The organism is Sporosarcina luteola (genome assembly GCF_007991495.1).
Lineage (GTDB): Bacteria > Bacillota > Bacilli > Bacillales_A > Planococcaceae > Sporosarcina > Sporosarcina luteola.
Genome location: NZ_BJYL01000016.1, coordinates 115,343 through 171,647 on the forward strand (window position 1 = coordinate 115,343; position 56,305 = coordinate 171,647).

53 protein-coding genes (1 of these 53 only partly in view) are annotated in these 56,305 nt (G+C 45.0%); 21 read left to right on the forward strand and 32 right to left on the reverse strand.

Annotation, left to right across the window (positions count from 1 at the left end):
• Together fakB and SLU01_RS06600 are read right to left on the reverse strand one after the other, a co-directional pair.
• Positions 1-303: the 5' end (the start) of a DegV family protein gene (fakB, locus tag SLU01_RS06595; RefSeq protein ID WP_147056523.1), read on the reverse strand. It extends 537 nt beyond the left edge of the window; the window shows 303 of its 840 coding nt (coding positions 1-303); it begins with the start codon at positions 301-303; its stop codon lies beyond the left edge, outside the window.
• Between the two features lie 66 nt (positions 304-369).
• Positions 370-1,602 (reverse strand): EAL and HDOD domain-containing protein, encoded by a 1,233-nt coding sequence (locus SLU01_RS06600; RefSeq protein ID WP_147056524.1) that lies wholly within the window; start codon positions 1,600-1,602, stop codon positions 370-372.
• A 135-nt stretch (positions 1,603-1,737) separates the two neighbouring features.
• Here SLU01_RS06600 and SLU01_RS06605 point away from each other — a divergent pair, with 135 nt between their 5' ends.
• The gene (locus SLU01_RS06605; protein ID WP_147056526.1) at positions 1,738-2,514 is read left to right on the forward strand and encodes an enoyl-CoA hydratase-related protein; all 777 of its coding nucleotides are present in this window, start codon (positions 1,738-1,740) and stop codon (positions 2,512-2,514) included.
• 57 nt (positions 2,515-2,571) lie between these two features.
• On the opposite strand, the gene SLU01_RS06610 is transcribed toward SLU01_RS06605, so the two are convergent.
• Positions 2,572-2,979: a flagellar export chaperone FliS gene (locus SLU01_RS06610; protein WP_170232619.1), complete on the reverse strand. Its 408-nt coding sequence runs from the start codon at positions 2,977-2,979 to the stop codon at positions 2,572-2,574.
• A gap of 114 nt (positions 2,980-3,093) precedes the next feature.
• Here SLU01_RS06610 and SLU01_RS06615 point away from each other — a divergent pair, with 114 nt between their 5' ends.
• Positions 3,094-3,921, forward strand: coding sequence for a flagellin N-terminal helical domain-containing protein (locus SLU01_RS06615; protein ID WP_147056530.1), 828 nt, complete (start codon positions 3,094-3,096; stop codon positions 3,919-3,921).
• 29 nt (positions 3,922-3,950) lie between these two features.
• On the opposite strand, the gene SLU01_RS06620 is transcribed toward SLU01_RS06615, so the two are convergent.
• The 7 genes from SLU01_RS06620 to SLU01_RS06650 form a co-directional block, all read right to left on the reverse strand.
• The gene (locus SLU01_RS06620) at positions 3,951-4,235 is read right to left on the reverse strand and encodes a late competence development ComFB family protein (protein WP_170232620.1); all 285 of its coding nucleotides are present in this window, start codon (positions 4,233-4,235) and stop codon (positions 3,951-3,953) included.
• Positions 4,236-4,408: 173 nt separating this feature from the next.
• Positions 4,409-5,047, reverse strand: coding sequence for a TetR/AcrR family transcriptional regulator (locus SLU01_RS06625; RefSeq protein WP_147056535.1), 639 nt, complete (start codon positions 5,045-5,047; stop codon positions 4,409-4,411).
• A 10-nt stretch (positions 5,048-5,057) separates the two neighbouring features.
• Entirely contained in the window at positions 5,058-6,086 is a 1,029-nt protein-coding gene (locus SLU01_RS06630) for an ABC transporter permease (RefSeq protein ID WP_147056537.1), read from the reverse strand.
• The gene (locus SLU01_RS06635; RefSeq protein ID WP_147056538.1) at positions 6,083-6,814 is read right to left on the reverse strand and encodes an ABC transporter ATP-binding protein; all 732 of its coding nucleotides are present in this window, start codon (positions 6,812-6,814) and stop codon (positions 6,083-6,085) included. The genes SLU01_RS06630 and SLU01_RS06635 overlap by 4 nt, the downstream gene beginning before the upstream one ends.
• Before the next feature lie 462 nt (positions 6,815-7,276).
• The gene (locus SLU01_RS06640; RefSeq protein WP_147056540.1) at positions 7,277-7,825 is read right to left on the reverse strand and encodes a GNAT family N-acetyltransferase; all 549 of its coding nucleotides are present in this window, start codon (positions 7,823-7,825) and stop codon (positions 7,277-7,279) included.
• Positions 7,826-7,843: 18 nt separating this feature from the next.
• Positions 7,844-9,814 carry a S9 family peptidase gene (locus tag SLU01_RS06645; protein ID WP_147056542.1) on the reverse strand — a complete coding sequence of 657 codons (1,971 nt, stop codon included), beginning with the start codon at positions 9,812-9,814 and terminating at the stop codon, positions 7,844-7,846.
• Between the two features lie 257 nt (positions 9,815-10,071).
• Positions 10,072-11,151: a citrate synthase/methylcitrate synthase gene (locus SLU01_RS06650; protein ID WP_147056543.1), complete on the reverse strand. Its 1,080-nt coding sequence runs from the start codon at positions 11,149-11,151 to the stop codon at positions 10,072-10,074.
• A 104-nt stretch (positions 11,152-11,255) separates the two neighbouring features.
• Here SLU01_RS06650 and SLU01_RS06655 point away from each other — a divergent pair, with 104 nt between their 5' ends.
• Complete coding sequence (locus SLU01_RS06655; protein WP_147056545.1) at positions 11,256-12,137, forward strand: LysR family transcriptional regulator; 882 nt, start codon at positions 11,256-11,258, stop codon at positions 12,135-12,137.
• A 630-nt stretch (positions 12,138-12,767) separates the two neighbouring features.
• Here the strand turns inward: SLU01_RS06655 and SLU01_RS06660 are convergent.
• The 7 genes from SLU01_RS06660 to lplA all read right to left on the reverse strand — a co-directional run bounded on the left by SLU01_RS06660 (position 12,768) and on the right by lplA (position 22,294).
• Entirely contained in the window at positions 12,768-14,471 is a 1,704-nt protein-coding gene (locus SLU01_RS06660) for a methyl-accepting chemotaxis protein (RefSeq protein ID WP_147056547.1), read from the reverse strand.
• Positions 14,472-14,587: 116 nt separating this feature from the next.
• On the reverse strand, positions 14,588-16,141 hold the full coding sequence (locus SLU01_RS06665; protein WP_147056549.1) for a fatty acid--CoA ligase family protein: 1,554 nt from the start codon (positions 16,139-16,141) through the stop codon (positions 14,588-14,590).
• A gap of 437 nt (positions 16,142-16,578) precedes the next feature.
• The gene (locus SLU01_RS06670) at positions 16,579-18,504 is read right to left on the reverse strand and encodes an FtsX-like permease family protein (RefSeq protein WP_147056551.1); all 1,926 of its coding nucleotides are present in this window, start codon (positions 18,502-18,504) and stop codon (positions 16,579-16,581) included.
• A 21-nt stretch (positions 18,505-18,525) separates the two neighbouring features.
• Entirely contained in the window at positions 18,526-19,296 is a 771-nt protein-coding gene (locus SLU01_RS06675; protein ID WP_147056635.1) for an ABC transporter ATP-binding protein, read from the reverse strand.
• Positions 19,250-20,299, reverse strand: coding sequence for a sensor histidine kinase (locus SLU01_RS06680; RefSeq protein WP_147056553.1), 1,050 nt, complete (start codon positions 20,297-20,299; stop codon positions 19,250-19,252). Before SLU01_RS06680 ends, SLU01_RS06675 begins: the two co-directional genes overlap by 47 nt.
• Positions 20,296-21,000 carry a response regulator transcription factor gene (locus SLU01_RS06685; RefSeq protein ID WP_147056555.1) on the reverse strand — a complete coding sequence of 235 codons (705 nt, stop codon included), beginning with the start codon at positions 20,998-21,000 and terminating at the stop codon, positions 20,296-20,298. Before SLU01_RS06685 ends, SLU01_RS06680 begins: the two co-directional genes overlap by 4 nt.
• Positions 21,001-21,301: 301 nt before the next feature.
• Complete coding sequence (lplA, locus tag SLU01_RS06690; protein ID WP_147056557.1) at positions 21,302-22,294, reverse strand: lipoate--protein ligase; 993 nt, start codon at positions 22,292-22,294, stop codon at positions 21,302-21,304.
• Between the two features lie 258 nt (positions 22,295-22,552).
• Here lplA and yhfH (SLU01_RS06695) point away from each other — a divergent pair, with 258 nt between their 5' ends.
• Both yhfH (SLU01_RS06695) and yhfH (SLU01_RS06700) read left to right on the forward strand, forming a co-directional pair.
• Complete coding sequence (gene yhfH, locus SLU01_RS06695) at positions 22,553-22,678, forward strand: protein YhfH (protein WP_147056559.1); 126 nt, start codon at positions 22,553-22,555, stop codon at positions 22,676-22,678.
• An 81-nt stretch (positions 22,679-22,759) separates the two neighbouring features.
• The gene (gene yhfH, locus SLU01_RS06700; RefSeq protein ID WP_373866396.1) at positions 22,760-22,882 is read left to right on the forward strand and encodes a protein YhfH; all 123 of its coding nucleotides are present in this window, start codon (positions 22,760-22,762) and stop codon (positions 22,880-22,882) included.
• Between the two features lie 41 nt (positions 22,883-22,923).
• On the opposite strand, the gene SLU01_RS06705 is transcribed toward yhfH (SLU01_RS06700), so the two are convergent.
• From SLU01_RS06705 to hemE, 4 genes are read right to left on the reverse strand one after another with little or no spacing between them, the layout of a single operon-like run.
• Complete coding sequence (locus SLU01_RS06705) at positions 22,924-23,778, reverse strand: glycerophosphodiester phosphodiesterase (protein ID WP_147056563.1); 855 nt, start codon at positions 23,776-23,778, stop codon at positions 22,924-22,926.
• Positions 23,779-23,826: 48 nt separating this feature from the next.
• Positions 23,827-25,248: a protoporphyrinogen oxidase gene (hemY, locus tag SLU01_RS06710; RefSeq protein ID WP_147056637.1), complete on the reverse strand. Its 1,422-nt coding sequence runs from the start codon at positions 25,246-25,248 to the stop codon at positions 23,827-23,829.
• Between the two features lie 24 nt (positions 25,249-25,272).
• A complete protein-coding gene (gene hemH, locus SLU01_RS06715; protein WP_147056566.1) occupies positions 25,273-26,202 on the reverse strand; it encodes a ferrochelatase in 930 nt (309 codons plus the stop codon).
• Positions 26,203-26,226: 24 nt separating this feature from the next.
• Positions 26,227-27,264 (reverse strand): uroporphyrinogen decarboxylase, encoded by a 1,038-nt coding sequence (gene hemE, locus SLU01_RS06720; RefSeq protein WP_147056568.1) that lies wholly within the window; start codon positions 27,262-27,264, stop codon positions 26,227-26,229.
• Positions 27,265-27,479: 215 nt separating this feature from the next.
• Between hemE and SLU01_RS06725 the strand changes: the two genes are divergently transcribed.
• The 3 genes from SLU01_RS06725 to SLU01_RS06735 all read left to right on the forward strand — a co-directional run bounded on the left by SLU01_RS06725 (position 27,480) and on the right by SLU01_RS06735 (position 29,979).
• Positions 27,480-27,998 carry an antibiotic biosynthesis monooxygenase family protein gene (locus SLU01_RS06725; RefSeq protein WP_147056570.1) on the forward strand — a complete coding sequence of 173 codons (519 nt, stop codon included), beginning with the start codon at positions 27,480-27,482 and terminating at the stop codon, positions 27,996-27,998.
• A gap of 83 nt (positions 27,999-28,081) precedes the next feature.
• The gene (locus SLU01_RS06730) at positions 28,082-29,248 is read left to right on the forward strand and encodes a M20 metallopeptidase family protein (protein WP_147056572.1); all 1,167 of its coding nucleotides are present in this window, start codon (positions 28,082-28,084) and stop codon (positions 29,246-29,248) included.
• Between the two features lie 221 nt (positions 29,249-29,469).
• The gene (locus tag SLU01_RS06735) at positions 29,470-29,979 is read left to right on the forward strand and encodes a competence protein ComK (protein ID WP_281288376.1); all 510 of its coding nucleotides are present in this window, start codon (positions 29,470-29,472) and stop codon (positions 29,977-29,979) included.
• Here SLU01_RS06735 and SLU01_RS06740 read toward each other — a convergent pair.
• The 4 genes from SLU01_RS06740 to SLU01_RS06755 form a co-directional block, all read right to left on the reverse strand.
• Positions 29,945-30,319, reverse strand: coding sequence for a YhjD family protein (locus tag SLU01_RS06740; protein ID WP_147056576.1), 375 nt, complete (start codon positions 30,317-30,319; stop codon positions 29,945-29,947). The two genes, SLU01_RS06735 and SLU01_RS06740, sit on opposite strands and share 35 nt — an antisense overlap.
• Before the next feature lie 189 nt (positions 30,320-30,508).
• Positions 30,509-31,096 carry a Cif family virulence factor gene (locus SLU01_RS06745; protein WP_147056578.1) on the reverse strand — a complete coding sequence of 196 codons (588 nt, stop codon included), beginning with the start codon at positions 31,094-31,096 and terminating at the stop codon, positions 30,509-30,511.
• Between the two features lie 297 nt (positions 31,097-31,393).
• Positions 31,394-32,068, reverse strand: coding sequence for a response regulator (locus SLU01_RS06750; protein ID WP_147056580.1), 675 nt, complete (start codon positions 32,066-32,068; stop codon positions 31,394-31,396).
• Positions 32,069-32,088: 20 nt separating this feature from the next.
• Positions 32,089-33,246, reverse strand: coding sequence for a sensor histidine kinase (locus tag SLU01_RS06755; protein WP_147056582.1), 1,158 nt, complete (start codon positions 33,244-33,246; stop codon positions 32,089-32,091).
• A gap of 144 nt (positions 33,247-33,390) precedes the next feature.
• On the opposite strand from SLU01_RS06755, the gene SLU01_RS06760 reads away from it, so the two are divergent.
• Both SLU01_RS06760 and SLU01_RS06765 read left to right on the forward strand, forming a co-directional pair.
• The gene (locus SLU01_RS06760; RefSeq protein ID WP_147056584.1) at positions 33,391-34,023 is read left to right on the forward strand and encodes a YigZ family protein; all 633 of its coding nucleotides are present in this window, start codon (positions 33,391-33,393) and stop codon (positions 34,021-34,023) included.
• A gap of 159 nt (positions 34,024-34,182) precedes the next feature.
• Entirely contained in the window at positions 34,183-35,247 is a 1,065-nt protein-coding gene (locus SLU01_RS06765) for an LCP family protein (RefSeq protein ID WP_147056586.1), read from the forward strand.
• A gap of 170 nt (positions 35,248-35,417) precedes the next feature.
• Here the strand turns inward: SLU01_RS06765 and SLU01_RS06770 are convergent, their stop codons facing one another.
• Positions 35,418-36,461, reverse strand: coding sequence for a glycosyltransferase family 4 protein (locus SLU01_RS06770; protein ID WP_147056589.1), 1,044 nt, complete (start codon positions 36,459-36,461; stop codon positions 35,418-35,420).
• 239 nt (positions 36,462-36,700) lie between these two features.
• On the opposite strand from SLU01_RS06770, the gene secA2 reads away from it, so the two are divergent.
• Together secA2 and SLU01_RS06785 are read left to right on the forward strand one after the other, a co-directional pair.
• On the forward strand, positions 36,701-39,067 hold the full coding sequence (secA2, locus tag SLU01_RS06780) for an accessory Sec system translocase SecA2 (protein ID WP_147056593.1): 2,367 nt from the start codon (positions 36,701-36,703) through the stop codon (positions 39,065-39,067).
• Positions 39,064-39,957 carry an accessory Sec system S-layer assembly protein gene (locus SLU01_RS06785; RefSeq protein WP_147056595.1) on the forward strand — a complete coding sequence of 298 codons (894 nt, stop codon included), beginning with the start codon at positions 39,064-39,066 and terminating at the stop codon, positions 39,955-39,957. Before secA2 ends, SLU01_RS06785 begins: the two co-directional genes overlap by 4 nt.
• Positions 39,958-40,132: 175 nt before the next feature.
• Here the strand turns inward: SLU01_RS06785 and SLU01_RS06790 are convergent, their stop codons facing one another.
• Positions 40,133-40,627, reverse strand: coding sequence for a C40 family peptidase (locus tag SLU01_RS06790; protein WP_147056597.1), 495 nt, complete (start codon positions 40,625-40,627; stop codon positions 40,133-40,135).
• Positions 40,628-40,885: 258 nt separating this feature from the next.
• Positions 40,886-41,590 carry a glucosamine-6-phosphate deaminase gene (nagB, locus tag SLU01_RS06795; RefSeq protein ID WP_147056599.1) on the reverse strand — a complete coding sequence of 235 codons (705 nt, stop codon included), beginning with the start codon at positions 41,588-41,590 and terminating at the stop codon, positions 40,886-40,888.
• A 301-nt stretch (positions 41,591-41,891) separates the two neighbouring features.
• Between nagB and SLU01_RS06800 the strand changes: the two genes are divergently transcribed.
• Genes SLU01_RS06800 through SLU01_RS06810 form a run of 3 tightly spaced genes read left to right on the forward strand, consistent with a single transcriptional unit; the run spans position 41,892 to position 44,218 of the window.
• On the forward strand, positions 41,892-42,035 hold the full coding sequence (locus tag SLU01_RS06800; protein ID WP_147056601.1) for a cytochrome c oxidase subunit 2A: 144 nt from the start codon (positions 41,892-41,894) through the stop codon (positions 42,033-42,035).
• A gap of 24 nt (positions 42,036-42,059) precedes the next feature.
• Positions 42,060-42,563 (forward strand): cytochrome c oxidase subunit II, encoded by a 504-nt coding sequence (locus SLU01_RS06805; RefSeq protein ID WP_147056603.1) that lies wholly within the window; start codon positions 42,060-42,062, stop codon positions 42,561-42,563.
• Positions 42,560-44,218 (forward strand): b(o/a)3-type cytochrome-c oxidase subunit 1, encoded by a 1,659-nt coding sequence (locus SLU01_RS06810; protein WP_147056605.1) that lies wholly within the window; start codon positions 42,560-42,562, stop codon positions 44,216-44,218. Before SLU01_RS06805 ends, SLU01_RS06810 begins: the two co-directional genes overlap by 4 nt.
• 171 nt (positions 44,219-44,389) lie before the next feature.
• Here the strand turns inward: SLU01_RS06810 and SLU01_RS06815 are convergent, their stop codons facing one another.
• A complete protein-coding gene (locus tag SLU01_RS06815) occupies positions 44,390-46,306 on the reverse strand; it encodes a sensor domain-containing phosphodiesterase (protein ID WP_147056607.1) in 1,917 nt (638 codons plus the stop codon).
• A gap of 198 nt (positions 46,307-46,504) precedes the next feature.
• Between SLU01_RS06815 and SLU01_RS06820 the strand changes: the two genes are divergently transcribed.
• From SLU01_RS06820 to SLU01_RS06845, 6 genes are all read left to right on the forward strand, one after another.
• On the forward strand, positions 46,505-46,831 hold the full coding sequence (locus tag SLU01_RS06820; RefSeq protein ID WP_170232622.1) for an SCP2 sterol-binding domain-containing protein: 327 nt from the start codon (positions 46,505-46,507) through the stop codon (positions 46,829-46,831).
• A gap of 126 nt (positions 46,832-46,957) precedes the next feature.
• Positions 46,958-47,707, forward strand: a complete 750-nt coding sequence (locus tag SLU01_RS06825) for a C40 family peptidase (protein ID WP_147056611.1) — start codon at positions 46,958-46,960, stop codon at positions 47,705-47,707.
• Positions 47,708-47,848: 141 nt separating this feature from the next.
• Positions 47,849-48,445 (forward strand): ECF transporter S component, encoded by a 597-nt coding sequence (locus tag SLU01_RS06830; RefSeq protein ID WP_218029694.1) that lies wholly within the window; start codon positions 47,849-47,851, stop codon positions 48,443-48,445.
• Positions 48,446-48,468: 23 nt separating this feature from the next.
• Positions 48,469-49,236, forward strand: a complete 768-nt coding sequence (locus SLU01_RS06835) for an energy-coupling factor transporter transmembrane component T family protein (protein WP_147056613.1) — start codon at positions 48,469-48,471, stop codon at positions 49,234-49,236.
• Positions 49,233-50,915 carry an ABC transporter ATP-binding protein gene (locus SLU01_RS18230; protein WP_147056615.1) on the forward strand — a complete coding sequence of 561 codons (1,683 nt, stop codon included), beginning with the start codon at positions 49,233-49,235 and terminating at the stop codon, positions 50,913-50,915. The genes SLU01_RS06835 and SLU01_RS18230 overlap by 4 nt, the downstream gene beginning before the upstream one ends.
• Before the next feature lie 105 nt (positions 50,916-51,020).
• Positions 51,021-52,595, forward strand: a complete 1,575-nt coding sequence (locus SLU01_RS06845) for a SulP family inorganic anion transporter (RefSeq protein WP_147056617.1) — start codon at positions 51,021-51,023, stop codon at positions 52,593-52,595.
• On the opposite strand, the gene SLU01_RS06850 is transcribed toward SLU01_RS06845, so the two are convergent.
• The 3 genes from SLU01_RS06850 to SLU01_RS06860 form a co-directional block, all read right to left on the reverse strand.
• The gene (locus tag SLU01_RS06850) at positions 52,557-53,075 is read right to left on the reverse strand and encodes a hypothetical protein (RefSeq protein WP_147056619.1); all 519 of its coding nucleotides are present in this window, start codon (positions 53,073-53,075) and stop codon (positions 52,557-52,559) included. The two genes, SLU01_RS06845 and SLU01_RS06850, sit on opposite strands and share 39 nt — an antisense overlap.
• On the reverse strand, positions 53,068-55,035 hold the full coding sequence (locus SLU01_RS06855; protein WP_147056621.1) for a TRAP transporter permease: 1,968 nt from the start codon (positions 55,033-55,035) through the stop codon (positions 53,068-53,070). The genes SLU01_RS06850 and SLU01_RS06855 overlap by 8 nt, the downstream gene beginning before the upstream one ends.
• Before the next feature lie 68 nt (positions 55,036-55,103).
• Positions 55,104-56,108, reverse strand: coding sequence for a TAXI family TRAP transporter solute-binding subunit (locus SLU01_RS06860; protein WP_246110905.1), 1,005 nt, complete (start codon positions 56,106-56,108; stop codon positions 55,104-55,106).
• Between the last annotated feature and the right edge of the window lie 197 nt (positions 56,109-56,305).

Here is a 56,305-nt window from a genome sequence, read left to right on the forward strand (position 1 = left end):
TTGCACTGCGCCGGCGTAAGTGCCGCTAATGCCGCTCGATAGATGAATGGAAATGATGGCTTCATGTTCTTCTTTCAACGATTTGAACAGTTCGACGAATTTACCGAGTGGCGGCTGGGATGTTTTTGGGAGTGGGCCTTCCCCACGCACTTTCTCGTAAAAATCATCCGTCGTCAAATCGACTTCCTCTTCATAGGCATGTCCATCGATCGTCACTGTCAATGGAATGGTGTGGATATTCAACTCTTCCACTATGTCTGGCGGCAAATATGCCGTACTATCCGTTACAATTGCTGTTTTCACTACTTATCAACTCCTGCCTTACATTCTACTTTATAAGCAGGTGAATTGAAAAGCCCGATGAGTTCATCAATCAATCATTTCTGCCCAACGGTTGGATTCCAATGAAAATCTGCTTAGTTCCTCTTTCGTAACGCCTAATTGATTGCCAAGTTGATTGATCCGCTCCCAGTCGAACCGTTCGGTGGCAACGGCCAGGTCGAGATAGGGTCTCATGCTTGTTCGCTTGCCTATTAACGTCTTCGCTACTTCTTCGGACAAGGGGAACTTCGGCAGAATGTCTTCCCATTTTTGCTTCAAGATGACGTCGAGCAAAGAAAACAGGCCGACAAAGAAGTATTCATCACTATTCGGGCGGCCCGTATGGATGGCGACAAGCTCACACATTTTTGCCCGGGTCATGGAAAAGGACACTAAAGCCTTAACCCGCCCGTTTGATGTACTGTCACTTATTTCCTGAAGCATCAATATGCGCAGCCATTTCCGCAATTCACGCATTCCGATGAGCACGATTGCCTGTTTCACAGAACTGACGCTTTTCGGAACGCCGAAATGCATCGTATTGATGAGTCGCAGCAGTTTGTATGTAAGTGAGATGTCATGAAGGATCAGCTGTGCGATTTCATCGATGTTTGGGTCGTCTTCATTCAGCTTGCCAATGACTTGCATATGTAAATTCAAATTCGATGGAATTTCAATGCCTTTTATAATTTCAGGCTTGGCAAAGAAGTAACCTTGGAATAGATCGTATCCACTTTTGATTGCTGATTTGAACTGTGCTTCTGTCTCGATTTTTTCCGCGAGCATTGTAATATGCGGATATTCTTTAATGAACGATTCGATTGTCCGTCTTCCCTCTTCATCGACCGCCAGGAAGTCCACTTTTACGTAATCGATCAGATTAAACAGTTCAGTATGTATGGCGTATTGGTCCTGCAGGATGAAGTCATCGAGAGCAAGTTGGAATCCCGCCTCTTTAATCTCCCGAATTCTACTGATCAAAGCCGGCGTAATTTCGACGTTCTCTAAAATTTCAACGACGACACAATTAGGCGTCAGGCTCGAAAAAATGTCCTTTGTAAGCAATTCTCCCGAAAAATTGACGAAGGACTTTGATGATCCTGAGACTTTGTCGATGCCGATCGACAGGAACGTGTTGATGAGCAATTGGATTGTAGCCCGTGATGGGTCGATATCCGGGAAGCTATTTTTTTCGCTATTGCGATACAGCAACTCGTACCCGAAAATCCGCCCTTCCCTATCCAATATTGGCTGCCTGCCTACGAATATATGAAACTCCATTTCCCCACCTCGCAATGCTTCGAGTATACCAAAATTAGTTCAGTTTTACTAATAATTTTCTAACTATTTTCATAGCGATAAGTTTGGAAAAGTGATAAGTTTATAATAAGTCGAGGCAAAAATGGGGGTACTGAAATGGAAACGTTACTATTTGAACAAGAGGGGCATGTTGCGCGGGTTACGCTTCACCGACCGGATGCGATGAACGCATTCAATTACGATCTGTTGGCGGAGCTCGGAATGGTCGTTGAATCGATCCGTATCAATCCCGCTATCCGGGTCGTCATTTTTACAGGTTCGGGAGACCGCGCGTTCAGTGTGGGAGCTGATTTGAAAGAACGTAAGCTGCTGACGGACGAGCAGGTGAAACGGAATATTTATAAAATCGGCGAAGTGTTTACGATGATTGAGAACTTGCCGCAGCCGACGATCGCGGTATTGAATGGCTATGCATTCGGCGGTGGGATGGAACTAGCGCTTGCTTGCGATTTCCGCTTCGCAGTCGATACGGCCGTCATGGGGTTGACGGAAACGGGGCTTGCGATCATACCAGGTGCCGGCGGGACACAGCGTTTGCCAAGGCTCATTGGAGAAGCGAAAGCGTTGGAGCTTATTTTGACGGCGAGAAGATTGGATGCAAAGTCTGCTTTGCAATATGGAATTTTGACAAATATCGCAGTTGCTGCGGATTTGCAGGAAATGGTGGATCGCTTCACAGGTGAGCTGCTTGGGAACGGGCCAATCGCATTGCAACAAGCGAAGTTTGCGATCAAGCACGGCATGAATGCCGATTTGCAGACTGGGCTTGCGATTGAACGGAAGGCGTATGAGATAACGATTCCGACGGAAGACCGGTTGGAGGCGCTTACTGCGTTTGCGGAGAAGCGGAAACCTGCGTTTAAAGGGAAATAAATAGGTGCCTGCCACCCAAACAATTTTGAATTGTTGGGTGGCAGGCACAGTAAAAATTCAAAGGCGGTCTGTTGTGAAATTCCTGCGGTGTGTTACTTGCTTAGAGACTTGCCATGACGTGATTAACTGAACGGTCATTTCTTCGATGTGGTCGAGCAGGTCGCTTGTTTTGGTCATTTGCGTTTGGACAAGGCTTTGGTTCATGTGAAGGTAGATGGCCATGAGTCTGCCGCTTTGTTCGGTTTCGTGGTCGGTTGTGGCCATGAGTTCGAATAGGAAGTCTTGCGCTTTCTTGAGTGTACGGTCACGTTCGGCGGTGTCCCCTTCAGCGATGGCTTTGTTGCATTGCTGGATATTTTTTTGAAGTTCGCCTAGCAGTAGGAGGACGTATTCCATCATGGATAGTGTGGATGCGCTTGCTTCTTTGTAGATTTGGATGGCTTTTTCGATGTCTACGGTTGTCAAAGTGGTTCCCTCCGGTTGCATTTTCTTTAGTATCGGTTTTTTTCTGTTCATTTCAATTGTTTTTGACCGATATATAAATGGAGTGTTTCTGATTTTTAGATTTGGGGTGATGGAATGCGGGTTCTTAGCCAGGAGCACATTACGTTTTCTACGAATCGGTCGCAGCGGAATACGAGCCAAATCGAGAAGAGTTTGGTGAAGCTTGGTTCTGGACTGAAGATTGCGAAGGGCAGCGATAATGCTTCGGGTCTTTCGATTTCGGAGACGATGCGGGCGCAGATCCGTGGAATTTCGCGGGCGCAGAGTAATATGCAGGACGGGTTGTCGGTGCTTGAGGCGTCGAATGAAGGGCTGAATAATGTGAACGGCCTTTTGCAGCGGGCGCGTGAGCTTGCGGTAATGAGTTCGAACGATACGATGACGGTGAATGATCGGGCTGCGAGTCAGGTGGAGCTTGAGAATTTGCTAGGCGCGGTCGACGATACGGCTTCGAAGCTTGAGTTCAATACGAAGAAGATTTTGAACGAGGATTCGTCCCTCATTTTGCAGGTCGGGGCCAATCCCGGACAGCAGATGAAGATCTCTTTAGTAGATGTAAGTGCAAAGGCGCTTGGGCTCCGTCAGGATAACGGCGAGTATGCATCTTTGGAGATGCGGGATCTTGCGAATGAGTTGATCACGAAAATCGATAAAGCGATTGAGACAGTATCGGGTCATTTGACACGGGTCGGCTCGAATATGGAAGCGGTCGAGCATCATTTGACGAATGCGTTGGTGTTCGAAAATAACTTGTCGAAGTCGCTTTCATTGCTAGAGGATACGGATATGGCGAAAGAAATGATGAACTTTGTTCAAATGGATATTCGTCAGCAAGGTGATCATTTGCTTGTTGGCCAAGTGAATCAGAATATCCATAGTGTAATGACGTTGTTTTCCAAATGAAAAAGAGTAGGTACAGGTGCTTTCCTGTCCTACTCTTTTGTTATGTTCTCGCATCTTGGTGATTCGGAGACGATGCGGGCTGCTTTGACGACTGTGGAGAGGATGTTCGTTGCGCCTTGGCGATCCGCTACGTGGCCTGCACGAATGTAAGGTCTATGTTTTTCGTTGACGATGTAATGTGGTTTCAGTTGGTTGAGTGAGATTGCCATGATGTCGTCTATGCAACGGTCGCAATCGCATGATAGGTGAAGCTCATTTTTATATTGATGCAGCACGTCCCGGACGACTTCTTCCATTACGTTGTAGATTGTCATTTTCATGAACCCCTTGTGTATCAGTTCTACAGTCAGACTCCTAGTGGCCATTATAGCATTACAGATAGAGGTAATTCCAGTTTTTTCTGGTTTTTGGTATCCGTCAATTGTGGCCGTGCGTTTTTGGATTAATTCCCATGAAAAAAAGAAGGTGCGCGACCTTCTTTGGGTGTTTATGGTGCCAGGCCTTTCATAAGGAATTTGATCGTTTGTTCGATTTCCGCCTCTTCATTCCACTTCACGTTGAAGACGTACTTTGTGGCGAAGAATCCTAAGAGAGTGGAGGCTGTGAGGCGTATGACGGTTGTTGGGGGCATTTTAGCAATTTGCCCTTTTATTTGGTAATGCTCGATGATTTGAATGTAGCGGTTGAGCACTTTTTTTCCGACGTGTTCGATGAATTGCTGCCGTAATTCTTCGTGAAACGGGATTTCCTGCAGGAAGATTTGAATGACTTTCAAATTTTTTTCTAGGAATTCCTGACGGTTTTTTATCATCGCCCAAAGGAATTCTTCGTAGTGATCGAAGTCTTTGTCGAGTACTTTATTCAAATCTTTAATGATGATAGGGCCGATCATTTTGACCATTAGCGGCGAGACGACGGAAAGGAGCAGATCCTTTTTCGTTTTGTAATGACGGAAGATAGTACCTTCTGCAACACCCGCTTTTTTGGCGATTTCGTTTGTCGACGTGGCGGCGAAGCCCTTTTCCGCAAACATTTCGGTGGCGGCTATGAGTATTTGTCTCTGTTTGTCTGTCAGTTTTTCATCTTCCTGCAGCATTTCTTCGAGTAGATGGTTTTGTTCTGTCATGATGGTCTCCTTATATTTTGCGATATTTCCGTAGGACCAAAATATTGATGGCAATGAACAGCAGGCAAAATGCTAAAAGCACAAGTACATTCGGATAGATGGCTTCCCATCCGGCACCTCTCACCATGACATCGCGCAATGCTTCGGCTGCGTAATAGAGCGGCGTCAAGTAACTGATCCAACTCAGCCATTCGGCAACCGTTTCCAAATTGAACAAGCCTGAGAAGAACACTTGCGGTACGACGACGATTGGGATGAATTGCATCATTTGCAGTTCGTTATGTGCGAATGATGAGAGTAGGATGCCGAGTGTAAGTGCAGTTAGCGCCAAGATGAGGATGATGAGGAGCACATAAATGAAGGCCCCTTCCATCACCATGTCCAGTACGAAAATTGCATAAGCTGTTATTATTGTAGACTGGATCATCGTGAAAAGTCCAAACCCGATGACGTATCCAGCGATGATTTCCCATTTGCGCAGCGAGCTAGCGAGCAGTCGTTCGAGCGTGCCGGTCGTCCGTTCACGTAGGAATGAAACGCCCGCGATCAGGAAAACGAAGAAGAATACGAAAAATCCGAGTAATACGGGTCCAAAATAATCGAATTGCCCCATGTCGCTTGAGCCGTGTAAATAGTCAATCTGCAATTCCGGCAGTTCGACTGCTTGAGGTGGCTTCGGTAAGGCGTTTTGAAGCCATTTCATCGTTGCGCCTGTGATGCTCGGATCGCTTCCTTCGAGGACGATGGACGGATTGTTGCCTTCAAATTTTAAATAGCCATCAAGCTCCTGTGAATTGAGTTTTTCCATCGCTTCGGTTTCGCTTTTGAAAGTCGTCACTTCTGCTCCATCGGTATCGATTTGAGCCGTAATCATTTCCGGCACGTCGACAAATCCGATTTTCGGGATGTAGTCATTTCCGTTAAAGACGAAGTAAAGCATCGTCAGCACTAGAATCGGTGCGAAGATGAGCAGCCCGATTGTCCGTTTGTCTCGGACGAGTTGCCGCAGAATTCGTTTCACTAATGCCATCACTCTCATTGTTCTGCACCTCCAAAGGCTAGAAATGCTTCCTCGATAGTCGAAGCATTCGTCTGTTCTTTTAATTCTTTTGGAGTGCCGACCGCGATTAATTTACCGTCACGAATGAGTCCCAGCCTATCGCATTTATCGGCTTCATCCATCACATGTGTTGTAACGATAAGCGTCTTTCCTTGCGTCTTTAAGTCTGTGAATGCTTTCCAAATGCTTTTTCGCAGGACGGGATCAATTCCGACGGTCGGTTCATCAAGGATGAGCAATTCAGGTTCGTGAAGAAGTGCGATTGCGAGTGACAGTCTTCTTTTCATTCCCCCGGAGTAATTCGTTACGAGTTTTGTGGTGTCTCCTGAAAGCTGGACGAGTTCCATCACTTCATTGATGCGCTGCGCTTGTTTTTGTCCTTTTAACCCGTACAGTTCAGAGAAGAATTGGAGATTCTCCTTCGCTGACAAGTCCTCATATAAGGCATCGGATTGCGCCATATAGCCGATTCGTTTGATAAGCTGCAGTGAAGGCATCTTTTGTTGGAATAAAAAATTCTCTCCTTCCGTGGGTTCATCAAGTCCGGCTAGCTCTTTTACTAACGTCGTCTTTCCAGCGCCGGACGGTCCAAGCAATCCGAAAATTTCTCCCTCGTACATTTCCAAGTTGATGTTTTGCAAGACTGGGTGCTTGCCGAAGCTTTTAGAGACGTTGCGGATGGAGACACATACTTCGCTATTATTCATGTTGACCACCTCTTTATCAGGAGTGAGTGATTACTCACTTTATATTAATCTATAAGGTGTGATTTGTAAAGTGAGTAATCACTCACTCATGACGCAAGCAAATCCGCGAGCAACACAAGCAGCAAATTCAAGTGCAATACAACCAATGATATGCGCAATGCAAGCAAAGTCCTATGCTCCACAACCAATAATATGCGCAACGCAAGCAAAGTCCTATGCTACACAACCAATAATATGCGCAACGCAAGCAAAGTCCTACGCTACACAACCAATGATATGCGCAACGCAAGCAAAGTCCTACGCTACACAACCAATGATATGTGCAACGCAAGCAAAGTCCTACGCTACACAACCAATGATATGCGCAACGCAAGCAAAGTCCTACGCTACACAACCAATAATATGTGCAACGCAAGTAAAGTCCTACGCTACACAAAAAAAAAGAGAGGGGACCCCCCCCTCTTAATTCTCTGCCTTATGCAATTCCCATTCCTCGCGCAGCATGCCCATCCGGATGGAGTCGTAGTAAACGCCGTTCCAGTAGCGGACTTTGCGGATGCGGGCTTCCATCGTCATGCCGAGTTTTTCGGCGACGCGGATCATCCGCTCGTTTCCGGACCATGTTGTGAGGCCGACGCGGACGAGCGGCATTTCGTTGAATAGATGATTGATCCACATGGTGAGCGCCTTTGTTCCGTAGCCGCCGCTCCAATATTTCGGCTCGTAAATAAGGATGCCCATTTCGAGCCAAAGGGACGGCTGATGCTCCCAATAATAACTCACCATACCGATAATTTCGCCGTCCACTTCGATGCCCCAGTAGTCGTCCTGCGCAACAACTTTGTCTTTTCGTTCAAGAAACGCTTCGTATGTCATCGTGTTATGTGGATAATAAGGTGCGTCCCATTTCTTCCATTCAGGATTTTCCTGTTTGAATGTCATTTCCCACATACGCTGTAAATCTTCTTCTTTGATTGGCCTGATAGTCACGCCTTCTAGTGTATATGTCAAAAAATTTCCTCCTGGCTCTTATAGGTATTTCGCGAACCAGTTCGTCATCTCGTTCAATCGTTCGATACGCAGATTCGGTGTGCCGGTCCGCGATAGGTTGTGGTCTGCATCAGGGAAGCGGACGAATTCGGTCTCTTTCCCCATGCTCTTAAGTGTAATGTATAGCTGTTCCGCCTGCTCGATCGGGCAGCGGAAGTCTTTTTCCGAGTGAAGAATTAATAGCGGCGTCTCCACGTTTTCCGCGTATTTCAACGGAGAGTGTTTCCATAATGTCTCGACGTCTTTCATGTCTGCGGCGATTTGCCATTCGCTGAAGTAGTAGCCGATGTCGGATACACCGAAGAAGCTGATCCAGTTGCAGATGGAGCGCTGTGTGACTGCCGCCTTGAAACGATCCGTATGACCGACGATCCAGTTCGTCATGAAGCCGCCATAACTTCCGCCCGTAACACCAAGGCGATCTGCGTCGATCCATTGATTTTCAGCTAACGCATAGTCAACTGCCGCCATGATATCCTCATAGTCGCCTCCGCCGTAATCACCGCGGACCGCATCGACGAATTCCTGGCTGTAGCCGTGGCTTCCGCGCGGGTTAATATAGAGAACGCCATAGCCGCTTGCTGCGAATAGCTGCATTTCATGGAAGAATGTATTGCCGTACATTGCGTGCGGTCCGCCGTGGATATTGACGACGAGCGGATAGTTCTCCCCTTCTTTGAAGCCTGCAGGTTTCATGAGCCAGCCGTGTACATCCCAATCTTTCGGTCCTTTGAAAACGATCGCTTCCGGGGCGACAAGCTTCACTTCTTCTAAATAGTCTTTGTTGAATGAAGTAAGAGCTTCCCTTTCGCCAGTTGAAATCGCCAATTGATAGATTTCGCCCGGATTCACCGGATCGCTTATGGCAACCAACGCAAAATCGCCTTCAGCGTTCACGTCATATCCATAGACATGTTCGTTTTCAGCTGTTGCCGGATAGAGCTCCCCTTCAAGCGTCGCGAAATAGAGTCGGATGTCGCCCATCGTCGACAGTTGGAAGTATAGATCATTATTTTTCGTCCAAACGACGCTCGGTGCACCGCCGCCTTGCTGATGATCCGCTACTGAATAATCACCTACCGGCGCATCGATACTTTCCGTTATATTAATCGTATTGCCGCGTCTTGTGTCATACACATACAAATTGCCATGCGTTGCATTTTGGAATGAGCGATCCGATCCGACAAATGCAATATAATTGTCGTCGAATGAAAAACGAGCGCCGCCGTAATAGCCTTCTTCGTCCACGATGACCGTTTCTTCCTTCGTTTCAACGTCCACCAAATAGAGCGGCTGGCGGAATTCGTGGTCCAGATTCTCTTTACGGTTCACGCCGATGACGAGCTTGCTTCCATCATGCGAAACCGCCTGCAACGAATAATGGAAGTTGCCTTCTGTAAATTGCGTGATGTCTTCTGTTTCTAGATCGACAACACCAATTTGTTTGAATGAATCCTGCGGCAATAAACCGACGCCGTCCATTTTGTATTTCATTTTCGTAACACGAACGGGTTCCGGTTTCTTTTTATCGTCCTTTTCCTCTTTATAGCTGAATGACTTGCCTTCTTTTACGGAGGCATCGAACCAGATCTTCTTGCCACAAGGCGACCAGTGGAAGCTTGACACGCCTTTATCAAGCGTTGTAATTTTTTTCGCTTCCCCTCCGCGGGCAGATAGGATGTAAAGTTGGTTTTTCTCTTCGCGATTCGACAAAAAAGCGATCTGCTTGCCGTCCGCTGACCATTTTGGCGAGCTGACGCGGTGTTTTCCGTGTGTCCATTGCGTCGTCTCGTTCGTCGTGAGGTCGATATGGTAGAGGTTTGCGATGTATTTATTGTCCTCTTCGTCGATATGTGTTTTGATGAAAATCGCTTCTTTTCCGTCCGGTGATAGTGTTGGGTTCGTGACGGATTGCAGTTTGAACAGGTCGTCTACTTGTAGGTTTCTCATGTGAATTCCCCCTTTTTTTCTAATCCAGCTTCGGGTGCCAGAGTCTCGGGTCATAAGCCAAAGCTCCTGCGTGGCAAAGAGCGCCACTCCGTATCTTCGTCTTATGCCTGAGGCCAGCAGGAGGCTGGTCATGCAGTCGTTGCCGCAGGACGCGGCGTACTTAGACTGCGAACCATTGTCTAGTCAGGCACCCTGCGCTTTTTTCTATCCTACATATTTCGACACCCGTAACAGTTTTCCCTTTTTGTTTTCGAAATTTATTTTCCGACGTAAAGAGATTGCGGTCGGAAGATGGTGTTGTCGCTAAGTTGTTCAATGGCGTGCGCGGTCCAACCGACCATTCTTGCTGCGCTGAATGTCGGGGTAAACAGTTCAGGCGGCAGTTGAATTGAACGCATGATGGCGGCGGCATAGTATTCGACGTTTGTATATAGTTTGCGGCCCGGTTTGTGGATTTCGAGTAAAGTCGTAATTTCTTTTTCGGCAGCAGTCGCAAGGTCGAGCCATTCGTCTTTTCCTGTGAGTTCCTCACATTTGTCGCGTAAAAGTATGGAGCGCGGATCTTCGGTTTTATAGACGCGGTGGCCGAAGCCCATGATCCGTTCGCCATTTTGCAGTTTAGCCTCGATGACGGAGCGGATATTTGCCTGGTTGCCGATTTCTTCAAGCATGTCGATGACGCCTGAAGGAGCGCCGCCGTGCAGCGGACCTTTCATTGTGCCGAGGGCGGACGTGACGGCGGCTGTCAGATCGGATTCGGTTGAAATGGTAACACGGCCTGCGAACGTTGAAGCGTTCATGCCGTGCTCCATCGTCAATTTTAAATACGTTTCAAGCGCTTCGACATGGACATCGGCAGGTTTTGTGCCGCTCAGCATCCATAAATAGTTGGCGGTATGTGATAGTTCCGAGTTGGGTTCGATGATTGTGAGTTGATTCATATTCCGGTAATGCCTTGCGATGATGACAGGTAGAGCGGCGGTTAGGATTACCGCCTGCTCCTCCATCGGTTTAATCGCGAAGCTGTTGTGACTATATGCAGATATAGCTGTCCTCATCACATCCATGAGAGGGATGTCTGGCGGCATGATGTCGATGAGAGCTGCGACATGGGCAGGAAGCTTCCGGCCTTCGATCATCTTTTGTTTTAATGAATCCAGTTCGTTGTCGTTCGGGAATTCACCATGCCATAGAAGGTAGGCCAGTTCTTCGAATGAATGGTTCGGAACCAACTCACCGACTCGGGTTCCCCTGTATGTCAGTTCCCCTTTTTCCCCGTCAACCGATGCGATTTTTGTATGGACTGCTACGATATCTTTCAAACCTTTTTGAAACATGTTCATTCCTCCTTTTCTTTTAGTATAAAGTAGGTATATGATTAATTAAATTGAATGTTTTGTATTAAATTGATTACTTTAGTTAATTACGAGAGGAGTTTGCTATGGATACGCAATGGCTTCGGACATTCATTGCCGCGGCGGATACGCTTAATTTCCGCAAGGCTTCTGAAAGGCTCATGCTCTCGCAGCCAAGTGTCACTGTGCATATTCGGTTGCTGGAAGAGCATTTGGGGATGCAGCTTTTTGATCGGATCAATCGCCGGGTGACACTGACGGATGCGGGGAGGTTGTTTTACGCAGAAGCGGTGAAATTGACGCGGGAATTGGATGACAGTGTGGATCGGATGCATGCGTTTGCCCAAGGGTATCGCCGTAAGTGGACGATTGCGATTTCTCCGCTTATGGCGGAGACGATTTTGCCGTATTTCATGCGGACGTTCATGGAGAATCACCCGGATGTTGAATTGACGATTCGCGTGGAGGAATCTGAATTGATTGAACGGCTTGTGGATGCCGGTGAAGTGAACTTGGGCATTTCAGCGCTCGACGCGACGATCAAAAATATCGAATCGGAGCGTATTTACGAGGATCCGATCGTGTTTGTCATGCCGACCGATCATTATGACGAGGAAAGCGGACCGCCGATTGATGTGCGGGAAGCTTTGACGGACCATTATTTGTTCACGCATCATCATCCCGTCTACTGGGACGATTTGCTGTTCACCTTAAAAAAGCACGTCCCCGGCGTCCGGACGATGAAAGTGACGCAAACGCATATTGCAAAACGATTCATCCAGGAACGTCTCGGCGTCTCCTTCCTCCCCCACTCAATCGTCCGGCGGGAGTTGATGGAAGGCAGGCTGATGCGCCCGCATTTCGACTTATTCGACTTGCCGACGGTTTCGACTTTTATTCTTTTTAAGAAGAAGGGCGCGTTGGAGGAGGAGTTCATCCGCGGGATTTCTGGGGTTTATTTTGGGTAGGGGTTTGTTGATTGTGTTGTGAATGAAGTTGCTTGTGTTGCGGTGTGCGGTCATTGCGATGCGGACTCGGTTCGTTGTGTTGCTAGCCAATTTGATTGTGTTGCGACCCGTTGCTTGCGATGCGGCCCAGTTTCATTGTGTTGCGACCCGTTGATTGTGTTGCGGCGAGCGTACTTTGCGATGCGGACTCGATTCGTTGTGTTGCTAGCCAATTTGATTGTGCTGCGACCCGTTGATTGCGTTGCTGCCCAGTTTCATTGTGTTGCTACTCACTTTGATTGTGTTGCGACCCGTTGACGTTGCGGCCCGTTTCGTTGTGTTGCGACCCGTTGATTGCGTTGCGGCCCGTTTCGTTGTGTTGCTACTCACTTTGATTGTGTTGCGACCCGTTGATTGCGTTGCTGCTCGGTTTCATTGTGTTGCTAACCACTTTGGTTGTGTTGCAGCCCGGTTTCGTTTCGTTGCGATTGACGTTGGTTGTGTTACGATCTATTGATTGCGTTGCAGTCTGATTTCATTGTGTTGCGAACTGATTTGATTGCGTTGCATACCGGTTTCGTTGTGTTGTAAATCACTTTGATTGCGAATTAAACTTAAAAAGCAATCCCCGTTTCCGGGAATCGCTTCTTTTTATTTCAACTTAAACTGAGAAACTAACTCTTGTAGTGTGTCCGCCATAGAACTAAGCACAGCTGAGGAGGCGGAGATTTCTTGCATAGTGGCGCTTTGTTCTTCGGCTGCAGCTACGATATTTTGGGCGTTTTCGTCGGAGCGTTCTGACATGACCGCTACTTCGTCGACGAGTTCTTTTACTTGTTGGGTGCCTTTGTTAATTGTTTCGCTGATCTGTGAAATTTCTACAGCTTCGGTTGAAACTTTGTTTACTCTGCGAGCGATTTCCTGGAAGCCGTCACCGGTTTGTTCGACCATTGTGAGTCCTTCATCCACGAACGTTTTGGATGTTTCCATCGCTTCAATGGCGCTGCCGACTTCAAGTTGAATTTCTTCGATCAATTTACGGATATCTGAAGCAGCGTTGCCCGATTCTACTGCCAACTGTCCAACTTCCGATGCGACGACTGCAAAGCCTTTTCCGTGTTCGCCTGCCCTTGCCGCTTCGATGGATGCATTAAGTGCCAATAAATTTGTCTGGCCAGCAATCTTCGTAATGATGGATACAATTTTGCCAATCTCAGATGATTTATTATGCAAGGTTTCGACGACCATTGCTGTGTGCGTTGTTGATCGTTGGATGTCCACCATTTTTTCTACAGTAGCTGTCATCTTATTAGCGCCATCTTGCGTTAATTCAGTCGTAGCAACTGCCAACTCGGAAACTTGTTGGATCGACATAACGGTTTTATTCAACTGATCAACAATATCATCGACGATTACACTGCTGGATCGCGCGCTTTCCAGTTGTGTCGCTGCCCCTTCGGACACATCAATGATTGAATTTGTTATCTGCTCGGAGGCATGGGAAGATTCATCCGCACTTGATGAAAATTGGGATGATGTCGAAGCAAGTGTATCGACATTCTCTGTCAGTTCAGTCACAAGTGTTTTCAAATTGGAAAGCATCATATTATAATCCTCGCCCAGTTGGCCGATTTCATCTTTTGTCTTAATCTTGAGCGGTTCCATTGATAAATCACCTGTTGCCATTCGTTTAAAGTTGTTGGATATAGAAACGATGGGCTTTTGGATTGTGCGCATCAAATAACGAATGCCTAGAATAGCAATTAGAACTGCAATCAATGTACTTAGTGACAATGTAATTAATACCGTTGAATACAGCGCTGCCCCCTCTTCCTCAATCGTTTCAAGTTCTGCATGATGCAGACCGCTCAATTCCTTCAAGCTTTCGTTGATTTCCTTTTCTATTAAAATTGCATCGTATGATTGGACCGTCGCAGTCTCGTCCTGATCATTTCCGCTCAGTTTAAGAATTTCGTCGATTTCACTAATAAAGGTTTGCCATTTTTCATTCACAGAATTCAATATCTCCCGTTCTGCTGTTGTGGAAAGCAAACGATCATAATTAGTGACGACACTACTCAATTGTTCCTTCTCGAAGCTGATTTGATCTTCATATTGTTTCTCAAATTCACTATCCTTCGAAAGGATATGACTTTGTGTCAAGGTAAGTATATATTGAATTCCTTTTTCCAATGAATTGTTGTTTTCGATTTTCGGTACAATGACATCGTTCATTGTAGATGTGTTTTTATTCAAATTGAATGTGCTAATGATGCCTGCGGCGCTCATTCCAACTATGAGAATGATCATAATCGTAAATATGCTTGATAGCTTTCTGCCAACATTCCAACGCATGGTAGTTTCCCCTTTGTATTCGATTTGTATCTTTTATCGGCGGTTTTTTTAATCTTTACACATCTTCACAAAATAAAAAAAGCCTTTCCATTATTGAAAAAGGAAAGGCTTGGCAATTATTGTTTTACTTGATCTTTCAACGAGCGTCTGAGAATCTTGCCTGTTGTGTTTTTCGGGAGTTCATTTAGAAATTCGATTGTTTTTGGAATTTTATATTTGGCTAAACGTGCTGCACAAAATTCTTTTAGTTTGTCGACGTTTCTGTCCGCGCCATCTTTCATGACGACATAGGCTTGGACTTCTTCACCGAAATCCGTGTCCGGCACACCGATGACGGCAGCTTCGACGATGTCGCGGTGTTCGAATAAAACCTCTTCGACTTCCCGTGGATACACATTGTATCCGCCGACGATGATCATATCTTTTTTTCGGTCAACGATGTAGAAATAGCCGTTTTCGTCTTGGCGAGCGAGATCCCCTGTATATAGCCAGCCGTCGCGGATTGCGGAAGCTGTTTCCTCGGGCATTTTGTAGTAGCCTTTCATGACGTTAGGACCTTGGACAACGAGCTCTCCAACTTCACCGACAGGCACTTCATCTCCGAATTCATCCACAACTTTGTTTGTCACATTGACGATGTTCGTGCCGATAGAGCCTGGTACGCGATCGCGATCTCTCGGATTGAAGCAAGTGACGGGCGATGCTTCGGAAAGGCCGTAACCTTCAGAAATCTTCACTTGGAACTTTTCCTCAAAGTTATGCAGCAATGCGACCGGCAATGAGGAACCGCCTGAGATTGCCAGACGGATCGTATCGAAATCCTCCGTCTTGCCTTGCGGGTACTGATAAAGGAAATTGTACATTGTCGGCACACCTGCAAATACAGTTGCCTCGTGCGCTTTGATTGTTTCAAACACGTCCTCTGGGCTAAACCGCGGTACGAGCAGGATTGTTGCCCCTTTTAATAAAGGCGCATTGACGACGACTGTCAGTGCAAACACATGGAAGACCGGCAATGTTGCAACGACACGATCCGTTTCAGAGAATCCAAGATAGTCCGCGACGTCGCGAGCGTTTGAATACAAGTTCTTATGCGTCAGCATTGCGCCTTTCGGATGGCCTGTCGTACCCGATGTGTAAAGGATGATAGCGGTTTCATTTTCATCTACAGTAATCGGAGCGCGATTCGGTAGTTCTCTCGAGAAGAAATGCGTGAACAAGTCGACTTTTTCTTTCACCGCATCCGGCAGCGCTGCGACGTTTTGGGCAACGTACGGATCTGTTTCACAGATGATGTAACGCTCGATCGCCGGGAATGAGCCTGCAGCTTTCTCTACAAGCGGCAAAAGCTGATCCAGTGCAATGACCACTTTCGCATCGCTATTATGTAAAATGTACGAGATTTCGGTCGGCGAATAAATTGGGTTGATTGGAATGGCAGTCGCCCCGATACGCATCGTTGCGTAAAGCGAAATGAGGAAATGCGGCGTGTTTCCTAATAAAAACGCTACATGATCTCCTTTTTCGACTCCCAACCTTTCAAGGCCCAATGCAAACGTGGACACTTGCTGGTCAAGCTCAGCGTATGTTGTGTCTTTGCCCATGAAATGATAAGCAATCTTTTCAGGATTCAGCTTTGATGTTTCGTAAACCTGTGTTACCAAATTCATACTAACATCCCCTTTTTAGAAAATGAATGATCATTCATAAATCCATCTATTATTATATAAGAAAAATTTAAAGTTCACAATACTTTTAGGTAATTTAGTAGAATTCTATTGTGAATAAATCGAAAACACTATAATTAAATACTTAAAGCAGGTAATAAATAATAAAAAACGGCTAACCTCGTTGTTATGAGGTTGCCGTAAATGAAATGTAATACCGGATTTCCGTTCCAGGCGGACGCTTTCCGGGGGGCGGGCGGTGAGCCTCCTCGGTCGCTTCGCTTCACTGCGGGGTCTCACCTGTCCCGCTAATCCCCCAGGAAAAGCCGTCACGAAGTACGGCTTTTGCGAACAAAAGCGAAGCGTTGAGAGCATATCTTTGCACTTCGCCGCCTTCCACTCCAATCCTAGATATCATCAGTAAAACAGTACTTCCCCCTTCACCCCGGTGTCCGGATATGCGCCAAGTAGCGCCAGCGGATGAGGTAGAAGTAGATGACTTGTATAATTGTGAAGCCGATGAGCACCGCCGCAAGTTCACGGACAATCGAGATTTCCGCAAGGGCATCCCAAATAACTTGTAACGATAAGAACGCAAAGGAACTGTGAACGAGTGCCACTCCCCATGGAACAAAAAATTGAGGAATGAGCTGGCGGTTGACGATTTTTTTGAATTCCTTGTCGGTAATTCCCATTCGTCGAAGCACGTCGAATTGCTTCCGGTCGCTGTCGAGTGATGTATAAAGGCGGAAATAGATGAAACTCCCCGCCGCCAGCAGGAATACCCCCGCGAGCAATAAACCGATGAACAGCAACAACGTAAACGTCGTGCGGATGACGGAATAGTTCCGTCCCGGATTGTCGAATGTGTAATGAAGATCATCATAAGTTCCTGTCAAAAGTGATTCTGTCATCGAATGCTCAATCGTCAATCCGATATTCTTCGTCTGCTGCCAGTCCGGAATGTCAAAAGCATGATAGACAGACGAAGGATATTGAACGAAAGAGGCGACTTTATCAAAGTCGATGTCGTTTAAAATGATCGTATTTGTCCCGATGGCGTGTGCAGGAAATAATTGATACGGGTATGCTCCATTGATTCGCACCGGAACGCCGCTTTCCCCTAGCACCGTCTCTACGATTTGCTTGTTCAGTTGCTCAAATGTTGAGATGGTTGGCGGCAGGAATAGCGCTTCCCCCTCTTTTAATTCAAATGCCTGGTTTCCGAAAGACCGTGACAGCCTGTTCACGTTGGATAGTTTGATGATCGATACCGTGTTATCTGTAAAGGATGATTGCTGCTTAAGAATCGGAAACCGGACATATGTGTAATCAATGTCATTCTTCCTTAATTCATACCCAAGCCGGTTAATATGAGCGGATTCCAGTTCATTCCCCGGAAAGCTTTCGTACACAAGGCCGAGCGGGTTCACTTCCCGATATTGAGAGGCGAATGAAGTGAGTGAAGCAAGAATGCCAACCGACATGAATGCAATCGTCGAAACGATCGTCACGATGAAAAACATTCTGGCATTTTCTTTCAAACGGATGACGCCTTCTGAAATCGCCAACAGGCGGAAATGGCGCCAGTAAAATTCCTTCCTCACTTTAAACAGATGGAGAAGGAGTGGCAAAGAATCCGTGAAAAAGAAATACGTGCCAAGTGTTGCCAACATCGGTAAAAGGAAAATAAGTCCGATGATGATGTTATTCGATATGAAAGCAGCCATGCTGTATGATACTGCGAGTAGAATGAGGCCAAAAATACCGCGGAGCTTTGAAAACCCATGCGATTCCTTGCCGCCGGTCTCCCCCCGGATCAGTTCATCGAGCTTTCCGGTCTGAATGAAAACCGGCGCTACTAATGAAATGATGATGAACAGACTTAAAAACGCGCCGACCGTCAAAGCGAACGGCTCCCATGATAAATACAACGGCAATGCGGGGAGCATGACGATTCGTTTCACGACCATGAAGAAGAACTTCGAAAACATATAGCCTAAAAATGTCCCAACACCGATTGAAGCCGCTCCGATAATGATTGTTTCGGTGAAAATCAAGCGGTGCAATTGCCGCTTCTCCATCCCTAAATGAAGGAGGATGCCAAACTCTTTTGTCCGTGCTTGCAAAAATGCCCGCATCGAGTAAAACAGGAAGAACATTGTAAATATGTACAGAACAATTTCAGCGATCCCCATGCCAAGCACCGCCATATCCTGCGTAGCGCTTCCCTCAATCGAAGGGTGAAAAAGCAACATGGAATAAAGGAAAAATACCATGACGGAAAATACGCTCGCCATGAAAAAGGCAGCGTAAATCCGCCGATTCCGCACGACATTCCGATAGGCGAACTGGCGAAACATCATCCGGCATCCCTCCCTGTTCGGTTATAACATCCGCAGATCATGGACATTCCCTCCAAGAAGACTGAGCACATTCAAAATCCGTTGGAAAAACGTCTGGCGTCTTTCGTCTTTATAGATTTCATTGAAAAACTCGCCATCTTTAATGAACAGGACACGGTCGCAATAGCTTGCTGCAATCGGATCATGCGTTACCATGATAATTGTCGTACGTTCGGTTTCATTAATATGGCTGAGCAATTCCAGAACTTCTTTCGCTGATTTCGAATCAAGATTACCTGTCGGTTCATCCGCTAAAATGAGCTTCGGCTTATGGACTAACGCCCTGCCGACAGCTGTCCGCTGTGCTTGGCCGCCCGACAACTCGTCCGGTCTGCGATTCAGGATTTCCTTTAAACTAAGCTGCTCCGCCAACCGGGAAACTCGCTTTTGCATTTCCATGATCGGTAGTCCGTCCAACGTGAGCGGCAAGACGATATTTTCTTCCACCGTAAGCATTTGCAGAAGATTGATGTCCTGGAAGACAAAGCCGAAATTATGCCTTCTGAATAGTGCCAGTTCATTCGCATTTAACGCTTCGGGCTCCATTCCGTCAACAATCACTTGGCCGTAAGTCGGCATGTCGATCGTCGAAATGACATTCAATAACGTTGTCTTGCCGCTGCCGGAAGGTCCCATGATGGCAATGAATTCCCCTGCCTCCGCCTCAAAATCAAGTCGATTGAGTGCGCGGTGCATCACTTTTCCTTCATAGATCTTCGTCACTTGCTTCAGTTCTACGATTTTCTTCTCCATCCGCCTCACCCATCTCCCCATTTGTAAACAGAATCTTTACAGACGTCCCTTTTCCCACTTCCGATTCAATCGTCAACGGATGCCCAAGCTTCCCGGAAATTTCGTCAGCAATATAAAGGCCCATTCCTGTCGATTCGCCGGTTAGCCTTCCGTTCTCGCCAGTGAAAAAAGCCTTCGTCACCCGCTTCAGGTCAGATGCCGGGATGCCAATCCCTTCATCGCGAATCGTCAGCTCATACCCTTTTTCGGTATGTTCCACAGAAAGGTACAGCCGCTTTCCATTCTCAAACGTATACTTTACTGCATTTGTAATGAACTGCCCAATGACAACTTTCATCCATTTAGCATCCGTCGCGACAATAAGCTGCTCATCGATCGAAATGACTGGAAATACACCATTTGTAATAAACAGCCGCTTATGATCCGTCACAATCTGTTGAATAAGACTTTTCAAGCCGACTCGTTCAATTTGCATATCTTCCTCGAACGTCTCAAGCCGCGCATTGACAAGTACCGCGTCAAGTCCGCGCTGAATTTTATCGACTTCCTCCTGGATGCTCCGCTTATCGAGTTCGCCGTCTTCTTGAAGAAGCAAGCCGATAACCGAAATCGGCGTCTTCATCTGATGCACCCATTGGTTCATGAAATTGAGCTGCCGATGCTGAGAAGCGTATAGGGACTGCACTTCATTTTGATACAAACCGTATAACCCGCGCATGAACTCCGCCGATTGCCGATGCTCAGGCGTCTGTACCCGCCTAATTAGCGCATCCTCCATTCTTTTCGGCTTCCTTAAAATCGCATTGTAATACGTACGCTGCATAATGAATTTTGCGCCTAAAAATCCCGCCAAAAGCAACATGCTCATGATGATCGAGTAAATTGCGGTATTCAACCCGCTAAATCCGTCAAGCCAATACAAAATTAGGATGAACGTCACGAGAATCATTTCAAAAATGATCAATGACGAATATTCCTTCATGAATAAAATAAGTTTCCTCATGATTCCTCCGGCGCTGTCAGAAAACGGTACCCTGACCCACGAACTGTCTCGATGACCGATTGCACGCCATAGTCCACCAATTTTTTTCGCACCCGTGTCATATTTACATTCAAAGTATTCTCATCGACAAACGACTGATCATCCCATAATTCCTCGAGAAGCGTTTCGCGCGACACAACTTTCGGCGATGCTTCCATAAGCAATTCAAGGATGACGCACTCTTTCTTTTGAAGGGGAATCGCCTCATCGCGTAAATGCAATTCCATCCGCTCAATGAACAATTCAAGCGAACCAAGCTTCACCGTCCGCTCTCCTTGGCTCGGCGCATACTCCCCGAACGCCCTTCGTAAATGGCTCCTGATCTTCGCAAGGACGATCTCGTAATGGAAAGGTTTCGTTATAAAATCATCCCCGCCATTCTCCAACGCAAACACCTGGTCCATATCTCCCGACCGCGCAGAAATGAATATGATCGGACACTTCGTCCGCTGCCGCAACTGCCGGCACCAATAATACCCGTCATACGACGGCAAATTTATATCAAGCAATATCAAATGCGGATCAAACGCAAAACACTCCGCCTCAACATTATCAAAATCCTCAACAATCGCCACATCATACTGATATTTCCGCAGCGTCTCCGCCAACAGATGTGCAATTTTCTTATCATCTTCCACAATAAATATTCGATGATTCGCCATTACTAGCCCCCCTCACTCGTCCCCTTATTATATCGTAAAAGCGGGCGATTCGCTTGACGAGAGGTGAAGAAGAGGGGAAGGAAATGGTTATCACCGTTTACGCGGAGGTTATCACCACTTAAAGTGAGTTTATCACCACTCAGACGGGGGTTATCACCACTTAAAGTGGGTTTATCACCACTCAGGGGTTTACCGCCGCCCCACGCATTAATTCCTACAAAAACTTGTCGCCAACACCATCCCCACATTCCCCGCATATACTAAACCAAAAGAAAAAACCGGTTTGCACCGGCTTTTCCATTTAGTAAATTAAATTAATGAATTCCTCTTTCGTAATTCCACCAAGTATCGTTGGAATGTCAACTGCGTCAAGCGCTTTGCTGATCGACTCGCGGTCATATTGCACATTCTTCAGTTTATCTTCAACGACCGCCACATCACCAACGCCAAAAAAGTCGCCGTAAATGTGTACGTCTTGAATATTCCCTTTCTCGACTTGCAGGCGCACGTCGATGCCGCCAACAGGGAAGCGGTGGGAGTGCTGCATATTGAATTTTGGCGATTTGCCGTAGTTCCAATTCCAGTTACCGTAGCGTTCAGCAGATAGCGCACGGATGTTTTCCCAATCTTCATCGGTCAACTCTTTGTATTGAATCTTTTCTTCACCGCCGAATATCGATTTCAAAATTTCCATACGGAATTGTTCAATCGTCATCGGCTCTTCGATAAATTCCGAAATATTTGCTACACGGCTTCTGATCGACTTGATGCCTTTCGATTCGATCTTGTCCTTTTTCACTTTCAATGCGGAAACGACACGCTCAATTTCCGTATCAAACATAAGTGTGCCGTGGCTGAACAGACGTCCTTGCGTAGCGAATTGCGCATTTCCGGAAACTTTGCGCCCTTCGACTAGAATATCATTCCGTCCAAGCAATTCCGCTTTCACGCCCATTTCCCCGAGCGCCTTAATGACCGGCTCCGTGAACTTCTTGAAGTTTCGGAATGAATCACCGTCGTCTTTCGTAATGAAACTATAATTGAGATTGCCCAGATCGTGATAGACTGCACCCCCACCGGAAAGCCGGCGGACAACATGAATGCCGTTCGCATCGACAAACTCCGTATTGATTTCTTCAACGGTGTTCTGGTTTTTCCCGATGATGATCGACGGTTCATTAATATAGAACAGTAAAAATGGATCTTTATCGACATCCATATTTTTTAATACATACTCCTCTATCGCGAGGTTGATCCTTGGGTCGGTGATGCCTTTATTATCAACGAAATACACATTAATCGCTCCCTATGTAATTGACTTCACTTATATTTTATCTGAAAACAACGAATAAGTCTTGACATTTGATCGACTGTTATAATACACTATCACTATCAAATTGAGTTATAGAACAAGAGGAGTTTAAAATAGTTTGATAAGGTAATAGAAGACAAAGATACGGTAATGAATACCGTCATTTTTTTACCCACACTGTTATATTACAATTACCTAGTTTCCAGTTAGTATTAGTACAAAGAATAGGAGGAGCTATCCATGATCGAGAATGTCATCGAGTTTTTCAAGAACCTGCCTGCTAAATCCTGTACCACTTGTGGAAAAGATATCGAGGAACAGCACGAATGTTATAGTAATCAATGCGACGAATGCAATATTGTCTAATTTTTTTACAGGCCCTGTTATATTACAAATACCCATTTTGTCAATAGTATTATTACAGTCAGATTGGAGGGGACGTCAATGATGGAGAATGTTATCGAGTTTTTCCAGAACCTACCTGCTAAAGTCTGTATTACTTGTGGAAAAGAAATCGAGGAACAGCATGAATGCTACAGCAATAAATGCGATGAGTGTAATATTATTTAAATCGATAAAAAACAGCTGAGAAAAAATGTCTCAGCTGTTTCTCATTCATCCAATAAATCCGGTTCATTTGTATGAATCCCATTGACACCCATCGCCTTCAATCGCAACGCGGCCTCCGCGTCATTCACCGTATACGCATATACAGCAAGCCCCTCACCATGCATTGTATTTACAAAGGGCGGTGTCAACGCTTCATAACTCACGCCGATTCCGGACGCATAGGATAAAAGATCCTTCAATTTCTTCTTCGAAAGTTCCGCTTCTTCCCCATCATCGAAAGAAATCAGTTGAAGCAAAGGAATTGACGGGTCAATCTTATGCACTTTTTTCAGCGCCTCTTCATCGAATGAATGGACGACCGCTTTCGGATAACCTTTGCTGTCCGTGCCGATCAATCCGTATTCACTCATGACGTCGACCAACTTCTCTTCAATTCCGAAATATTGCTCCGTATCTTTCAGTTCGATGACAAAGCGGATATCGCCTTTCATCTCCTCAATCACTTCAACCAATGTCGGGATTTCATAGGCTTCTTCGTTGCGGCCGCTGACAGCTACCTTTTCGTCTTTGTCCTCATCGGCGGTCAGCTCTTTCAGTTCAGCTAATGTATGATCCTTAATTTTACCGATCGATTCTGTCGTCCGGTCGACTTCATCATCATGCATGACAACCAGCTCCCCGTCCTTTGTCAAATGAACGTCGAGTTCGATATAATCCGCATCAAGCTCTTCCGCAAGCTCGAACGAAGGCAGCGTGTTTTCCGGCTCATACGCTGAAGCGCCCCGGTGTGCGATGACTAAAAATCCATCTTCGGGCATTGGGTTATCCCACTTGGTCCCAACTGAGCAAGCCGCCAATAGGATTGCTGTTATACATACAGTTAGCAGTCGTTTCATTCAAAAATCACTTCCAATTCAAAAAGTCCGCGCTAGGCGGACTTTCATTTAATTCGTAAACAGTTCTCCAAGCACTTCTTCCACGGCCGCTTTCCCCTGATTAATGCAGTCGGGCAATCCGACACCGTCATAAGAGGCGCCTGCCAATTTGACGTTCGGGAACTCCTTCTGCAATTCAGCGCGGGCTGCGTCGACACGTTGACGATGGCCGACCCTGTATTGAGGCCGATCGTTCTTGAATCTCGTGATAACCGTGAAGTCCGGCTTGTCATTGATCGTCAGGATTTTCCCGAGGTCTTGGAGGACGATCCTTTCGATTTCATCATCCGGCAAATCGACGATCGCTTCTTCACCGATTCGTCCAACGAACGCGCGGAGCAGAATTTTTCCTTCCGGCGTTGTCGTCGGCCATTTCCGATGAACCCACGTACATGCCGTTATCGAGTAGTCGCTGCTTCTCGAAACGAGGAAGCCTGTCCCTTCCTTGTCCTGAATAACGGCGTCACGCGGAAATGCGAGAGCGACAGTCGCAACGGATGTTGTCTGGATTTCCTTCAGCCCTTCAAGCAACCCATGCGAGGCGAATAATTGGCTTGCCGCCATATGCCCCGTAGCGACGATAACTGCGTCAGCGATGACCGTTTCTCCATTATTCAACTCAAGAACGGTTTGGTTTCCACGCTTTGTAATGGTATCGATCCGGATTCCTTTTTTCACAGTATCCGGCTCCAACTGTTGTTCCGCAGCTTCCACTATCGATTCAAGTCCGTTCCGGAATGAATGAAAGGCGCCTTGTTTCGAAGCACCATGCCCGTCTTTTTGCGGCACTTGCTTCGGGGTCGTTTTTTTCATTCCAAGAATGAGGCTGCGATGCTTCTTTTCCACTTGATAAAATTGTGGGTAAGTCGATTGCAAGCTCATATGATCGATATCTCCTGCGTAGACGCCAGAAAGAAGCGGTTCTATTAGGTTTTCGACGATTTCTCCACCAAATCGACGCCGGAAAAAATGGCCGAGTGACTGATCTTCGTCTATTCCTGAGCGCGGTAAGACGATGTCTCCCGCTGCCCGCAACTTTCCTGCCAATGAAAACAGATCCGATTTCAAGAAGGGACCCATCTTTGTCGGGATGCCCATAACAGAGCCTGCCGGAATCGGTTGAAGTCGACCGTTGACAAGGATATGTGCCTGACCTGTCGCATTGCGGACAAGCTCTCCGTCAATGCCAAGATCCTTCGCGAATATTTCCATGCTCTTCTTCCGGATCAGAAAGCTATCAGGACCCCGTTCAATGACGAACCCGTCGCGACGGACCGTCTGGATTTTACCGCCTAATCGGTTCGTCGCCTCGATGAGTATCACTTCAACGGGCAAGTTTTGTTCACGTGCCGTCTTTTGCATATAAAACGCCGCGGATAGTCCAGTGATTCCTCCACCGACAATGACGACTTTCTTCTTTTGATCATTCATGTCCATCTTCACTTCCCACCTGCCTCAGGCTTTCAACTGTTCTAGAACTGCGTCGGTCATAGCGCTGATGAAAAGTGGATCTGTATTCGGCATTGCCGGACGGTAATAGGAAGCACCGATTTCATCACAGACGACTTTACACTCATAGTCGTTATCGTAAAGAACTTCCAAATGATCGGAAACGAAGCCGACCGGCGTATAGACGAACGCCTCGTATCCTTTTGTTTCATGCAAATCACGTGTCAAATCCTGAACGTCTGGCCCTAACCAAGGTTCGCCCGTCTGCCCTTCACTTTGCCAACCGACTGCATAGTTTTTCACTTCTGCCGCTTCCGCGATCAATTTTGCCGTTTCTTCCAATTGATCGGGATACGGATCTCCGAATTGCTTGATCTTTTCAGGCAAGGAGTGGGCAGATACGACAAGGCACGCCTTCTCCCGCTCCGCTTCACTCATGCTGTCAAATGAACCACGGATTTTCTCCGACCAATATTGGATGAACTTCGGCTGTTTGTACCAGCTTTCAACAGACGTTAGCGTAATGCCGTGCTTTTCAGCTTCTTCCTTCGCCCGATCATTGTATGACTTCACGGAGAATGAAGAATAATGCGGTGCCAATACGATGGAAACAGCTTCTTTAATGCCGTCCGCTTCCATTTTTTCGACAGCTTCTTCAACGAATGGCGTGATATGCTTCAGGCCGACATATACGTGGAATTCGATGTCTTCCTGTGTTTCATTCAAATGATCGCAAAGAGCATTCGCTTGGTTTTCCGTAATTTTTGCAAGCGGAGAAATGCCGCCAATCGCTTTGTATCGCTCCTGGAGGTTTTCCAGTTGTTCCGGTGCTGGTGGACGACCATGCCGGATATGCGTGTAATACGGTTCAATGTCCTCTTCTTTGTATGGAGTTCCGTACGCCATGACTAAAAGTCCCATTTTCTTCTTTGTCATCAGTTGCACCTCATTTTAATATGGTTAGTTACGTAGTTGTGAACTGTACTCATGTACAAATTCGGTCAATTTCTTCAATGTTGCCGGCTGTACTTCAGGGAAGACGCCATGGCCCAAGTTGAAAATATGGCTGCCGTGTTCAACGCCTTGCTCGACGATCACTTTCGCCCGCTCTTCGATGATATTCCAATCAGCGAGGAGCAATGAAGGATCTAAATTTCCTTGCAATGTTTTCGTCAAGCCTCTTTCCCCTGCTTCTTTGATCGATAAACGCCAATCAAGTCCGACGACGTCCACTGGAAGGTCATGCCATTCGTTTGCCAAATGGCTTGCCCCCACTCCAAACGTGATCAAGGGCACGTTCAATTCGCGAAGCTCATTGAAAATACGGGTCATGACTGGTTTGATGAAAATCCTGTAATCCGAAACATTCAAAGCGCCGACCCATGAATCAAATACTTGGATTGCCGCTGCGCCCGCCTTCACTTGCGCAGTGATCGACGTAATAATTGTATCACCGAGCTTATCCATGAGCGCAAACCACGCCTCAGGTTCTGAAACCATGAAGGACTTTGTCAAATTATAACTTTTTGATGGACCGCCTTCGATCATATAGCTTGCCAATGTGAATGGTGCGCCTGCGAAACCGATCAACGGCACAGTCAATTGCTCTTTCAATATTTTAATTGTATCAAGAACGTAAGGGATATGATCGTCAGGAGAGAGTTCTCCAAGATTATGGACGTCTTGCACGGTACGGATCGGATTGGAAATGACCGGCCCCACACCCGCTTTGATTTTCACATCGACGCCAATGCCTGGCAATGGTGTCACGATGTCTTTATACAAAATAGCCGCATCGACATTGTAGTTATCGACGGGAAGCTTTGTCACGTAAGCGCAAAGCTCCGGCTGATGGGTAATTTCTTCGAGCGAGTATTTTTCTTTAATTTTACGGTATTCAGGTTGCGAACGTCCCGCTTGTCGCATGAACCAAACCGGCGTATGGTCAATCTTTTCGCCTCTGGCAGCACGCAGCAGTGTATCGTTAAATGTTGTCATGTATGGATCCCCACTTTCTTTTTCATTAAGATCGAGCTTCTATATTCGCTTTCAAATATAGACGTTTCCTATTGGAATGTATAGTAATTGCCTTGATATGTCATCAAATTGTACCGCTTTCACCAATTTGTTTGCCATCATTTCGACAATGTTTGTTTTAATCGACCTAATGAGGGAAAATATGATTAATATCTATTTCAAAGGAGGTTTCGGGAATGTATATGTATATGACGACCGGAACAAGAGATTTCATGGAAAAACTGAAAGAACGCTATTCGGATAAAAGGATGATCCTCATGCATGGAGGCGGCCAGTCACTTCTGGTGCATGAAACGGAGGCGAAGTCTGTTTTCCAGACGCCACGGCGATATGAGGTTATCAGTTCAACAGGTGAATTGAAAGAGGAAGGCTATTTTGTCTGCAACAATATCCCTGTCACCGATGAGGGCCGTCCGGTTTTTGAACACCGCTTTTCATCCGGGAACAGTAAAATGGGCGCCCAATCGGGGTTCATTGCTTTTCGATTGCTTCGCCCACTCGATTCTGACACGTATGTCGTCCTGACTGAATGGGAAGCGGCGTCCGATTTCGATCGTTGGAAAAACTCACCGGCATTTAAGGAATCCCATCAATCAAGCGACACGAAGGAGTTCGCCGATAATACAACACATATTTTTGCCAGCGCTTCCTACGTGACAACGTATGTTGCAAAGATTGAGGAGACTGAACTTTAATCCTACCTTTATTGCGACCCCCGAAACGTATTGTTATAATTAAGAATGAATAGAAAATAAACGTTTTGAGAGGGGTTATCGAAATGAATGAGCGACTGTTCGAAAAGTTGGATCTTGCTTATGAAGACATGATCGTCATCCGCAGACATTTGCATATGCACCCGGAATTATCATTTCATGAAGTGAAAACCGCAAAATTCATCCATGATTTTTACGCTGATCTTGGTGTTAGCGTACAGACAGGTGTTGGGGGCAACGGTGTTGTAGCCCGCGTGAAGGGAGCTCGGCCTGGGAAAACGGTCGCGTTGCGTGCCGATTTCGATGCACTGCCGATCCAAGACGAAAAAGACGTCCCTTATAAATCGACGGTACCTGGCGTCATGCACGCTTGCGGACATGACGGACATACCGCTGCATTGTTGCAATTGGCGAAAGCGATTCATGAAATGCGCGAAGAGCTTGCTGGCGAATATGTTTTCATCCATCAACATGCAGAAGAATTTGCTCCAGGCGGGGCTATTTCAATGATTGAGGACGGTTGCCTTGACGGTGTAGATGTGATTTTCGGCACCCATCTCTGGTCGCTCATCCCCCATAAAACAATCGAATATTTAACAGGACCAGTCATGGCGGCTGCAGATCGCTTTGAAATTACGGTCCAAGGCGCAGGAGGTCATGGAGCAGCCCCACATCAAACAAAGGACGCCGTCGTCATCGGCGCACAACTTGTCATGAATCTTCAACAGCTTGTGTCGCGTCGAGTCGACCCTATTGAATCTTCTGTACTTTCAGTCGGGTCTTTCATCGCCGATAATGCATTCAACGTCATTGCGGACTCTGCAAAGCTCAGTGGCACCGTGCGTACATTCAGTCCGGAAATCCGCGATTTAATGGAAAATGAAATGAAGCGCGTTGTTGACGGCACCGCCCTTGCCAATGACTGTGAAATCCAGTTCAACTACTTCCGCGGCTATCCGGCGGTCGTGAACCACAAGGAAGAAACGGAATTTCTAAAGGAAGTCGCTGAGCATATCCCCGGGGTTGACGCCGTTGTGGAAAGCAAACCACAAATGGGTGGCGAAGACTTTGCATACTACTTGGAAAAAGTCCCTGGCACCTTCTTCTTCACCGGAGCCAAGCCAGCGGAACCGTATCCACATCATCACCCAAAATTCGATTTCGAAGAACACGCCATGCTACTCGCCGCCAAAACACTAGGCGCCGCAGCACTGAACTATCAAACTCGTTGAATTTTTATAAAGGCAGTTGGAATAACCATTCCAACTGTCTTTTATTTTGGTTTTAATATCCAGTTACACAGTAAATTCCTCACTACTATACAAATAGTTCAAATTATCCATCTAATGCTTTGCTTTTATTTTTATTTATCCTATACTAGTAAATAAGAGGGGATAGATTACATTAACAAAGGGAGGATTCCGATATTAATAGTCCAGTTACAAACTACATTATTACAGACAAGACCCTTGTGTTGGCACCTCAGAATGTTGGCAATAAAACCTTTACAAAAGTCATTGAGCGGGAAGGAACTTTAGTGGTTTCAAGAAAACCGTTACATATCATTACCCGCGCCTGTAAACACTATGGTTCCGACTTCGAAACCACTTTAAACACTTCCAAATTACTGTTCGGGGATAACAGACGGAAGTCGCCGATTTTATTAGCAAATTCTTATGGCATCCCATACATCTTCATTCCGACCTTATCACCACTGTCAAATCAAAATGTATGGATCGCCTACCATTCAATCGACTTTTTCAAGAAAGATGGGCTAGGCACTACGATTTTCCTAGATAATGGCCAAAGCTTCAAAACAGAAGTTTCAGTGCCTACCATCTATCGCCAATATTCATTGGCAAGGTTGATTGAAAAGGATTTCCTAAAGAAGCGGCAACTTTTAAATCGTTCCTTTTTCTCTCAGCCGGTTAACGATGGGCCGTACGGTTTCCCGAACTTGTAAAATAGAGGTCCAGTAATTCTTCCGTTCGGTTTCTTAGGCGGACATTCAAATATCGACGGTGGTCTTCATAACCGCCGCTAATAAAAATGTATTCTGTGAACATACTATCCCTCTCTTTCTGAAGTACTTTCATGTTGTTGCGTCTTAAGTAAAATTTTGTTTCTTGTAGCTCGGTTTGGACTTGTTGCACCGTCGTGTCGATCATTTTTAAGTAGGGGCCTTTCAACTTGAACGGCCCTTTTTCGAGCAGTTCCCGATCACGCTGCAACACGATAAGGAGCATTGGCAAGTAGATCATATTTTCAAAATGAGGCAATGCCTTTGCAGGGATTAAAGGCATCAGTGCTTCCTCCTTCCAATAGGAACATTTGTTCTTATTATACGACTCACCTTCAAAAAAAGCAATTGCATTCCTACTGGAAATTTCATCAAATAGAAAAAAGCGCAGGGTGCCTGTCGCCTCTAGCGCCCGGAGCTGGATTAAAAAAACTGCCCAGCACAATATATACTGGACAGCTTGAGTTCATTATTATTTTTGTTCTTCCATATAGTAGACCGAGTTTACTTTCCAGCTTCCGTCTTCTTTTGTAAAGACGGTGACTTGTCTGCCGTCGCGCTTTGTTTCCAAACCGGTTGATTTCTGTTTCATTGATGTTTGCAGGTTTGCAAAGACTTGTGCTTCATTTTTATTTTCATCGTATTTAACGATCGTCACATCTGTTGCTTCACGGTTCAGTTCGTACTCCTTGAAAACACTTTCGATATACTCGCGTTCCTCGTCGATCGAAAAGCTCTTTGGTTCCTTGGAAAGCACACTCATATATTCTTCGACATCCTGGCTATTGAAAGCGTGAATATACGTGTCGAAAGACTTCATCATGGAATCCTTCTCGTCGGCAGGGACGTTTGCCGCCTCTTCTATAGAATCACCCGTCATGTTGAATCCTACTTTTGTGTCGTCTTTCGTATCATCGACGCCGTGGTCGATTGAGCCAAATTGATTTGTAGATTCACCGTCTTCCACCGATCCTTGATTCGTATTAGCATCTTCTTTTTTCGAACAGGCGCCTAGAATAAGAATGAGACTCAAAGTTGAGAATACAAGAATTTTTTTCATAATTTCCTCCTATGTATGTTGAATTAGAGTATTAGAACCCGGATTTCCACTCCAGGCGGACGCTTTCCGCGGGCACGGCTTCAGCCAATCGAACCACGAAGAGTTCGATTTGCCGTATTTCTGCGCTCTTTGCAGAAATTAAGGCATCCGCCTAACAATACCTACTCGCAAAAGCCTTTCTTCGTGACGGCTTTCGCTGGAGTCGCCGCCTTCCGTTCCAATCCTTAGTGTAAGTCTGAAACATTTAGATTCATTGTATATATTAAAAGGGACCTTTAGAAGGCCCCTTTTCAAAATTTACTTAACTTCTACCCAGCCGTTTTTGATTGCTGTAACTACCGCTTGTGTACGGTCGTTTACGCCCATTTTTTGCAAAATGCTTGAGACGTGGTTTTTTACCGTTTTTTCGGAAATGAAAAGCGTTTCCCCGATTGTCCGGTTGCTTTGTCCGTCCGTTAAGAGCTGTAATACTTCACATTCACGCTTCGTCAATAAATGAAGCGGTCGGCGAATATCATTTTGTTGGAAAGAGCCTTTATGTTCACGTTCGCTGAGACGGCGGAATTCTGCTACTAGATTATGCGTCACTTTCGGATGAAGATAGGATCCACCTGCAGCAACGACCTTGATTGCTTGTACAATTGCGTCTGCGTCCATTTCTTTCAACATATATCCGAGCGCACCTGATTTTAATGCATGTGATACATATGATTCATCATCATGGATGGAAAGCATGATCACTTTCGCGTCCGGAAACTCATTTTTAAGTTTCTCGGTTGCTTCCACTCCATTCATACCTGGCATATTGATGTCCATCAAGACGACGTCCGGTTCGAAGCGACTGTATAACTCGCTCACTTCGCTGCCGTCATCTCCTTCTCCTACCACTTCGAATGAGTCTTCGAAATCGAGAATCCGCTTTACACCTTCACGGAATAGCTGATGGTCATCCACAATTAATATTTTCGTCATTTTCATTCCCTCCCAATACCCTATTCAACAATTATATTTTCCTGTAACGGAATCCGGAATAGCACTGTTGTGCCGTTGCCAATCGTCGACATGATTTTCATCTCGCCTTTCAGCAATTCGACACGCTCCCGCATCCCTATAATGCCAAATGATTTGTCTTTAGTTTGTGTTAAATCAAAGCCTTTTCCATTATCTTTTACCACAATATTCATTGTATCACGAAGCCATTCGACTTTCACCCAAACATCTCTTGAATTACCATGTTTAAGTGCATTGGAAATGCATTCTTGGACAAGTCGGAAAAGTGCCACTTCAATATTTGATTCCAATCGTTTTTCTGTACCATTATTCATGAAATGAATGGAAGAACCTTTCTCATATTCCATTACAGTAGATGAATATTTCCGCAGTGTCGGAATCAAGCCAAGGTCATCCAATGCCATCGGACGCAGATCGTAAATGATGCGTCGGACTTCCAGAAGGGCATTTCGAACCATTTCCTTTAACTGGTGAAGTTCGGATAAAGCTTCATTCGGACCTTTTTCAGTGAATGTCTTTTCAATAAGCCCCGAACGAAGCAAGACATTCGCAAGCATCTGTGCTGGTCCGTCGTGGATATCTCTAGACAGTCGTTTACGCTCTTCCTCTTGGGCCTGGATGATTTGAATCGCAAACTCCTGTTTCTGCCTTGCTGTTTCCAGCGCTTCGCCAACCTTTTTCAAATCGGATGTCAAATATGTAATGACTGTCGTTACTTGATTGACAAGGTGGTCCGCTTTATCAATCGTTTCCAAAAGAGCTGCAATCCGTCTATCCAGCTCATCCCGCCGAACACGTAATTGCTTTTCTTCCATCCGATTGATTGACAATCTTACAAGTAGATCATTCGCCGCCTCATACGCCTGTCGTACTTCTTCCTCAGAGTAATTCATAAAGTTTTTTGAAACATCCGCAAGCCGTCTCCGGGAATGGCGTGTCATATCCTCCAAGTAGTCCCCTTCTGTTATTACCCGGGAAATCTCTTCTTTAATAACGGCCACTTCGGTTTGCATCTCCTGGAAGGCTTGTCGGCTTTGCTCGCTGATAGTAAATATGTCGTTTTTAGATTGATCCATCACATTAACCATATTATCGAAAATGTTTTCCAACTTTTGGATATCTATAGTGTTTTCAGCCATTTCAACCCCTCCCATCCGGAAATCAAAAAAGCACAACAGAGGCAAAGTTGCAGTATTCCTTAATTCCTTATACACTTTATTATTATATCATCATAAAACTAATTGCGTATTAAGATTGTATTACAAGTGATAGGGGTGCTGCAAATGCGAGCGGATTACATAACGGTCAAATTGTATGGCGAAAGTGAAATCGTCATTCAGAAATCCAGATTCCTCAGCTATGTGAAACGTGTCGAAACCGAAGAGGAAGCGATCAGTTTCATACAAGATATAAAAAAGATGCATCATACGGCGACGCATAACTGTTCAGCTTACATTATCGGCGAACACGATCAGATCCAAAAGGCGAATGATGACGGGGAGCCTTCGGGTACAGCCGGTTTCCCTATGTTGGAAGTGCTAAAGAAACAAGGCTTGAAAGACACTGCAGTCGTCGTCACCCGGTATTTTGGCGGTATCAAATTAGGCGGCGGCGGTCTGATCCGCGCCTACGGCCGTGCAACAACCGAAGGCATCGCTGCAACGGGTGTCGTCGAGCGAAAGTTGCATCAGCTTATGAAAGTCTCTATCGATTACACATGGCTCGGCAAAGTGGAAAATGAAGCTAGACAATCACCTTACCCGTTGGAAGAGATCATCTATGAAGAAGACGTCAGCTTACTGCTAAATGTTCCTGTCGATAAAACAGAAGATTTCACCGACTGGATGAAAGAATTGACGAATGGCCAAGCCATAATTACTGCTGTCTCGACATCATTCCTAGAATTTGATGTGTAATAATAGTATACGGCGATGGGATTTAATAGTATAATGGTGAAAGTTGACGATTAATTGCGTATTGTGTTTGCATTTCAAGTCAATTTTTGAGCTTTTATGATAGAAGACTAAATTTGCTTAGGAAGATTCCTTAGCCGATAGTGGAGGCTTTTACATGATATGAAAAGAAGAGATTATAAAAAGATGCGAAAGAAAACGTCTAAAACACGGCTAGGCGTAAAGATCGGCCTATTATTATCGCTAACTGTGTTGCTTTCAATTGCCGCATACGGACTTTCATTGAAACAAAAAGCAGAACAGGCTGTCGACAGAGCTTATGAGGCCGTTCCATCGACGCCTAAGTCGGAAGTTCGCGCAGAAGCAAAAGTGGAACCGTCGAAAGATAATGTTTCCATCCTATTGATTGGCGTGGATGACAGTGAGGCAAGAATGCAAGGCGACAGTCATAGTCGTTCTGACGCCCTTCTCGTTGCAACGTTTAATCCTGAAGAGAAATCAGTTAAACTCTTAAGTATTCCGCGTGATTCATACGTATACATTCCCAAAGTCGGGTATAAAGACAAAATCACCCATGCGCATGCATTCGGAGGAACACATGCGGCAATCGAATCGGTCGAAGAAATGCTTGATATCCCGATCGATTACTACGTAAAAATGAACTTTAATGCATTCATCGAAGTCGTTGATGCTTTAGGCGGCATTGAGGTGGATGTCCCTTATAACAGACTTGAAAAAGATGAAAACGACAAAAATACCATTCAATTGAAAAAAGGCTTGCAAGTGCTTGACGGAAGACATTCCCTCGCATTAGCGCGTACACGTAAGCTCGATAGTGATTTAGAGCGTGGCAAACGTCAACAAATGATTTTACAGGCAATCATTAAAGAAATGGTGTCCGTCAAATCGATTGCAAAATACGGCGATGTCATCGAAGCAGTCGGCGACAATATGAAAACCGACATGACATTTAAAGAAATGACTTCCTTCTGGGAGTATGCAAAAGGCGGTATGCCGCAAATCGATGCAATCAGTTTGCAAGGCTATGATGATTGGTCAACCGGCATCTATTACTACAAATTGAAAGAAAATGATTTGGAGAATGTGAGACAGCTATTGAAGGCGCATCTAGGGCTGATTCCTGATTCCTCGGCATTAACGGATAGTAATTCAAATATTATTGGTACAACAGACGAAACTGCTGAAGGCAGCGATGGTTTGAATTAAATAGATGATTATCTACCATCCCGACTGATTTCTTATCAGCGGGATGGTTTTTTGTTTAAATTACATTGATACTTGCCCGCGGAAAGCGTCCGCCTGGAGCGTAAATCAACATTTTTTTATACATCAAAAAAGGTGATACGCATATTTCGCGTATCACCTTTTCATATCATTTATTTTCCAATCATACGTACAAGATTCAACAAAGGTCGATAATTTGTACCAGCCAGGCCGATGATTTCGACGAACAACTCAATCGCTAGAAGCATGACAAGGATGAGGACGATCGCACCCCATACCGTCGCTTGCGAGAATAGTACTGCTGCGACACCGAATAAAATAGCCAGTCCGTAGATGATCAAAACCGTCTGTCTGTGAGAGAACCCTGCACGCAACAGACAATGATGCAAATGCGATTTATCCGGGGCTGAAATCGGCTGTTTCATCCGCACACGACGAATGATTGCGAAGAATGTATCCGAAATCGGTACGCCAAGTATGATGATCGGGATGACTAAAGAAATCATCGTGACATTTTTATATCCTAATAACGCCAACACTGAAATCATAAAGCCAAGGAATAAGGCGCCCGTATCCCCCATGAATATTTTCGCTGGGTGGAAATTATAGAAGAGAAATCCAAGTGCGCTTGCAGCCAAAATGGCAGCAGTCGCTACGACAAACATTTCTCCCATGATCATCGCCATGACTGCGATCGAAATAAGTGCGATTGTTGACACGCCTGCCGCCAATCCATCCAAGCCGTCAATGAGATTAATAGCGTTTGTAATCCCAACAATCCATAAAATCGTAATCGGAATACTTAAGTATCCAAAATCAAAAGGACCGAAAAATGGTAAGTTAATGAAATCGATTTGTAAACCGCCCCAAATGACAACTACGACAGCCGCAATTAATTGGCCGAACGCTTTCGCTTTAGCGGTAATTTCTAGCATATCATCCAAGAAGCCGGTAACAATAATAATAATTGCTCCTGCGAGGATCCCGATTGCATGCTCATCAGAAGGGCGTAATAATAAATAGCCGATAGCAAACGCACCAAAAATTGCTACCCCGCCGATACGTGGCATGACGGATGCATGCACCTTCCGATAATTCGGATGATCGACTGCACCAATGCGGAATGCAAACTTTATGACGAGCGGAGTTAGTATGATGGAAGCTACAAATGCAGCAGCCATTGCAAGGAATAACATGTCCTTCCTCCCCGTAAAAAACAATAATTTAGATAGCCACAAGTATTATAGCACGAATGCCCATGGAAAGCATCCAAGTTAGCAAAAGATTGCACTTGAAACTACTATACCCTGTTTCCGTAAGACTATCCTTTTGACATGAAGCACATTTATCTTAACAAGGTAGTCTTTTTGTGGATAGTTTGATAAAATAGAACCGTATCCTTCACATAAGGATTATATAAAGGAGCGTCCAGCATATGTTATCAATTTTTAAACGTTCAAATCAAACGAGCGAAAGACAACTTCGTAAATATAGGAAAGTTGTTCAACACATAAATAGTTTAGAATCAAAATACGAACCGATGTCCGATGAGGAACTTGCACATATGACCGAAGTATTCAAAGTGCAGATCCAGGAAGGTGAAACTGTACAAGCTATCCTTTCAGATGCATTCGCAGTCGTTCGTGAAGCATCGAAAAGGGTATTGGGCATGCGTCATTTTGACGTTCAGCTCATCGGCGGAATGGTGCTCGCCGAAGGTAATATCGCAGAAATGCCTACAGGTGAAGGTAAGACGCTAGTCGCTTCCCTCCCCTCTTATTTACGGGCATTAGAAGGAAAAGGCGTCCACGTCATTACGGTGAACGACTATCTTGCAAAGCGTGACTATGATCAAATCGGGCAAATCCACCGTTTCCTCGGATTGACTGTCGGCTTGAATGTTCCAATGATGCAAGGTCCTGCAAAACAAAATGCCTATATGGCAGACATCACGTATGGTGTCGGTACTGAATTCGGTTTCGATTACTTGCGCGACAATATGGTTCAGCACACTTCCCAAAAAGTGCAGCGGCCTTATCATTTCGCAATCATCGATGAAGTGGACAGCGTTTTGATCGATGAGGCGAAAACGCCATTGATTGTTGCAGGTAAAATGCAGGCCGATCCGGACCTTCATTCCATCGCTGCAAGACTTGCAAAGCGCTTCAAAAAAGGCGTTCATTTTGATTTTGATGATGAAACGAAAGCGACGTCCCTTACTGATGCGGGCATCGAACAAGTCGAAAAAGCTTTCGGCATCGACAATCTATACGAACTTGAACATCAGACACTCTACCATTATATGATCCAGGCAGTACGAGCCTACGTCATCTTCAAGCGTGACGTCGATTATATCGTCAAAGACGATAAGATTGAGCTTGTCGATATGTTTACTGGCCGGATTATGGAAGGCCGAACGCTTTCCGATGGTCTCCATCAGGCGATCGAGGCGAAGGAAGGCTTGCCGATCACCGATGAGAATAAAGCCCAAGCGCAAATTACAATCCAAAACTACTTCCGTATGTATCCAAAGTTAAGCGGCATGACAGGTACTGCGAAAACACAGGAAAAAGAATTCCGTGAAGTGTATAACATGGAAGTTATTCAAATTCCAACAAACCGACCGCGTGCACGTATTGATTCACCGGATAAAGTGTTCGTAACGATTGAACAGAAGTACGAAGCAGTCGCAAAAGAAGTGGCACAACGCCATGAAAAAGGACAGCCGGTGCTAGTCGGTACTACTTCCATCCTGCAATCGGAAAAAGTGGCTGAATACTTGGATCGCGAAAAACTTGATTACCATCTATTGAATGCAAAAAGCGTCGAGCAGGAAGTAGATCTCATTTCCCAAGCGGGTCAATTAGGTCATATTACAGTCGCCACGAATATGGCAGGTCGGGGAACGGATATTATGCTCGGTGAAGGAGTCGAGGAAAAAGGCGGTCTATTCGTTCTAGGAACGGAAAAGCACGAAAGTCGTCGAATCGACAATCAGCTGCGCGGACGTTCTGGTCGTCAAGGCGACCATGGAGAAAGTCAATTCTTCCTTTCACTTGAAGATGATATGTTCAAGCGTTTCGCTAAAGACGATCTTGAAAAGTTCGAAAAGAAAGTGACTGCGGACGGAAATGGGCTTATCAAAAATCCTGAAGTGAATGAACTCACTGAACGGACACAGCGGATCGTTGAAGGCGCCCACTTCTCAATGCGGGAATATAATTTGAAATTGGATGATGTCATCAATGACCAACGCGGCGTCCTTTATTCATTGCGTGATAAAGTACTCGAACGTGAAAATCTTTTCGATCAATTGAAAACGATGGTGTCTGAAGCAGTTGAATTCGTTGTCTATGATAGCTGCCCTGAAAGCGAAACACCGGATAATTACGATTTCGATCGAATCGAGCGCACGATGAACGGACTTCTTTTGGAGCCATTCCAACTGCCTCGCAATTTGGAAAAGACATCAGATATTTTAAAGGTCTATGAAGAACCGATTGCCTCCCTGTTTGCGTATCTCGACACTTTCGCCGATAATGAACAGGTAAACCAGATCATTCCGCAAGTCATGTTAAGCCACATCGACACGACATGGGTGAAGCATCTGGATGTTATGGCGCGTCTGAAAGAAGGGATCGGATTGCGGTCTTATGGACAAGAAGATCCGATGCGTATTTATCAACGCGAAGGCTTGCAATTATTCGGCACGCATTATCAGAAGCTGCGCCGGAATATCGCATCTGAAGTTATCGGCTTTATGAAGCTTATCTCACAACAACAGGAGGCCCAAGAATCATGAAACTTTTTTCCATGTTTAAAAAGACTGAAAAAACCGGAGCAGACAGCACGATTGATTCCGAAGAAATTCTAGAAGGCAGTGCACAATCAAGCGGCACGGACGAAGTTGAAACAACACTTTCACTTCACCCACAATGGACGCTTTCGCAGGAGCAGGAATACGTTTTCCGTTTCCTTGCGAATGAACTCGAACCTTTGAAGCCGAATCAAATTTCCCTTTCCGGTATCGATATCGATGTCGAGCCGGCAAATGGCAGCTGGCTTGTAAAGTCGTTTTTCCGTTCTTCATTGGAACAGTCAATTTCGGTAGGTTCCGTTGAGCTTATGTTGCTTGACGAAGAAGGAAAGACACTAGCATCCCAGGAATTCGATTTGAAAGAATTAGGCGATATCCCAGGCAAGAGTGCACGTCCATGGGTTTTCGTTTTCACAAAGGAAAACATCTTCGCCGAAGAACCGCCAGCTGAAAATTGGAAGCTTGCGTTCAATGTCCAATCAATGGTGCCGCATAAGCTTGAGCTTGAGCAAGCTTGGGAAGATGGATTATCTGCCGAGCAAAAAGAGGCTCTTGAAAAAGTCGTTGAAAACATGCCTAAATTGAAGCCGCGTGAAGTGAACTTTGCTGGTTTCCAAGTGAAAAAGCAAGAAGACGGAAGCATCGCAGCGTCTATCTTCATTCGCAACGGCCATTCAAAGCAAATTAACATTGAGAAGCTTCCATTGGAACTCATTGATGCATCTGGCGATACCGTTGCACGCGGATCATTCGATCTTGCACCGCTTTCGGTCAAAGCTAATACATCAAAACCTTGGACGTTCATCTATCCTAAAGAGATGGTTCAAAAAGAGGAACCCGATTTCTCCCGTTGGACAATCCGTGTTCCACAATAATATCGATAGGAAAGCCGTGACCTTTTGAGTCGCGGCTTTTTCTATGAAGACGAATGGCGGTTTTGCTCGAGTTCAGGCAAGTTTTGCTTATTTCGAGACTTTGGAACCACACGGATAATATCCTTATCGAAAACAAAAAACGGATTCCTCAAAGGGAATCCGTTTTACTATAAAACTATTTATTAAATGCAACGTCATTACCGCCTGTAACTCGTTTCGCTCCGACATAGCGTTTGCCCCAGTAATACGGATCGTTCAGCTTGTCGACACGTACTCCTTTTGATGTGGATGCGTGAGCGAAACTCCCGTCACCGACATAAATGCCTACATGCGAAACCCCTTTGCCGCTAGTATTGAAAAATACGAGATCACCAGCCTTCAAGTCTTCTTTGTCGACTTTTGTACCTGATGCGTACATGCCGGATGAAGTGCGGGAAAGGTTAATGTCATGTTGATTAAAAACATATCGAACAAATCCGGAGCAATCAAAACCTGCAGTTGTTGTGCCGCCATATGCATATTTGATGCCTTTTAGACTTGTAGCAGTTTCTACGATAGATGCTGAATCTGATGAGGATGCTTCAGCTTGACTCATGAAAGGCGCGAAAAATAATAGGAAGGCAATCGCAAAAAACGCAAAAGACCTTTGTGTATGTGTAAAGTTTCTCATATGATCCCCCGAATGTTTTATCTCGCTTCAATTAGCAGTAGGATGAATGAACTCCACCAATTGAAGGTTCTATTTATCTGAAAATATCATCTGAGATTACTTTACCATGTACTATGCTCGTCCTATATTACAGTTATGTAACAATAACATTACAAAATACGTGTATATTCTCGTTTTGCAATATAAATGTCATTTTCATACGAAACACAAAAAGCCGCCACCCCTTACTTCAACGGGGAGCGGCTTTTTCGTTAGTTCTTATAATTCCAAGTCTGTAATAATCGTAACATCGTTGTGTTTAAGTAAGTACGTAATTGTCCAGTCAGGGTCTACTTTACCTTCAAGGACTTTCGTAATTGCCGGACGTTTTTTCTCACCGAACGCTAATAGGATCAGCTTCTTCGCACTCATGATGGAGGCGATTCCCATTGTTAAAGCGGTATTCGGGATTTTCTCATCGTTTTCAAAGTATTGGCTGTTCACTCCGAGTGTCGAATCCGTCAATTGTGCCACATGTGTTACCGAATCAGCAGGAGTTCCAGGTTCATTGAACGCGATATGGCCGTTCTCACCGACGCCTAATAGTTGAATGTCCAACTTCGCTTCCTGCAAAGCATGTTCGTAACGTTTGCATTCTGCATCTAAATCTTCGGCCATGCCGTTCGGTATATTCGTATCCTTGAAGTTCTTCTTATTGAATAAATGATCTTTCATGAAGTATGCATAGCTGTTCGGGCTTGAAGCAGATAAGCCAACATATTCATCAAGATTGAATGTAGTTACGTCAGAGAAATCCAGCTCCGATTCCGTCAACTTCTTGTAAACGGGGATCATCGTACTTCCTGTTGCTAATCCGAGCACATGAAGTCGATTATGATCAAGCTCTTCTTTTATCATTTGATAAAAATGTTCAGCACCTTTTTCAGGGCTTGCAACTTGTATTAACTTACAATTTTCCATCATTCTCAACCGACTTTCATTTTAGATTTGTTCTTACTCTATTCATTGTAATTTCCAGAAACAGTATGGTCAACTTATCGAAAAATTTAACCACAGTTCCATATTCCCTTCCCCTTCATTCCAAAACCTTCAACGCGCCTGTCTACCAAATAACTATGTCGATATTTTGAAGACAGTATGAACGAAGTGTGAACTCTTTCCGTCAATTAGGATTCATAGGGTTTTCCCTAATTCTCTAAATTTCCTCTGCGACTATGATAAAAGTATCAGCAAACTACTTAAGCTTCACAGGGGGTGAAAATGTATGGCTAAAGAAAAACCAAAGCAAGCGACAAAATCCAATGATTCGGATATCAATTTAAAAGGAACTTTCATCTCAGTCATGCTCGTAGGAATCTTTATCCTAGTATTATGGTTCGGTTCTTACGCATTGTTTTTATCAAGATAATGAAATTAGTTAGGAGGAAAATCGATGCATTTGCATAAATTTGAAAAGATTTGGCTCGTTTTCGGAATGGCTTCACTCGTACTTTTCTTACTTATTATCGGATTTGCAGCATTCTGGAAAGGAACACACCCGCAGAGCCATATTGAAACAATCGATCCACAAAACGTCGAAGCACACGAAGCATTCAAACCAGAAAACCTCGGTCTTCGTGAAGTGGCAGACGGAAAATATACGGTCAACATTGTCGCATCCGCATTCAATTATGATTTTGGTACAGATGCTGATGGAAAAGCCGTTAAAAAGATTCGTGTGCCAAAAGGCTCGACAGTCCTTTTCCAAATCACTACTAAGGACGTCGTGCATGGTTTCCAAGTTGCAGGCACGAATGTCAATATGATGGTGGAGCCGGGTCATGTGAGCCGACTTGAAACTGTTATGAAGAATACCGGTGAATTTACGGTCGTCTGTAACGAATATTGCGGGGTCGGTCACCATCAGATGTTCGCAACTGTGGAGGTGTATGAATGATGTTGAAAAACTATAATTTCCCTAAGAAAGATGCACGTCTTTATATGTCCTTCATGTATGTGACATTTGCTTCACTCCTAGTCGGCGGACTGATGGGATTACTCCAAACCCTTTCACGTTCCGGCGAATTCCAATTACCGTTTGGAATAAACTACTATACAATTTTAACTGTGCATGGCGTTATTTTAGGATTGGTGCTTACAACGTTTTTCATTGTTGGTTTCCAATTCGCATTAATGGGAAAAACGGTCGGTCTATCCGATAAGCAACGAAAATGGGCATGGATTGCCTTCTGGACAATGCTCGTCGGTACAATTATGGCAGCTGTTACAATATTGATTGGCGAAGCGAACGTATTATATACATTTTATGCACCACTTCGGGCTCATCCTGCATTTTATATCGGGCTTGCTTTAGTGATCGTCGGCAGCTGGATTGCCGTTTTCACCAATTTTCGTCAACTATACGTGTGGAAAAAGGCGAATCCTGGCCAAAAATCCCCTTTGCTCGCTTTCATGGTCGTCATCAATATGGCAATGTGGTTCATCGCGAGTTTAGGTGTTGCAATATCTGTTTTAGTTCTTTTCATCCCTTGGTCTTTAGGATATGCAGCAACGATCAACGTCTTGCTTAGCCGTACGTTGTTCTGGTATTTCGGACATCCGCTCGTTTATTTCTGGTTGCTTCCTGCTTATATGGCATGGTATGCAATTATCCCGAAAATCATCGGCGGGAAACTGTTCAGTGATTCTCTCGCAAGAATGGCGTTCATTTTACTATTACTATTTTCAATCCCGGTCGGTTTCCATCACCAGTTGACAGAACCGGGAATCGATCCTACATGGAAATTCATCCAAGTCGTTTTGACGTTCATGGTAGTCATCCCTTCATTGATGACGGCGTTCTCGATTTTCGCGACATTTGAAACGACTGGCCGCAGATTAGGCCATAAAGGGTTATTTGGATGGTTCAAGAATTTGCCGTGGGGCGATGTGCGCTTCTTCGCACCATTCGTCGGAATGGTCGCTTTCATCCCTGGTGGCGCGGGCGGTATCGTCAACGCTTCCCACCAAATGAACTCACTTATCCATAATACAATTTGGGTAACAGGGCACTTCCATTTAACAATTGCAACGACGGTTATCCTGACGTATTTCGGAATCGCTTATTGGCTCGTCCCTCATTTGACAGGACGCAGATTAACACCGCGGTTGAATAAACTCGGCATCATCCAAACAATCATTTGGACGGTCGGTATGACAATCATGTCGACTTCCATGCACATTCAAGGTTTGCTTGGCGGTCCACGACGCTCTGACTTCTCCAATTATGCTGGGGGCGAGCAGGTTCAAACATGGATCAGCTATCAACTGGCACAGGCGGTCGGAGGTACAATTCTTTTCATCGGTATCCTTTTGATGATTTATATCTTCATCCAGCTTGCATTTTTCGCACCGAAGGGAGTTCAGGAATTCCCGATTGCAGAAGAGGAAGTCGATGCAGAACCAACGCCTAAAATTCTTGAAAACTGGTATTTATGGATTGGCATCACGATTGCTCTTATTCTATTCGCCTATACAATACCGATGATCGACATTATCAAACACTCCCCTCCTGGATCATTGCCATTTGATTGGCCCATTGGGAGATCGTAACTAAAGCGGAGGACGGCGTTTAGCCTCGACAGGCGGTGGAGGGCTTGAAAAAAAGGCGGTTTTTGCCTTTTCTTTCAAGACCGAAGCGACCCGAGAGGCTGCCGTCCGAAGCTAGACGTAAAACACAATAAAAGCCTTGAGCATCTAATCAATCTGATGCTCAAGGCTTTTTTAATTATGTGCATAGTCAACAATTGAAGGCAAAATCAGCTTTCCGGCTCGTCCATACTTGTCAAACAGCCCATCGATTTCCTGTACCGGAACCGGCCGGCTGAAGTAATACCCTTGCAGTTCTGAACACCCAAGACTTTTCAGTATATCCCATTGTTCTTTCGTTTCGACACCTTCGCCGATTGTCTGAAGTCCTAATAATTCCGCGAGGTGGATGATTGTCTGAACAATTCCCGTGCTTTTCGAATCGGTTTCCAACTCGCTGATAAATTGGCGATCGATTTTAATTTGCTGGATTGGGAAGTGCTGTAAATAAATAAATGCCGAATACCCTTTTCCGAAGTCGTCGATTGAAATGGAAAAGCCCATTTCTTTTAATAGTGAAATTCGACTCGTAACGGCAGTCTGATCTTCCAAGGCTACATTTTCGGTAATTTCAAGAATCAATTTCTCAGGCTTGACACCTGCTTCTCTTATACACTTATCCAAATAGAAAGGAAAATTATGGTGCAGAAAATGGCGTGGCGACAGATTGACAGATACGGTCATCTTGCCCATACCTCTCTCCGCCCACTTCTTCAATTGCTGAACGGCTTCCTGAATAACCCATTCTCCTATCGGCATAATGAGCCCTGTCGATTCGGCGAGATTTATGAATTCTCCTGGGAAAATAAGTCCTCGTTCCGGATGCTGCCAACGGATCAATGCTTCAAAACCGATCACTTCACCCGTCCGGCAATTGACTTGCGGCTGATAGAAGAGCTTGAATTCATTCATATCAAGGCCTTTACGCAAATTCATTTCCGAAAGCACTGTTTCTTTTAAATATGTATGCATATCAGGATTATAAACGCCACTGCTCTTACGATTGGAGGTTTTCCTGCCGGATTGCAAAGCCATATAGGCAGTCTGCAAGCCATTTTTCACGTTCAGTGCATGATCTGGATAAACCGACACGCCATAACTGAATGTCATATACACTTCCTGGCCGCTTATGTACATAGGCTGTCTTAACTCACTCGCCACTCGCTCCATAACAGATCTTTTACCTGCCAACTCACCTGTAAATGGGGTAAAAATAACAAAATGATCAAATGCAAGCCTTGCTGCAATAGCAGGAGACGGGAACATCTTTTTCAATCGGCTTGCTGTTAAGTATAAAAGTTTGTCCGTCCCTTCAGGACCTAGTACGCCTTGGATTTCTGTAAATTGATCGAGCATGATATAGATGAAAGCACCCTTCTGAACATTCGTAAACCCATTCAACTGCTCCGTTACGTTCTTTTCGAAGGCGTTTTCGTTATCCAATCCTGTCAACCTATCTGAATATGCCAACCGATGCACATGCTCCTCCACTTCAATCCGATCTAATCGGTCGAAAATGAACGATAACATGTCCGCAATCGAAGCGACGAGGACCTTATCAAGACGCGTCCATTCACGCTTTGCGATCGTTTCGCAACAAACAATTCCACCAATACCACCACTTAAAATGATGGATGCATCTAGCATGGATTTCACTTTTGTGTTGCGGTAAAGAGGGTGCCGGAACAATTCTTTCGTTGCAGAATCGTTTTCAATGTCGAAAATGTCTACTACCCTTCCTTTTTGAACAGCTTCAAAATAGGAAGGAACCTCTTCTTTCCTCAAAATCCCGGTAGCAATTGTTTGATGTAAGTCTTGAGTGTAACTGTTTTGGGCTGTCAGGATTGTCCGGTCTTTATTAAATAGCCATATACTGACCCTTTCGCAACCTATGATCGTTACAATCCGTGAACATAATTCTTCCAGGACACTTGCGATTGAAGTTCTTGAGAAATCCAACTCTTTCGCTTGCGAAAAAATCAGTTGCTGTTTCTTTTGCATTTCCTCCAGAACCTTTTGGATTTCATCATAGGAGCGTTCCATCATATCCATTACCCCTCCTCTTAAAGGAATACATTTCTATGCTTTTTATCGGCTAAATTAATCATTTTTTTAGGGTTTACTGAATTTCTTATATCTATTTTCACTCCTCAAAAGTTATTCCCACGTAATGTAATATGTTATAATGAATGAATAATCACTCATTATATTGGAAAGACGGTGTTGGGGATGAATTTGGAAGAGATGAGCATGAATGAAATTTGGACAGAAATTGACAAACAATTGGATGAAAACCGTGGCCCTATTGAAGGATTGAATGCAACTTATTCATTGGAATTGACTGGAGATGAAGGTGGAATATTCGGATTGAAGTTTTCAAATGGTCAAGCTGATACGATTCAAGGAGATCCAGGCGAGGTCGATTGCGCGTTGAAGATGAATGTCGCTGAGTTCCGTAAACTGCTTGGCGGTAATTTGAATACGACTGCGGCTTTCATGATGGGGAAAGTGAAGGTGAAAGGCAATATCGGCCTTGCATTAAAGCTTGAAAACGTATTGAAGCAATATCAATTTTGATCATTGACCGGCTCCGATTATGGAGTCGTTTTTTTATTCGTGCAGAGCATTTATACCCTCTTGTTTTGTTAATAGATAGCAAGTACAATAGAATCATAGAAATTTGTCTAATAGGGGGAAAACTGCGTGAAAAAGAAAGTTTTTTCAGTGATGGCGACAGTTGCTCTTGCGACATGTATCGCAGCTGGCAACGCGGAAGCCGCATCGGATCAATACGTCGTCAAATCTGGTGATTCACTTTGGAAGATCGCTTCCCTACATAAACTGACTGTAGACGAATTGAAAGAAATGAACGGACTAAAATCGGATTCCATTAAAGTCTCTCAAAAATTGCTCGTCAAGAAACCGGCAAGCACTGTTAAAAAGCAAGATAGTAAGAAAGACATCCAAAACAGTGTCGCTGTTATGAAACAGACATCATCCACAAGCTCATTCAAATCTCCTGTTGCAAATGCGGACAAGCCTAAACTGCCTGCATTATCAAAATCAGCACAAGATATTCAGCTTGCTACGACTGAAGTCGCCCTTCCCCTACTTGACACGCCGTATGTATGGGCAGGTGTTACGCCGGAAGGTTTCGATTGCAGCGGATTCATCTACTATGTATTTACAAACGCTGGATTGGATTTGCCAAGGCTCGACACCATTGGCATGTTCGAAAACTCGGTAGCAGTGGACGAGCCACATCCAGGAGACCTTGTCTTCTTCCAAAACACTTACCGTGAAGGGATTTCCCACGCAGGTATCTATTTGGGTGAAGGGAAATTCATTCACGCTGGAACGAAGAAAGTGGAAATTTCAGCAATTGACTCCGTCTACTGGAAAGATAAATTTATCGGTTTCACTCGTTTTAACCAACTTCAAACAGCAAAATAACAACTACGACCAAGACATCAGCGACTGACGTTCTTGGTCGTTTTTATTTTTCTTTTAATAAAGTCTTTCTTATTTCGTTATTATATATTAGTATATTCATGTGTCTTGACAACTATCATGATTAAAAAGGAGGAAAATAAAATGAAAAGCATGTGGTCATTGAAACTTTCAACTGCCGCACTAGTTTTAATCCCAGCAGCCATCGGCATCAACTATCTCGGGAAATTATTCGCAAGCCTATTGAAACTGCCTTTATGGGTCGATTCCATAGGGACTGTCCTTGCGAGTATGCTAGCGGGCCCTATTGTCGGTGCAATAGCAGGTATCGTCAATAATGTCGTTTATGGATTTACGACGGATCCCGTTTCTTTTGTGTACGCAATCACTTCTGCCGTCATCGGCTTAGTGACGGGAATAATGGCGTATAAAGGTTGGATTTCGAATATCGGCAAAGCAATCGTCCTTGGACTTGCTGTCGGGTTCATTGCGGCAACTGTATCGACACCTCTTAACATTATCTTTTGGGAAGGGACGACAGGCAATATTTGGGGAGATGCTTTATTTGCAACGATGCTTGCACAAGATATGCCGCTTTGGCTCGCTTCGTTTGCGGATAGCATCGTCGTCGATGTTCCCGACAAGGTTGTCACTGTACTGCTCAGTTTCCTGATCTTTAAAGGACTGCCAAAAAACGTGAAAAATATGTATGACAATACAGGTGAGATTGAACGAATCTGACTTTGCCCGAAGGAGGTTTTGAAATGAACAATATGACACTGTATGTAAAAAAGGATTCGCCAGTCCATCTGGTCGATCCATTGACAAAGCTTTTATTCACTTTTTTCTCGATCACACTGACATATATCGTTTCAAACCACCTGGCCGTTCTCTTGATCCTCTTGTGCACATTCACCATTTTAGTTGCCGGTAAAGTGTTTAAATACATTTTGCCGGTAATCGGTGTCAGCTTTCTTTTGATTTTATCCATTATTATCGTCCAAGGTTTTTTTCATCCTGACAGAGAGACGCTCCTTTTTGAAGTTGGCCCGATTCCTATTTATAAAGAAGGTTTTTCGATTGCATTTCTGATTACTCTTCGTGTCGTCAACATGGTCTCCGCCTTCGGTGTCCTCATTTTAACGACGAAGCCGGATGATTTAGTGAATGCATTGCTTCGGAAAGGATTGTCGCCAAGATTCGGGTATGTTCTTCTTTCCGTGCTGCAAATCATTCCGCAAATGATTGCCTTAACCGGAAAAATCACGGATGCTCAACGGGCCCGTGGTATGGAAACAGAAGGTGGTTTATGGCTGCGTTTCAAATCATTCATTCCCCTTTTGGGCCCTGTTATCCTGAATTCATTGAATGAAACCCGCGAGCGATCCATCGCCCTTGAAATACGCGGATTCAATGCAAAAGGCCCAAGGACATATTTACATAAGCATGAAACGTATCGATATGGGCTGCATTTGAAGATTCTATTGACGGTCATCTTTGTAGCTGTTGTCGTTTGGAGGTTTGTGTCATGAGTGTTTTAACTGTTACGAACTTGAAGTATAGATACCCCGCCCAGGACAAGTCCATTTTTGCCCTCAATGATCTTTCATTCACAGTCGGCAAAGGTGAATTCATTGGGATTGTCGGGAGGAATACTGCTGGTAAAACAACATTATGCTATGCGCTCAGTGGACTTGTCCCCCACTTTTTCAAGGGCGCGTATGGGGGTGATGTCCATATTGGGGTGATGGACGTTTTATCATATGAAATCAGTGATATTGCTGCAAAAGTGGGGCTCGTCTTCGAGAATCCCTTCTCGCAAATGACTGGCGCAAAATTTACAGTCTATGATGAAATCGCGTTCGGTTTGGAAAACTTGGGCATCCCACGTGAAGAAATGCATGAACGGATCCGTGCAAGTATGCAATTGCTAGATATTGAGGGCTTGGGGAATAAAAATCCGTTTTCTTTGTCGGGCGGACAAATGCAGCGTGTAGCGATTGCCAGTGTCATCGCCATGAAGCCTGATATTCTCATACTTGATGAACCGACTTCCCAACTTGATCCTGAAGGTGCAGAGGAAGTGTTCCGTGTTGTCGGAAAGATGGCCGAAGGCGGTATGACGATTATTATGGTGGAACAGAAGATGGAGAAGTTGGCGGCATATGCGGACCGGATTTTATTGATGCATGACGGCAAATTGATCCAGGACGGGAAGCCAGCTGAAGTATTTTCCAGGGATGATTTGGAGTTGTATGGCGTGGAACCTCCGATGGTTGTTAAAGTTTCTCGGACCCTTCAAGTACGGAATGAAGAAACCGGACTATATCCGATTACCCAAAAAGAGATGCCTGCTGAGCTTGACATAGCGTTTCATGTTGTTGAAACCAGCGGGAAAAACACCAACACAACATCGGAAATCGTTGTCCGCAACCTGCACTTCGGCTATGAAAATGGAAATGATGTCATCCGAGGGCTGAATGTTTCATTGCAAGGAGAGCCTATTGCGATTATTGGTCAAAACGGAGCGGGAAAAACGACGTTTGTAAAGCTATTGAAGGCTTTATTGACTCCACAACGCGGGGAAATCGTCATCGATGGTGTCCGTTCAACTGATTCAACAGCCGCTAAGCTGGCAAGTCGCATCGGGCTCATCTTTCAGAATCCGAACGACCAGATCTTCAAGAATAAAGTGATCGACGAAGTGATGTTCGGCCCATTAAATATCGGCCAATCGCCAGAAGTAGCAACTGAAAACGCCAAGGCGATGCTCGAACTTGTCGGACTCGCAGGAAAAGAGGAAGAGAATCCATATGATCTAAGTCTTGCCGAGCGTAAGATGGTAGCGATGGCTTCTATTCTCGCCATGGACACCGATATCGTCATTTTTGACGAACCGACGATGGGTCAGGACTACAGCGGCAAGTCAAAAGTGAAGGAAATCATCCATTCGCTCTATGAACAAGGCAAACTCGTTATTTGCATTTTACACGACATGGATTTTGTAGCGGATACGTTTGGACGGACAATTATCTTCAGCGAAGGTGGTATGGTTTTTGATGGACCGACCCGGGAAGCGTTCGCTCAAGAGGATGCACTGCGTGCTGCACGCGTAGAGCAACCACATCTAACTCAACTGGCACGGAAATTGGGGTACGAAGGGATCATTTTAAAAGAAAACGAATTACAAACTGCCAACATGTTTGAATGACAGAGTTGGCAGTTTTTCCTTCGTCCCCTTGTCACCTCTAGATTTGTCACATATAATATAGATAGATAGAATTTACTAAAAATACGGTGGAAGAAGGGAACTACCTTGTTCAAAGATCAGCGTTTTGTTGATTATAATGCAGCTGGATTTCGGAAAGATTTGCTTTCAGGGATCACTGTCGGTATCGTAGCCATTCCACTCGGGATGGCTTTTGCGATTGCTTCAGGCGTTAAACCTGAGTATGGTTTGTATACGACGATCATCGCTGGATTCCTTGTTGCGTTATTTGGTGGATCTCGTTTTCAAATTGCGGGTCCTACAGGTGCATTCATCCCCATCCTTCTGGCGATCGTCCTCCAATATGGCTATGAGGATCTATTGATTGCTGGATTTCTAGCAGGTATTTTCCTAATGATCATGAGTTTTGCTGGTATTAGCAATCTCATTCACTTCGTCCCTCGATCCGTAACAATCGGGTTCACATCAGGAATTGCAATTATCATTTTCACAGGCCAATTCGGAAACTTTTTCGGCCTAACAGGATTGGACAGCAAGGAATTCTTTCATGAAAACATGATCGATGTCGCCAAGCATCTTCATACGGTAAATGTATTCAGCGTGATTACCGCGGTATTTGGATTAGCCTTGATTTTCATTTTGCCGAAAATAGCACCTCGACTTCCATTGTTGCTTTTCGCTCTTTTAATACCAACTATACTATCTGTCTTGTTGTATCCTGGAAAGGTAGAAACAATCGGAACGGCATTCGGAGGCATTCCACAGTCATTGCCCGGATTCCAGTTCCCCAAAATTACATTATCCAAACTTGTAACCCTTTGGCAGCCCGCATTGATCATTGCTGCGCTCGGGGCGATTGAATCCCTGTTATCTGCGGTCGTTGCGGATGGGATGAAAGAAGGGCCGAAGCATGATTCGAAACGAGAGCTTTTCGGTCAAGGAATCGCGAATATTATTTCACCGTTATTCGGGGGCATTCCCGCGACAGGTGCAATTGCGCGGACTGCTACGAATATCCGTTCAGGCGCTGTCAGCCCCGTTTCAGGCATGGTGCAAAGTATTTTCGTCTTATTATTCATTTTGGTTTTCGCTCCATTTGCTTCGTATATTCCACTCGCAGCGATGGCGCCAATTCTAATGTTCGTCGCTTGGAATATGAGCGCAAGAAAAGCATTTGTTCATATTTTGTCGGTCAGATCTGCCGATTCGATCGTGCTGTTGACAACGTTTCTGCTGACAATATTCATCAATTTAACAGTAGCTGTCCAAGTAGGGATCCTGTTGGCGGCACTTTCCTTCTTACGGAAGATGAGTGGTAAACTTCATATTGTGTCGGATAAACTTTCAGATGTCGAGACTCATAGATTCGGTGATGATGTTACGAAGTTTATAATTGAAGGACCATTATTTTTCGGTTCTGCAAAGGTGTTTGAAGATAAGATGCCCGATATGCTTTCAAAGGGAACAGCAAAAATCATTTTGGATTTGGAGCATCTATCGATGATCGACGCAACTGGTGAAGCTGCGTTGTCCGCATTGCTCGACAGTGCGACGGAAAAGAATGTCCGGATCATCGTTAAAAAACTACCGAAAGAGAAACTGGCCTTGTTCAAAAAGAGCGGGTTATACGATAGGATCGGGGAAGCGAATTTTTTTATGTAATGGAATTATAAGAACTGGAAGTGTGGTTATGAGCGCGGAGACGGGGTTCTTGAGCGCGGACTCAGGCTTTATGAGCGCGGGAGCTGGGTTCTTGAGCGCGGACTCAGGTTTCATGAGCGCGGGGGCAGGGTTCTTGAGCGCGGACTCAGGTTTTATGAGCGCGGGGGCAAGGTTCTTGAGCGCGGAATCAGGTTTTATGAGCGCGGAACCGGACTTTATGAGCGCGGGGGCGAGGTTCTTGAGCGCGGACTCAGGTTTCATGAGCGCGGGGGCGGGGTTCTTGAGCGCGGAACCAGACTTTATGAGCGCGGGGGCGAGGTTCTTGAGCGCGGAACCAGACTTTATGAGCGCGGGAGCTGGGTTCTTGAGCGCGGACTCAGGTTTTATGAGCGCGGCAGGGTTCTTGAGGGCGCGGACATAGTTTGCAACACAAAAGCTGTCACCAGCAACGGGTGACAGCTTTTGATCATTCTTAAGCAACGACTTCTTTGACAGACTGCTTTTCTTCCGGCCTTCTTCTTTGGATGAACCAGATAATCGCAATCAACAGGAGGCCAATCGCACTTGTCGTCAATTCGGGAATGATGAGCAGCAAACCTGCGCCGAATAAGACGAATCGTTCCCACATGCGTGCATTTCGTACAAAGAATCCAATGACGGCGCTGCTAACCCCGACCATGCCGATTAACGCGGTTGCGATGGCAAGTATGAGCTTGACCAGGGTAACATCAACGAAGACAAGAATCGGATTATAGATGAAAATATACGGAATGATGAAAGCGGCAATCGCCAGCTTTACAGCGGTTACTCCTGTCTTAAACGGATTCGCCTTGGCAATCCCCGCTCCTGCATAGGCCGCTAAGCAGACCGGTGGCGTTATGTCGGCTACGATTCCGAAATAGAAGACAAACATATGCGCAGCAATTGGCGCGATGCCGAATTCATTGATAAGCGCGGGAGCCGCAATCGTTGCGGTGACAACGTAGTTTGCGGTTGTCGGCAAGCCCATTCCGAGTATGATACAAGCAATCATCGTGAAGAAAAGCGCCAAAAACAAGTAGCCATTCGATAGAGCGATGATACCGGAAGCAAATTTCGCACCCAGGCCGGTCATACTTACAACACCTGCGATGATACCAGCTGTTGCGACAGCAGAAATAACAGGCAGGGCTACCCTTCCTCCTTGCTCCAGCACATAAAAGACTCTTTTTAAATTGAACTCTGATTCCTTTCTGAAATACGCATTGAAAATCCATATAACTACCGCAGAAAGGATTCCGAATAACGCAGCACGCTGCGGTGTGAAGCCGGACATGATCGTAACGATGATGACTAAGAGAGGAATAATCATGTACCCGTCACGTACAAAGATCTTCTTGAATACCGGCAGCTCGGACTTTGGCAGTCCATGAATTTTCAGCCGTTTCGCTTCGAAATGCGTTCCGATAAAAATCCCAGTAAAGTACAGGATTGCCGGAATAAGCGCGGCCAGCATAATCGTTGAATAACTGACGCCCAAGTACTCCATCATGATGAAAGCAGCAGCTCCCATCATAGGGGGCATGATTTGGCCCCCTGTCGAAGCGGATGCTTCCGTCGCTGCAGCAAATTCTGGTTTGAACCCTGCCTTTTTCATCATCGGAATCGTGAAGCTTCCAGTCGCCACAGTGTTTCCGACGGAGCTTCCAGAAACTGTTCCTTGGAGTGCACTTGCTACAACAGCTGTCTTAGCGGTTCCGCCTGTGTAACGCCCGGTTAATGAAAAAGCCAGATTGTTGAAGAATTTGCCGATTGGCGTATTAACAAGAAGAACCCCAAAAAACAGAAACAGGAATATGAATTTCGCGGATATTTGGACTGGGGTTCCGAATACGCCACTTTCGCGATACCACAGATTCGTCATCGTCCGGTCAAGCGAAAATCCTTGATGGGATAAGATGCGCGTCGGTATAAGGTTCCCGTACATTGCATACAGCATTGCGATGCTCGCAACGATGACGATTGGCAGACCCACTGTCCTTCGAGTCGCCTCCAATACGAGCAATACGCCTACTATTGAAATGATGATATTCAAAGAGCTATAGCCCGATACCCTGCTTTGGAGAATGGAATCGTAAAAGAATATTTTGTGATATGCCACATACATGGCCGTAAACGCAAGCAACACATCATACCAAGGCACTTTTTTCTGTGTTTTCCTCCATGCTTTTTTGGCAGGGTAAAGAAGGAAAATGATTCCTAAAGCTGTTCCAAGATGGATGGCGCCCTGCTGCTGCGATGGCAGAACACTCGTCGCTCCTGTATATAGATGGAAGATCGTGAGTGAAACCGCAAGAAAGGTGACAACATATGCCCATCGGCCAATATCTACACGGAATTGATTTTCCTTGTCGAATTTTTCGAGTATCTCTTGTGCATCTACCACCTTATGATCTTTCATATTTTGCCGCCTTTCCTAACTAGTCTATTTTTAGTTTGATTGAACCAATTCCCCCTGCTTATTTATCTTTATTTCACATCATCAAAGCTATTAATTTTCATTTTTTCTCTCGTTACAATTTGGATGACTTCCGGATAGATATGGCCGATGAATGCTGCATTTTCTACCGGGTTGCCTTCAAAGTCTGCTTTTCCGTTACGAGCATTCAGTGCCGGAACATGGACTGACATCCCCAAATCCATTTGGCCTTGGCTAATTAAAGATAAGTTTTCGACAGAAGCACCTGTCTCCATATTTGTCACATTGATGCTATCAACATATTTATTCCAAAGATTTGCCATCTCTCCGCCGAGTGGATAATATGTCCCTCCTTGGCTGCCTGTTCCAAGTGTAAATTCTGATTTACGGTCACCTTTTGTAGCCGATAGCTCCGCTACTTCATTGTCGACCGTCAAACCTTGTTCCTCGTAATACTTTTTTGCACCAGGATGGATTAATAGTCCTGCAGCGCCATTCAAGGCGTTTTCTAAAATCATTTGTTTTGCTTGTGCATGTGTATTTTCGCTTGCATTTTCGATCATGCTTTTCGCTAACTCATAACCAAGTTCTTCGTCAATCGTGTCCGTATTCCCCATTAAAATAGCGTAGGCAGTGACTGTCTCTACATCTTCCGTCAGGAATTCATAAGACTCTTTAGGAATTGTGAAGCGTTGGTAGCCTGATTCTTCTTCAATTTTCTTAATTGCTTCATCAGACAGGCTTAACATCTTCACATCTCCGGCAGATGCTTGCAAGCTTTCAATGCTTGCCGCAGGAAGTCCTAAAATACCGATTGAAATATCGATGTTGCCGTCTTGGACGCCGTCAGCTGCATCACCGAAACCTTCTTGGAATGCTGTATAGTCGCCGTCTCCGATGCCGTATGCATCTAAAATGATTTTGGAAAGATTGTTCGTTTCACTAGCAGGCGGCCCGATTGCAATGTTCTTCTTTCCACCGCCACCACATGCTGATAAAACAAGCAAAGCACCTAGCAACATTAGTAATAATCCTCTTACGTGATTTCTTTTCAATGTTGTTCCCCCTCATATTTCATTTCTCCTTTAGTAAGCGCTTACAGTATGAAGGATAATGGAGTTCTCATGAGGTGACGACGCTATGAAAAAAGGAGTCTATTATTAATTATACTTAAATATAGCCAATAAGCAATTAGTTTTCGATTTATTCTGATTAAAAACAATTCAACTTTTAATCGAGTAGGAGGGAGTGA

Coding starts and splice junctions, on each gene's coding strand:
- SLU01_RS06755 (WP_147056582.1), bottom strand. CDS start 33,246: ATGGCTGAAAACACTATAGATATCCAAAAGTTGGAAAACATTTTCGAT.
- SLU01_RS06670 (WP_147056551.1), bottom strand. CDS start 18,504: ATGATGTTTCGCCAGTTCGCCTATCGGAATGTCGTGCGGAATCGGCGG.
- SLU01_RS06765 (WP_147056586.1), top strand. CDS start 34,183: ATGAAAAGAAGAGATTATAAAAAGATGCGAAAGAAAACGTCTAAAACA.
- SLU01_RS06790 (WP_147056597.1), bottom strand. CDS start 40,627: ATGAGAAACTTTACACATACACAAAGGTCTTTTGCGTTTTTTGCGATT.
- SLU01_RS06785 (WP_147056595.1), top strand. CDS start 39,064: ATGAAACTTTTTTCCATGTTTAAAAAGACTGAAAAAACCGGAGCAGAC.
- SLU01_RS06750 (WP_147056580.1), bottom strand. CDS start 32,068: ATGACGAAAATATTAATTGTGGATGACCATCAGCTATTCCGTGAAGGT.
- SLU01_RS06730 (WP_147056572.1), top strand. CDS start 28,082: ATGAATGAGCGACTGTTCGAAAAGTTGGATCTTGCTTATGAAGACATG.
- SLU01_RS06680 (WP_147056553.1), bottom strand. CDS start 20,299: ATGAGGAAACTTATTTTATTCATGAAGGAATATTCGTCATTGATCATT.
- SLU01_RS06740 (WP_147056576.1), bottom strand. CDS start 30,319: ATGCCTTTAATCCCTGCAAAGGCATTGCCTCATTTTGAAAATATGATC.
- SLU01_RS06635 (WP_147056538.1), bottom strand. CDS start 6,814: ATGAATAATAGCGAAGTATGTGTCTCCATCCGCAACGTCTCTAAAAGC.
- SLU01_RS06830 (WP_218029694.1), top strand. CDS start 47,849: ATGAAAAGCATGTGGTCATTGAAACTTTCAACTGCCGCACTAGTTTTA.
- SLU01_RS06650 (WP_147056543.1), bottom strand. CDS start 11,151: ATGTTTCAAAAAGGTTTGAAAGATATCGTAGCAGTCCATACAAAAATC.
- SLU01_RS06665 (WP_147056549.1), bottom strand. CDS start 16,141: ATGAATTTGGTAACACAGGTTTACGAAACATCAAAGCTGAATCCTGAA.
- SLU01_RS06810 (WP_147056605.1), top strand. CDS start 42,560: ATGATGTTGAAAAACTATAATTTCCCTAAGAAAGATGCACGTCTTTAT.
- SLU01_RS06620 (WP_170232620.1), bottom strand. CDS start 4,235: ATGACAATCTACAACGTAATGGAAGAAGTCGTCCGGGACGTGCTGCAT.
- hemY (WP_147056637.1), bottom strand. CDS start 25,248: ATGAATGATCAAAAGAAGAAAGTCGTCATTGTCGGTGGAGGAATCACT.
- secA2 (WP_147056593.1), top strand. CDS start 36,701: ATGTTATCAATTTTTAAACGTTCAAATCAAACGAGCGAAAGACAACTT.
- hemE (WP_147056568.1), bottom strand. CDS start 27,264: ATGACAACATTTAACGATACACTGCTGCGTGCTGCCAGAGGCGAAAAG.
- yhfH (WP_147056559.1), top strand. CDS start 22,553: ATGATCGAGAATGTCATCGAGTTTTTCAAGAACCTGCCTGCTAAATCC.
- SLU01_RS06805 (WP_147056603.1), top strand. CDS start 42,060: ATGCATTTGCATAAATTTGAAAAGATTTGGCTCGTTTTCGGAATGGCT.
- SLU01_RS06605 (WP_147056526.1), top strand. CDS start 1,738: ATGGAAACGTTACTATTTGAACAAGAGGGGCATGTTGCGCGGGTTACG.
- SLU01_RS06655 (WP_147056545.1), top strand. CDS start 11,256: ATGGATACGCAATGGCTTCGGACATTCATTGCCGCGGCGGATACGCTT.
- SLU01_RS06660 (WP_147056547.1), bottom strand. CDS start 14,471: ATGCGTTGGAATGTTGGCAGAAAGCTATCAAGCATATTTACGATTATG.
- SLU01_RS06835 (WP_147056613.1), top strand. CDS start 48,469: ATGAACAATATGACACTGTATGTAAAAAAGGATTCGCCAGTCCATCTG.
- SLU01_RS06855 (WP_147056621.1), bottom strand. CDS start 55,035: ATGAAAGATCATAAGGTGGTAGATGCACAAGAGATACTCGAAAAATTC.
- hemH (WP_147056566.1), bottom strand. CDS start 26,202: ATGACAAAGAAGAAAATGGGACTTTTAGTCATGGCGTACGGAACTCCA.
- SLU01_RS06815 (WP_147056607.1), bottom strand. CDS start 46,306: ATGGATATGATGGAACGCTCCTATGATGAAATCCAAAAGGTTCTGGAG.
- SLU01_RS06685 (WP_147056555.1), bottom strand. CDS start 21,000: ATGGCGAATCATCGAATATTTATTGTGGAAGATGATAAGAAAATTGCA.
- SLU01_RS06625 (WP_147056535.1), bottom strand. CDS start 5,047: ATGACAGAACAAAACCATCTACTCGAAGAAATGCTGCAGGAAGATGAA.
- SLU01_RS06725 (WP_147056570.1), top strand. CDS start 27,480: ATGTATATGTATATGACGACCGGAACAAGAGATTTCATGGAAAAACTG.
- nagB (WP_147056599.1), bottom strand. CDS start 41,590: ATGATGGAAAATTGTAAGTTAATACAAGTTGCAAGCCCTGAAAAAGGT.
- SLU01_RS06705 (WP_147056563.1), bottom strand. CDS start 23,778: ATGAAACGACTGCTAACTGTATGTATAACAGCAATCCTATTGGCGGCT.
- SLU01_RS06645 (WP_147056542.1), bottom strand. CDS start 9,814: ATGAGAAACCTACAAGTAGACGACCTGTTCAAACTGCAATCCGTCACG.
- SLU01_RS18230 (WP_147056615.1), top strand. CDS start 49,233: ATGAGTGTTTTAACTGTTACGAACTTGAAGTATAGATACCCCGCCCAG.
- SLU01_RS06745 (WP_147056578.1), bottom strand. CDS start 31,096: ATGAAAAAAATTCTTGTATTCTCAACTTTGAGTCTCATTCTTATTCTA.
- SLU01_RS06600 (WP_147056524.1), bottom strand. CDS start 1,602: ATGGAGTTTCATATATTCGTAGGCAGGCAGCCAATATTGGATAGGGAA.
- SLU01_RS06820 (WP_170232622.1), top strand. CDS start 46,505: ATGAATGAAATTTGGACAGAAATTGACAAACAATTGGATGAAAACCGT.
- SLU01_RS06760 (WP_147056584.1), top strand. CDS start 33,391: ATGCGAGCGGATTACATAACGGTCAAATTGTATGGCGAAAGTGAAATC.
- SLU01_RS06675 (WP_147056635.1), bottom strand. CDS start 19,296: ATGGAGAAGAAAATCGTAGAACTGAAGCAAGTGACGAAGATCTATGAA.
- SLU01_RS06770 (WP_147056589.1), bottom strand. CDS start 36,461: ATGTTATTCCTTGCAATGGCTGCTGCATTTGTAGCTTCCATCATACTA.
- yhfH (WP_373866396.1), top strand. CDS start 22,760: ATGGAGAATGTTATCGAGTTTTTCCAGAACCTACCTGCTAAAGTCTGT.
- SLU01_RS06615 (WP_147056530.1), top strand. CDS start 3,094: ATGCGGGTTCTTAGCCAGGAGCACATTACGTTTTCTACGAATCGGTCG.
- SLU01_RS06800 (WP_147056601.1), top strand. CDS start 41,892: ATGGCTAAAGAAAAACCAAAGCAAGCGACAAAATCCAATGATTCGGAT.
- SLU01_RS06630 (WP_147056537.1), bottom strand. CDS start 6,086: ATGAGAGTGATGGCATTAGTGAAACGAATTCTGCGGCAACTCGTCCGA.